Annotated in this window: 47 protein-coding genes and 2 pseudogenes; 26 read left to right on the forward strand and 23 right to left on the reverse strand. The window is 60.0% G+C overall.

Annotated features, from left to right (window positions below):
* The 6 genes and pseudogenes from BTE54_RS24670 to BTE54_RS12550 form a co-directional block, all read left to right on the forward strand.
* A pseudogene (locus BTE54_RS24670) lies at positions 1-361 on the forward strand (glutamine--fructose-6-phosphate aminotransferase); the annotation flags it as partial.
* A 10-nt stretch (positions 362-371) separates the two neighbouring features.
* Positions 372-1358 (forward strand): annotated as a pseudogene (gene glmS / locus BTE54_RS12530) (glutamine--fructose-6-phosphate transaminase (isomerizing)); the annotation flags it as partial.
* Positions 1355-1858, forward strand: coding sequence for an N-acetyltransferase (locus tag BTE54_RS12535; RefSeq protein WP_078052678.1), 504 nt, complete (start codon positions 1355-1357; stop codon positions 1856-1858). The pseudogene glmS and the gene BTE54_RS12535, both read left to right, overlap by 4 nt.
* A gap of 13 nt (positions 1859-1871) precedes the next feature.
* Positions 1872-2540: a DUF502 domain-containing protein gene (locus BTE54_RS12540; protein ID WP_059760288.1), complete on the forward strand. Its 669-nt coding sequence runs from the start codon at positions 1872-1874 to the stop codon at positions 2538-2540.
* Between the two features lie 117 nt (positions 2541-2657).
* A complete protein-coding gene (locus BTE54_RS12545; protein ID WP_078052679.1) occupies positions 2658-2903 on the forward strand; it encodes a CopG family ribbon-helix-helix protein in 246 nt (81 codons plus the stop codon).
* Positions 2900-3190 (forward strand): type II toxin-antitoxin system mRNA interferase toxin, RelE/StbE family, encoded by a 291-nt coding sequence (locus BTE54_RS12550; protein WP_078052680.1) that lies wholly within the window; start codon positions 2900-2902, stop codon positions 3188-3190. Before BTE54_RS12545 ends, BTE54_RS12550 begins: the two co-directional genes overlap by 4 nt.
* A 24-nt stretch (positions 3191-3214) precedes the next feature.
* Here BTE54_RS12550 and BTE54_RS12555 read toward each other — a convergent pair whose 3' ends face one another.
* Both BTE54_RS12555 and recG read right to left on the reverse strand, forming a co-directional pair.
* Entirely contained in the window at positions 3215-3487 is a 273-nt protein-coding gene (locus BTE54_RS12555; protein WP_078052681.1) for a hypothetical protein, read from the reverse strand.
* Positions 3488-3499: 12 nt separating this feature from the next.
* Positions 3500-5605: an ATP-dependent DNA helicase RecG gene (gene recG, locus BTE54_RS12560; RefSeq protein ID WP_078052682.1), complete on the reverse strand. Its 2106-nt coding sequence runs from the start codon at positions 5603-5605 to the stop codon at positions 3500-3502.
* Positions 5606-6001: 396 nt separating this feature from the next.
* On the opposite strand from recG, the gene BTE54_RS12565 reads away from it, so the two are divergent.
* The 3 genes from BTE54_RS12565 to BTE54_RS12575 all read left to right on the forward strand — a co-directional run bounded on the left by BTE54_RS12565 (position 6002) and on the right by BTE54_RS12575 (position 10529).
* Positions 6002-6313, forward strand: coding sequence for a succinate dehydrogenase assembly factor 2 (locus BTE54_RS12565; protein WP_077982075.1), 312 nt, complete (start codon positions 6002-6004; stop codon positions 6311-6313).
* Between the two features lie 4 nt (positions 6314-6317).
* Positions 6318-9815 carry a transcription-repair coupling factor gene (gene mfd, locus BTE54_RS12570; RefSeq protein ID WP_078052683.1) on the forward strand — a complete coding sequence of 1166 codons (3498 nt, stop codon included), beginning with the start codon at positions 6318-6320 and terminating at the stop codon, positions 9813-9815.
* 369 nt (positions 9816-10184) lie between these two features.
* On the forward strand, positions 10185-10529 hold the full coding sequence (locus BTE54_RS12575; RefSeq protein ID WP_078052684.1) for a hypothetical protein: 345 nt from the start codon (positions 10185-10187) through the stop codon (positions 10527-10529).
* A 58-nt stretch (positions 10530-10587) separates the two neighbouring features.
* On the opposite strand, the gene BTE54_RS12580 is transcribed toward BTE54_RS12575, so the two are convergent.
* From BTE54_RS12580 to BTE54_RS12590, 3 genes are read right to left on the reverse strand one after another with little or no spacing between them, the layout of a single operon-like run.
* Complete coding sequence (locus tag BTE54_RS12580) at positions 10588-11520, reverse strand: DMT family transporter (RefSeq protein WP_078052685.1); 933 nt, start codon at positions 11518-11520, stop codon at positions 10588-10590.
* A gap of 51 nt (positions 11521-11571) precedes the next feature.
* Positions 11572-12240: a DsbA family protein gene (locus BTE54_RS12585; RefSeq protein ID WP_078052686.1), complete on the reverse strand. Its 669-nt coding sequence runs from the start codon at positions 12238-12240 to the stop codon at positions 11572-11574.
* Between the two features lie 45 nt (positions 12241-12285).
* Positions 12286-14133 (reverse strand): extracellular solute-binding protein, encoded by a 1848-nt coding sequence (locus BTE54_RS12590; protein ID WP_078052687.1) that lies wholly within the window; start codon positions 14131-14133, stop codon positions 12286-12288.
* A 307-nt stretch (positions 14134-14440) separates the two neighbouring features.
* On the opposite strand from BTE54_RS12590, the gene BTE54_RS12595 reads away from it, so the two are divergent.
* Positions 14441-15097: an invasion associated locus B family protein gene (locus tag BTE54_RS12595; protein ID WP_003523420.1), complete on the forward strand. Its 657-nt coding sequence runs from the start codon at positions 14441-14443 to the stop codon at positions 15095-15097.
* Between the two features lie 92 nt (positions 15098-15189).
* Here BTE54_RS12595 and hspQ read toward each other — a convergent pair whose 3' ends face one another.
* The 4 genes from hspQ to BTE54_RS12615 all read right to left on the reverse strand — a co-directional run bounded on the left by hspQ (position 15190) and on the right by BTE54_RS12615 (position 18448).
* Positions 15190-15519 (reverse strand): heat shock protein HspQ, encoded by a 330-nt coding sequence (hspQ, locus tag BTE54_RS12600; RefSeq protein ID WP_003523419.1) that lies wholly within the window; start codon positions 15517-15519, stop codon positions 15190-15192.
* Positions 15520-15607: 88 nt separating this feature from the next.
* Positions 15608-16528 (reverse strand): DMT family transporter, encoded by a 921-nt coding sequence (locus BTE54_RS12605; RefSeq protein WP_078052688.1) that lies wholly within the window; start codon positions 16526-16528, stop codon positions 15608-15610.
* A gap of 100 nt (positions 16529-16628) precedes the next feature.
* Positions 16629-18038 carry a type I glutamate--ammonia ligase gene (gene glnA, locus BTE54_RS12610; protein WP_003523416.1) on the reverse strand — a complete coding sequence of 470 codons (1410 nt, stop codon included), beginning with the start codon at positions 18036-18038 and terminating at the stop codon, positions 16629-16631.
* A gap of 71 nt (positions 18039-18109) precedes the next feature.
* Positions 18110-18448 (reverse strand): P-II family nitrogen regulator, encoded by a 339-nt coding sequence (locus BTE54_RS12615; protein WP_003515720.1) that lies wholly within the window; start codon positions 18446-18448, stop codon positions 18110-18112.
* A gap of 358 nt (positions 18449-18806) precedes the next feature.
* On the opposite strand from BTE54_RS12615, the gene BTE54_RS12620 reads away from it, so the two are divergent.
* A complete protein-coding gene (locus tag BTE54_RS12620) occupies positions 18807-20282 on the forward strand; it encodes an NAD(P)H-hydrate dehydratase (protein ID WP_078052689.1) in 1476 nt (491 codons plus the stop codon).
* Between the two features lie 258 nt (positions 20283-20540).
* Here the strand turns inward: BTE54_RS12620 and BTE54_RS25490 are convergent, their stop codons facing one another.
* Positions 20541-21581 carry a GlxA family transcriptional regulator gene (locus BTE54_RS25490; protein ID WP_065655157.1) on the reverse strand — a complete coding sequence of 347 codons (1041 nt, stop codon included), beginning with the start codon at positions 21579-21581 and terminating at the stop codon, positions 20541-20543.
* Between the two features lie 271 nt (positions 21582-21852).
* The gene (locus tag BTE54_RS12630; protein ID WP_059760262.1) at positions 21853-22071 is read right to left on the reverse strand and encodes a hypothetical protein; all 219 of its coding nucleotides are present in this window, start codon (positions 22069-22071) and stop codon (positions 21853-21855) included.
* 126 nt (positions 22072-22197) lie between these two features.
* Between BTE54_RS12630 and BTE54_RS12635 the strand changes: the two genes are divergently transcribed.
* Positions 22198-23136 carry a LysR family transcriptional regulator gene (locus BTE54_RS12635; protein ID WP_020810641.1) on the forward strand — a complete coding sequence of 313 codons (939 nt, stop codon included), beginning with the start codon at positions 22198-22200 and terminating at the stop codon, positions 23134-23136.
* 53 nt (positions 23137-23189) lie between these two features.
* On the opposite strand, the gene BTE54_RS12640 is transcribed toward BTE54_RS12635, so the two are convergent.
* Both BTE54_RS12640 and BTE54_RS12645 read right to left on the reverse strand, forming a co-directional pair.
* A complete protein-coding gene (locus BTE54_RS12640; RefSeq protein WP_078052690.1) occupies positions 23190-24110 on the reverse strand; it encodes a methylenetetrahydrofolate reductase in 921 nt (306 codons plus the stop codon).
* Positions 24111-24200: 90 nt separating this feature from the next.
* Positions 24201-24977, reverse strand: coding sequence for a formyl transferase (locus tag BTE54_RS12645; protein ID WP_078052691.1), 777 nt, complete (start codon positions 24975-24977; stop codon positions 24201-24203).
* 192 nt (positions 24978-25169) lie between these two features.
* Between BTE54_RS12645 and BTE54_RS12650 the strand changes: the two genes are divergently transcribed.
* Entirely contained in the window at positions 25170-25331 is a 162-nt protein-coding gene (locus BTE54_RS12650; protein WP_003495552.1) for an entericidin A/B family lipoprotein, read from the forward strand.
* A gap of 106 nt (positions 25332-25437) precedes the next feature.
* Positions 25438-26202 carry a phosphodiester glycosidase family protein gene (locus BTE54_RS12655; protein WP_020810643.1) on the forward strand — a complete coding sequence of 255 codons (765 nt, stop codon included), beginning with the start codon at positions 25438-25440 and terminating at the stop codon, positions 26200-26202.
* 9 nt (positions 26203-26211) lie between these two features.
* On the opposite strand, the gene BTE54_RS12660 is transcribed toward BTE54_RS12655, so the two are convergent.
* Together BTE54_RS12660 and BTE54_RS25090 are read right to left on the reverse strand one after the other, a co-directional pair.
* Positions 26212-26562 (reverse strand): hypothetical protein, encoded by a 351-nt coding sequence (locus BTE54_RS12660; protein WP_065655212.1) that lies wholly within the window; start codon positions 26560-26562, stop codon positions 26212-26214.
* Positions 26563-26954: 392 nt separating this feature from the next.
* Positions 26955-27221: a hypothetical protein gene (locus tag BTE54_RS25090; RefSeq protein WP_185740874.1), complete on the reverse strand. Its 267-nt coding sequence runs from the start codon at positions 27219-27221 to the stop codon at positions 26955-26957.
* Here BTE54_RS25090 and BTE54_RS12670 point away from each other — a divergent pair.
* Entirely contained in the window at positions 27220-28623 is a 1404-nt protein-coding gene (locus BTE54_RS12670; protein WP_078052692.1) for an L-serine ammonia-lyase, read from the forward strand. The two genes, BTE54_RS25090 and BTE54_RS12670, sit on opposite strands and share 2 nt — an antisense overlap.
* Positions 28624-28688: 65 nt before the next feature.
* Positions 28689-29123: a DUF1489 family protein gene (locus tag BTE54_RS12675; protein WP_078052693.1), complete on the forward strand. Its 435-nt coding sequence runs from the start codon at positions 28689-28691 to the stop codon at positions 29121-29123.
* Positions 29124-29208: 85 nt separating this feature from the next.
* Here BTE54_RS12675 and BTE54_RS12680 read toward each other — a convergent pair whose 3' ends face one another.
* The 3 genes from BTE54_RS12680 to BTE54_RS12695 all read right to left on the reverse strand — a co-directional run bounded on the left by BTE54_RS12680 (position 29209) and on the right by BTE54_RS12695 (position 31874).
* Positions 29209-29817 carry a transglutaminase-like cysteine peptidase gene (locus tag BTE54_RS12680; protein ID WP_003523403.1) on the reverse strand — a complete coding sequence of 203 codons (609 nt, stop codon included), beginning with the start codon at positions 29815-29817 and terminating at the stop codon, positions 29209-29211.
* 699 nt (positions 29818-30516) lie between these two features.
* A complete protein-coding gene (locus BTE54_RS12690; protein WP_065655151.1) occupies positions 30517-31134 on the reverse strand; it encodes a PilZ domain-containing protein in 618 nt (205 codons plus the stop codon).
* 182 nt (positions 31135-31316) lie between these two features.
* Positions 31317-31874 carry a PAS domain-containing protein gene (locus tag BTE54_RS12695; protein WP_162934086.1) on the reverse strand — a complete coding sequence of 186 codons (558 nt, stop codon included), beginning with the start codon at positions 31872-31874 and terminating at the stop codon, positions 31317-31319.
* Between the two features lie 354 nt (positions 31875-32228).
* Between BTE54_RS12695 and BTE54_RS12700 the strand changes: the two genes are divergently transcribed.
* Positions 32229-32966 carry a rhomboid family intramembrane serine protease gene (locus BTE54_RS12700; protein WP_065655149.1) on the forward strand — a complete coding sequence of 246 codons (738 nt, stop codon included), beginning with the start codon at positions 32229-32231 and terminating at the stop codon, positions 32964-32966.
* Positions 32967-33120: 154 nt separating this feature from the next.
* Complete coding sequence (locus BTE54_RS12705; protein WP_065655148.1) at positions 33121-33555, forward strand: CBS domain-containing protein; 435 nt, start codon at positions 33121-33123, stop codon at positions 33553-33555.
* Positions 33556-33626: 71 nt separating this feature from the next.
* On the opposite strand, the gene BTE54_RS12710 is transcribed toward BTE54_RS12705, so the two are convergent.
* From BTE54_RS12710 to folE, 3 genes are all read right to left on the reverse strand, one after another.
* Positions 33627-34568, reverse strand: coding sequence for a patatin-like phospholipase family protein (locus BTE54_RS12710; RefSeq protein ID WP_065655147.1), 942 nt, complete (start codon positions 34566-34568; stop codon positions 33627-33629).
* Between the two features lie 94 nt (positions 34569-34662).
* On the reverse strand, positions 34663-35115 hold the full coding sequence (hisI, locus tag BTE54_RS12715; RefSeq protein WP_065655146.1) for a phosphoribosyl-AMP cyclohydrolase: 453 nt from the start codon (positions 35113-35115) through the stop codon (positions 34663-34665).
* Positions 35116-35240: 125 nt separating this feature from the next.
* Positions 35241-35867 carry a GTP cyclohydrolase I FolE gene (folE, locus tag BTE54_RS12720; RefSeq protein WP_003495569.1) on the reverse strand — a complete coding sequence of 209 codons (627 nt, stop codon included), beginning with the start codon at positions 35865-35867 and terminating at the stop codon, positions 35241-35243.
* Positions 35868-36149: 282 nt separating this feature from the next.
* Between folE and BTE54_RS12725 the strand changes: the two genes are divergently transcribed.
* The 4 genes from BTE54_RS12725 (at position 36150) to thrS (ending at position 39609) form a co-directional block, all read left to right on the forward strand.
* Positions 36150-36596, forward strand: a complete 447-nt coding sequence (locus BTE54_RS12725; RefSeq protein ID WP_065655145.1) for an iron-sulfur cluster assembly scaffold protein — start codon at positions 36150-36152, stop codon at positions 36594-36596.
* A gap of 3 nt (positions 36597-36599) precedes the next feature.
* Positions 36600-36959 (forward strand): membrane protein insertion efficiency factor YidD, encoded by a 360-nt coding sequence (gene yidD / locus BTE54_RS12730; RefSeq protein WP_078052696.1) that lies wholly within the window; start codon positions 36600-36602, stop codon positions 36957-36959.
* The gene (locus BTE54_RS12735) at positions 36956-37480 is read left to right on the forward strand and encodes a DUF1697 domain-containing protein (RefSeq protein WP_078052697.1); all 525 of its coding nucleotides are present in this window, start codon (positions 36956-36958) and stop codon (positions 37478-37480) included. Before yidD ends, BTE54_RS12735 begins: the two co-directional genes overlap by 4 nt.
* Positions 37481-37605: 125 nt before the next feature.
* A complete protein-coding gene (thrS, locus tag BTE54_RS12740) occupies positions 37606-39609 on the forward strand; it encodes a threonine--tRNA ligase (protein WP_078052698.1) in 2004 nt (667 codons plus the stop codon).
* A gap of 215 nt (positions 39610-39824) precedes the next feature.
* On the opposite strand, the gene BTE54_RS12745 is transcribed toward thrS, so the two are convergent.
* Positions 39825-40805, reverse strand: a complete 981-nt coding sequence (locus BTE54_RS12745) for a hypothetical protein (RefSeq protein WP_003523389.1) — start codon at positions 40803-40805, stop codon at positions 39825-39827.
* A 110-nt stretch (positions 40806-40915) separates the two neighbouring features.
* Between BTE54_RS12745 and BTE54_RS12750 the strand changes: the two genes are divergently transcribed.
* The 3 genes from BTE54_RS12750 to BTE54_RS12760 all read left to right on the forward strand — a co-directional run bounded on the left by BTE54_RS12750 (position 40916) and on the right by BTE54_RS12760 (position 43374).
* Entirely contained in the window at positions 40916-41497 is a 582-nt protein-coding gene (locus BTE54_RS12750) for a nitroreductase (protein WP_059760236.1), read from the forward strand.
* Positions 41497-42114, forward strand: a complete 618-nt coding sequence (locus BTE54_RS12755; protein WP_078052699.1) for a flavin reductase family protein — start codon at positions 41497-41499, stop codon at positions 42112-42114. The genes BTE54_RS12750 and BTE54_RS12755 overlap by 1 nt, the downstream gene beginning before the upstream one ends.
* Positions 42115-42183: 69 nt before the next feature.
* Positions 42184-43374, forward strand: a complete 1191-nt coding sequence (locus BTE54_RS12760) for a DUF2336 domain-containing protein (protein WP_078052700.1) — start codon at positions 42184-42186, stop codon at positions 43372-43374.
* Between the two features lie 142 nt (positions 43375-43516).
* On the opposite strand, the gene BTE54_RS12765 is transcribed toward BTE54_RS12760, so the two are convergent.
* Positions 43517-43936, reverse strand: coding sequence for a hypothetical protein (locus BTE54_RS12765; RefSeq protein ID WP_078052701.1), 420 nt, complete (start codon positions 43934-43936; stop codon positions 43517-43519).
* A 105-nt stretch (positions 43937-44041) separates the two neighbouring features.
* On the opposite strand from BTE54_RS12765, the gene BTE54_RS12770 reads away from it, so the two are divergent.
* Positions 44042-44497 carry a GNAT family N-acetyltransferase gene (locus tag BTE54_RS12770; protein ID WP_078052702.1) on the forward strand — a complete coding sequence of 152 codons (456 nt, stop codon included), beginning with the start codon at positions 44042-44044 and terminating at the stop codon, positions 44495-44497.
* Positions 44498-44682 lie beyond the last annotated feature (185 nt).

Raw genomic sequence — 44682 nt, forward strand, 5'->3', positions numbered from 1 at the left:
CGCCATCGCGCTGTCGCCCTTCACCAATGAGATCACCTATCTGGTGGATGGCGACTGCGCCATCGTGACCCGGCAGGGTGCGGAAATCATCGATTTCGCCGGCAAGCCGGTGAAGCGCGAGCGTCAAATCTCGCAGGCGACGGCCTATGTGGTCGATAAGGGCAACCATCGCCACTTCATGGAAAAGGAAATCTACGAGCAGCCGGAAGTCATTTCCCATGCGCTCAGCCACTATGTGGATTTCGCTTCCAAGACCGTGAAGCAGGCGGACACGGCCATCGATTTCGCCAAGCTTTCCGGCCTTGCCATCTCCGCCTGCGGCACGGCCTATCTGTCCGGCCTGATCGGCAAATACTGGTTCGANGAAGCAGGCGGACACGGCCATCGATTTCGCCAAGCTTTCCGGCCTTGCCATTTCCGCCTGCGGCACGGCCTATCTGTCCGGCCTGATCGGCAAATACTGGTTCGAGCGTTATGCCCGTCTGCCGGTGGAAATCGATGTCGCCTCGGAATTCCGTTACCGCGAAATCCCGCTCGTTCCCACGCAGGCTGCGCTGTTCATTTCGCAATCGGGCGAAACCGCCGATACGCTGGCGGCCCTGCGTTATTGCCAGCAGGAAGGGCTGAAGATCGGCGCGGTGGTCAACACGCGTGAATCCACCATGGCACGCGAATCCGATGCGATCTTCCCGATCCTTGCCGGTCCGGAAATCGGCGTCGCCTCCACCAAGGCCTTCACCTGCCAGCTTGCCGTGCTCGCTTCGCTCGCCGTTGCCGCCGGAAAAGCGCGCGGTACGGTCACGGCCCAGCAGGAAACCGAACTGGTTCGCCATCTCACCGAGATGCCGCGCATCATGAGCAAGGTTCTCAACAGCATCCAGCCGCAGATCGAAGCGCTGTCACGCGATCTGTCGCGTTTCAAGGACGTGCTTTATCTGGGCCGCGGCACCAGCTTCCCGCTGGCGCTGGAAGGCGCGCTGAAGCTCAAGGAAATCTCCTATATCCACGCCGAAGGTTATGCCGCCGGCGAGCTGAAGCATGGGCCTATCGCGCTGATTGACGAGAACATGCCCGTCATCGTCATCGCGCCGCATGACCGTTTCTTCGAAAAGACCGTTTCGAACATGCAGGAGGTCGCCGCGCGCGGCGGCCGCATCATCTTCATCACCGATGAGAAGGGGGCCGCCGCATCCAAGCTCGACACCATGGCGACGATCACGCTGCCCAATGTCGATGAGCTTATTGCGCCGATGGTCTTCTCGCTGCCGATCCAGCTGCTTGCCTACCACACCGCCGTCTTCATGGGCACGGATGTGGACCAGCCGCGCAATCTGGCTAAATCGGTAACGGTGGAATGATCATCCGGCCTGAGCGTCAGGGCGATGAAGAGGCGATTGCTCGCGTTACGGAAGATGCTTTCCGTAACGTCGATTACAGCGACAAGACGGATCATCTGATCGTCGAGCGGTTACGCAGGGCGGGCGCGCTCACCGTTTCACTGGTTGCCGAGGATAGCGAAGGCATCATCGGCCATGTCGGTTTTTCGCCGGTGACGCTCACCAGCGGCGAGACCGGCTGGTTCTGTCTCGCGCCGCTTTCCGTAACGCCGGAACGGCAGGGGAAGGGCGTCGGCTCAAGGCTGGTGCGGGACGGGCTAGCCGTTCTGGAGCGTCTGAATGCTTCCGGCGTGGTCGTCGTGGGCGATCCGGACTACTATGGCCGCTTCGGTTTTCGCCATGTCGAAGGGGTGAATGCGGAAGGGATTCCTGACGAATATTTCACAGTTCTTCGCTTGCATGGTGGAACTCCATCCGGCATTGTCGGTTTTCATCCGGGTTTCGATGGCGACAACGCTTAATTCCGAACGGTAAATGACCGATATTCCAGTCAAAATTTCATTCGCAGCCCGCCTGCGCAATAGTTTCCTCACGGGCGTTCTGATCCTTGCGCCCGTCACCATCACCATGTGGCTGGTGTGGAGCTTCCTGCAATGGGCCGATAGCTGGGTGAAGCCCTATATTCCCGCCCGTTACGATCCCGAGCAATATTTCGATGTGGCTATTCCCGGTTTCGGCCTGCTGATCGCCGTTATCGGCATCACCCTCATCGGCTTTCTCGGCAATAACCTCATCGGCAAATGGATTTTCGGTGTCGGCGAATCCATCCTCAACCGCATGCCGCTGGTGCGGCCGATCTACAAGAGCATCAAGCAGCTGTTCGAATCCGTCCTGAAGGAGCATTCGAACTCCTTCAAAAAGGTCGGCCTGATCGAGTTTCCGTCATCCGGCACCTGGGCGATGGTGTTCGTCGCCTCCGAGGCCAAGGGCGAGCTTGCCCATCGTTTCAATGAAATGGGCCAGCAGATGGTCGCCGTCTTCCTGCCGCCGACACCGGTGCCGACAGCCGGTTTTCTGCTGTTCGTGCCGAAAGACAAGATCGTGATGCTGGATATGACGCCGGAAGATGCGGCGAAACTGCTGATATCCGGCGGTCTGGTGGCCCCGGATTTCAAGCCGCCGAAGATGATCGCGCCGGTTTGAACGCGTTCGCAAGGCGCTAGATTCCTTCCTCCATTCTCACGGAGGGAGGTAAAGCCATACGGTTGACGAACCAATGTGGTTCACCAATAATCACAGTGAACCAACAAGGTTGCGATTATGACTGCATTTACTGTTCGTCTGCCTGATGAGGTTGCCGACAAACTCGACCAATTGGCGGAAAAACTTGACCGGTCGCGATCCTATATGGCGGCGCGGGCGATTGAGGACTTTATCGCCCGCGAGGAGTGGCAGCTTGCCGAGATTGAGGCGGGTGTGGCGGAAGCCGATCGCGGCGAGTTCGGGACATCTGAGGATCTCGCAAACATTGTCGGGAAATATGTAAAATCCGCTCGGCCGTCATGAATGACCGGCGAATTCGTTGGACCTTACGGGCGCTGCGACGGCTCGATGAAATTGGTGTACATATCGAAAAGGATAATCCAGCGGCTGCGGCCCGGGTGATTTCCCGCATTGTTTCAGCGGTTGATATGTTGGTGGAACAGCCAGCCATGGGGCGGGTCGGACGCATCAGAGGAACACGGGAAGCCGTGCTTCCCGACATTTCCTACATCATTGCCTATCGTGTGGACGAGGATATCGAAATTTTGACGATCATCCACACATCGCAGCGGTGGCCTTCGGCGCTTTAGCCCAACAGTCTCCGGACTTCATGGTCAGTCGTCGTCATCCAGATTATCCACTTCCGTACCGGTGGTCGTGGCGTGGAATACGGGAACGAAAAGCCGCATATAGACCAGCCGCACGCTCCAGCCTTCTTCCAGTGCCTGGCTCCAGGCCTTCTTGCGGCCGGGCTTTTTGAACGCCTTGCCGATCGCCTTTTTTTCGCTTTTCGCAAATGTCTCGGGCTGCAGGATATTCTGCGGCGAACAGAGCGCGTAGCCCTTGCGGAAGGCGGGTGGCGGGCGGCGTGGGTCGATCATGTTCATGGCGGTTCACTTTCAGCCGGCGTGCAGGAAGCGGATCGCTTCGTCGCGGCGGTGCAAATAGAGCAGGGTACGCAGCGCATTGCCGCGTGGACCTGTCAGTTCGGGGTCACGCTCAATGACGTAGGCTGCGTCCTTGCGGGCGATTTCCAGAAGGTCGGCATGGGCTTCGAGGCTTGCGATGCGGAAGCCCGGCGTGCCGGACTGGCGGGTGCCGAGCAGCTCGCCTTCACCACGCAGCTTTAAATCCTCCTCGGCAATCAGGAAGCCGTCTTCGCTGTCGCGCAGGATGGACAGCCGAGCGCGGCCGTTTTCGCTGAGCGGGCCTTTATAGAGCAGGATGCAGGTGGAAGCTTCGTCGCCGCGTCCCACACGGCCGCGCAGCTGGTGCAGCTGTGCGAGGCCGAAACGTTCGGCATGTTCGATGACCATGATCGTCGCATCCGGCACGTCGACGCCCACTTCGACCACTGTCGTGGCCACCAGCAGGCGGGTTTCGCCGTTCTTGAAGGCGAGCATGGCAGCGTCTTTTTCCGGGCCGCTCATGCGTCCATGGATCAGGCCGATATTGGCGCCGAGCATCTGTGAGAGAACCGCGTGGCGCTCCTCCGCCGACATCAGCTCGCACTCTTCCGTTTCCTCCACCAGCGGGCAGATCCAGTAGGCCTTCTTGCCTTCCTTCAGCGCCGCACGAAGTCGCTCGACAATATCGCCGATCCGTTCAGTCGGGATCGTCACGGTCTGGATGGGTTTGCGGCCCGCCGGTTTTTCGGTGAGCTTGGAGACATCCATATCGCCGAAAGCGGCCAAAACCAGCGTGCGCGGAATGGGCGTGGCGGTCATGACCAGCATGTGTGGCGTGATGCCCTTGGCGGTGAGGCGCAGGCGCTGGTGCACGCCGAAGCGATGCTGTTCGTCCACTACTGCCAGCACGAGGTTCCTGTAACTCACGCTGTCCTGAAACAGCGCATGCGTGCCGATGACGATCTGCGCTTCGCCGGAAGCGATGCGCTCCTCGATCTCGCGGCGCTCCGTGCCCTTGGTGCGGCCGGTCAGCACTTCGACGGTGATGCCGGCTACCTGAGCGAGTTTGGATATGGTGGCGTAGTGCTGCCGGGCAAGGATTTCGGTCGGCGCCATCAGCACCGCCTGTCCGCCGGCTTCCACGGCCGTTGCCATCGCCATCAGCGCCACCAGCGTCTTGCCGGCGCCGACATCGCCCTGCAGCAGGCGTAACATGCGGTCTTCGCCGGCCATGTCGGTCAGGATATCTTTCACCGCAGCGCTCTGGCTCGCCGTCAGCGAGAAGGGCAGTTGCGACAGGATTTTTGCGGCGACATCACCCCTGGTGCGGATCGGCTGGCCCGCCACCTTGCGCAGCCGCTGGCGCACCAGCGCCAGTGACAGCTGCCCGGCGAGGAATTCGTCATAGGCAAGCCGCCTGCGCGACGGGGCCTGCGGTTCGATATCGGCGCTGTCACGCGGGTCATGCAGCTCGCGGAAGCTTGAGGCGACATCGCCGAAGCCCTGCCGGGTCTTCAGCGTTTCATCGATCCATTCCGGAAAGACCGGCAGTTTCGACAGCCCGCCTTCAATGGCGCGGCGCAGCACCTTGGGCGATAGACCGGCGGTCATGGGATAGACCGCTTCCACCAAAGGCAGGTTTTCCGCCTCGGAAAGCTTCACCATGAAATCCGGATGCACCATGGAAGCGCGGCCGTTGAACCAGTCCACCTTGCCGCTGACGAGAACCTCTTCATCAACGGGCAGGGCCTTGGACAGCCAGTCGCCCTTGGCGCGGAAAAAGGTCAGCGCCAGTTCGCCGGTTTCGTCATGCAGAAAAACGCGATAGGGCGCGTTGCGGTTTCCCGGCGGTGGCGGCTGGTGACGGTCGACGCATCCCTGAATGGTGACAATGGCGCCGGGGCTTGCCAGCGCAATGCCGGGGCGGTTGCGGCGGTCGATGACGTTGGATGGCGCGTGGAAGAGGAGATCGATGACGCGGGTGTCGTCGGCACTTTCCCGACTGAGGAGCTTAGCCAGAAGATCGGCAAGTTTCGGCCCCACACCGGCAAGGGTGGAGACGGAGGCAAACAGCGGATCAAGAATGGCCGGGCGCATGGGTCAGCAAAATCGGGGAAGGGGGCGGCTTATGCAAGACTTCGCTGGCCACAAAGGCGGGTTATCACCGGCAGATTTTCACCGCCGTGGCATTATTTCGATAAAAACCGGTTCCCAAGCGTTCGCCTCCTGTTCTATAGGAGGTCGTAATGGACGGCACAAAGATTGAGCAGCAGGCTGCAAGTTCGAAGCCTGCTGTTTTCCGTGACGCTCACCTCTCCTCATCCCTGTGCTTGTCACAGGGATCCAGTCAGCCCAAGTCCTTGGGCTGAAAGGAGTCTCTCCGCCGCGCCGACGCGCGTCGGCTGGATTCCTGTGACGAGCACAGGAATGAGGGGGTGGATGGCGTGTCAGGTGAAATCATGTGCTGCAAACCGATACGGGAAGGAAAATGCGATGACTGGACTGGTGCGCACGAGTGCCGACCTCGATCCGAGACGCCGGCGGATTCTTTACCGCTGCTGGCATCGGGGCATTCGCGAGATGGATCTGGTGCTCGGGCAATTCGCGGAAGACAATATTGCCGGGCTTTCCGATGAGCAGCTCGACGAGTTGGAAGTCATCATGGCGGAAGAGGATAACGACCTCGTCAAGATGGTGACCGGCGCCCTTGCCATACCGGAAAAATTTCAGACCCCGCTGTTCGAGAAGATCGCCTCCTACCGTCCCGATTTCGATCTCGTTACCACTGACACCCTGAAAGCGTGAGAATATGATAGCCGGATTCGATGCAAAGCTGGTGTCGTCGGCCGATACGCCGCTGACCATCGGAAACGTGCCTTCCGGCATGGAAGCCCTTTTGCTTGCCGATATGGCGCGGGCCGGCACGTCGGTCGCCTATGTAATGTCGGATGGCCAGCGGGTCGCCGATCTCGAACAGATCCTCGGTTTCGTCGCACCTGATATTCCGGTGATGACGCTTCCCGCCTGGGACTGCCTTCCCTATGACCGCGTATCACCGAGCGCTGACACCTCAGCGCGCCGGCTGGCGGCGCTTGCCGGTCTCATCGCCCATGCGAAGAAACCGCATCCGGCCATCGTGCTCGTCACCGTCAACGCCATGCTGCAGAAGATGGCGCCGTGCGACATTATTGAGAGTCTCGGCTTTTCTGCCAAACCCGGCAATCAGATCCGCATGGAGGAGATTGCCGCGCGGCTGGAGCGCAACGGTTTCGACCGGGTGGCGACGGTGCGCGAAGTGGGTGAATTTGCCGTGCGCGGCGGCATTCTCGACGTCTTCGTGCCGGGCACCGAAGAGCCGGTGCGGCTCGATTTCTTCGGCGATACGCTGGAAAGCATCCGCACCTTTGATCCGGCCAGCCAGCGCACCATCGGTCAGGCGCGCTCGCTCGATCTGAACCCGATGAGCGAAGTGACGCTGACGCCGGATACGATCAGCCGGTTCCGCAAGAATTACCTGTCGCTGTTCGGTGCGGCGACGCGAGACGATGCGCTTTATCAGGCCGTCTCCGAAGGCCGCCGTTATGCCGGCATGGAGCACTGGCTGCCGCTGTTTTACGAGCAGCTGGAAACCGCCTTCGATTATCTGAAGGGCTTCCGCATCGTCACCGACCATACGGCGCGGGAGGCGGCGAAAGAACGCTCCAAGCTGGTGCTCGATTATTACGATGCGCGCCGCAGTTCCGGCGAAACCAAGGGCTCGACGCAGGGCGCGCCCTATAAGCCGGTTTCGCCCGGCCAACTCTATCTCGATGGCAAGAGTTTCGATGCCGCACTGGCTGCCGTCAATGCGGTACGCCTGACGCCCTTCAACGAGCAGGACAGCGAAGGCCGCCCAGTCGCGACGCTCGACGCCCATGTCGGGCCGCGCTGGGCGCGTCCGCCAACCGAAGGCGAGAGCGAAGAACGGGTCAATGTTTTCGATCTGGCCGTGAAGCACATTGCCGAACGCCGCGCCAAGGGCTGGAAGGTGCTGATCACCGGCTGGTCGGAAGGTTCGCTCGACCGGTTGTTGCAGGTGCTGAACGAGCACGGGCTTGAGAAGATCAAGCCGGTCACCTCGCTGAAAGAGGTGGAGAAGCTCGGAAAGGGCGAGGCGGCATCGGCGGTGCTGAGCCTTGAAGCGGGTTTCGAAACGGGAAACCTTGCCGTTATTGGCGAGCAGGACATTCTCGGCGACCGCATGGTGCGCCGCTCCAAGCGCCGCAAGCGCGGCGCGGATTTCATCTCGGAAGTGGCGGGGCTGGATGAGGGCTCGCTGGTCGTCCATGCCGAACATGGCATTGGCCGCTTCGTCGGCCTGCGGACCATCGAGGCGGCGGGTGCGCCGCGGGTGTGTCTGGAACTGCTTTATGCCGATGACGCCAAGCTGTTCCTGCCCGTTGAAAACATCGATCTTCTGTCGCGTTACGGCTCGGATGCGGCGGAGGCGCAGCTGGACAAGCTTGGCGGCGGCGCATGGCAGATGCGCAAGGCCAAGCTCAAGAAACGCCTGCTGGACATGGCAGACGAGCTTATCCGCATCGCGGCTGCGCGCCTGGTGCGCCATGCGCCGGTGCTGACTGCGCCGGATGGGCTTTACGACGAATTCGCCGCCCGTTTCCCCTATGACGAGACGGAAGACCAGCTGAACGCGATTGAGTCCATCCGCGAGGATCTCGGCGCCGGCCGGCCGATGGATCGCCTGATCTGCGGCGATGTCGGTTTCGGCAAGACGGAAGTGGCGCTTCGCGCCGCGTTCCTCGCCGCCATGAATGGTGTGCAGGTGGCGGTGGTGGTGCCGACCACGCTGCTTTCCCGCCAGCATTTCCGCACCTTCTCCGAACGTTTCCGTGGGTTGCCGATCCGGGTGCAGCAGGCTTCGCGTCTCGTGGGCTCCAAGGAACTGACGCTGACGAAAAAGGAAGTGGCTGATGGCAAGACGGATATTGTCGTCGGTACCCATGCGCTGCTCGGCGCGGGCATCAGCTTCGCCAATCTCGGCCTGCTGATCATCGATGAAGAGCAGCATTTCGGTGTGAAGCACAAGGAGCGGCTGAAGGAGCTGAAGAGCGACGTGCATGTGCTGACGCTCTCCGCGACGCCCATTCCGCGCACCTTGCAGCTGGCCATGACCGGTGTTCGCGAATTGTCGCTCATCACCACACCGCCGGTGGACCGCATGGCGGTTCGCACCTTCATTTCGCCGTTTGATCCGCTGGTGATCCGCGAGACGCTGATGCGCGAGCATTATCGCGGCGGCCAGAGTTTTTACGTCTGCCCCCGTCTTGCCGATCTTGCCGACATTCACGCCTTCCTGCAATCGGATGTGCCGGAACTGAAGGTGGCGGTGGCGCATGGGCAGATGCCGGCAGGCGAACTCGAAGACATCATGAACGCCTTCTACGACGGCAAGTATGATGTGCTGCTGTCGACCACCATCGTCGAATCCGGCCTCGACGTGCCGACCGCCAATACGCTGATCGTGCATCGCGCCGATATGTTCGGCCTTGCCCAGCTTTACCAGTTGCGCGGCCGTGTCGGACGCTCCAAGGTGCGCGCCTTCGCGCTCTTCACCCTGCCGGTCAACAAGGTGCTGACGACGATGGCCGAGCGGCGGCTGAAGGTGCTGCAATCGCTCGATACGCTCGGTGCCGGCTTCCAGCTGGCGAGCCACGACCTCGATATTCGCGGTGCGGGCAATCTGCTTGGCGAGGAACAGTCCGGCCATATCAAGGAAGTCGGTTTCGAGCTTTACCAGCAGATGCTGGAAGAGGCGGTTGCCGAAGTGAAGGGTGACGAGCAGGTGCAGGATAGCGGCTGGTCGCCGCAAATCTCGGTTGGCACCTCCGTCATGATCCCGGAAGACTACGTGCCGGATCTGCATCTGCGCATGGGTCTTTACCGCCGTCTCGGCGAGCTTGCGGATATCAGCGAGATCGATGGTTTCGGTGCGGAAATGATCGACCGTTTCGGCCCGCTGCCGAAAGAGGTGCAGCATCTCCTCAAGATCGTCTACATCAAGTCGCTCTGCCGCATTGCCAATGTCGAGAAGGTGGATGCCGGGCCGAAGGGCGTGGTCGTGCAGTTCCGCAACAAGGAATTCCCCAATCCGGCAGCGTTGGTCGCCTATATCGGCAAGCAGGGCTCGATGGCGAAGATCCGCCCCGATCACAGTCTGTTCCTGACACGCGATCTGCCGACGCCGGAAAAGCGGCTGACGGGCGCGGCGATGATCATGACACAGCTCGCGGAACTGGCGCGGTCCTGACGGGAGCGTTGGTGGGTGGGGTTTACCCCCCTCTGCCCTGCCGGGCATCTCCCCCTCAAGGGGGGAGATCGATATGCGGCGGGGTTTCGACTATCTTAACGGTCGAGAATGAAGCGGCGAGAGATCGTCCTGTCGATCTCCCCCCTTGAGGGGGAGATGCCCGGCAGGGCAGAGGGGGGTAAAGCCCCACCCACCCTCGGCCTGCTAACAAATGGCCAATCCCCGAAAAATCCAACCCGCAAGGCTCAGCAAAAATTACCACGATGTAACCAAACGGACATGCGCCGGTAGTCTTCGCGGGCGTAGTCTAAGCTTCATACCCGGTGCGGCGGATCGGTAGATGCCGCCGGGTGATGAAGGAGCAGGACGATGTGGACTAACATTAACAGGTTTGCCACCGCTGGTCTGGTTGCCTTGACAATTGCGGGCACCACAATTGCCACCACCAGCCAGGCGGAAGCGCGCAATAATTTCGGCCGCGGCCTTGCCGCCGGCATTGCCGGCACGATCATTGGCGGAGCGCTGATTGCGGGTGCAAGACACCCGGGTTATGCTTACGGCCCCGCCTATTACGCGCCTGACTACGGTCCGCCTGTTTACGCTTCCCCGGCTTATGGCCCGCCGGTTGTTTACCAGCCGGCCTACCCGCGCTGCCACGTGGCGTGGAGGCAGAACGCCTGGGGCGATATGTATCGGGTCAGGGTTTGTGATTGATCGAATGCCATGCCGGCGACGCGAATACGCGTTGCCGGTTCTTCGCATTCGTTGGGCTTCAGCGCCCGTCTTCCGGCGTGATGCCGACGGCAACGTTCTGGTCGGTGGCAGCGATCGAAGCGGGCAGCGGCACCTTTCTCTGCTTCTCGCGGATCAGCGTCAACAGGCCGGAGCCGACGATGAGGGCGATGCCGACGAGCATCCATCCGTCGATACGGTCGCCGAAAATCAGGTAACCGAACAGGATGGCCCAGAGCATCTGGCTATATTGCGTCGGGCCGATCATGGCGGCGGGCGCATATTGGGCGGCATACATGACCAGGACGTTGCCAAGCGCGCCGAGCAGGCCATATCCCGCCAGCAACAGCCATTGCGCGCCGGCTGGCATAACAAACGTCGGCACCATGGCGATGCCGCTTATGGTGAGACAGCCGAGCACACCGGCACCATAAAGCGAGACGTTCTTTTCCGATGGCCCCATGGCGCGGAAAATGACAATGCTGAGCGCACCGCTGAAGCCGCCGATGATGGCGCCGAGGTGGCCGACGCCGAGTTCGCGGAAGCCCGGCCGCAGGATGACCAGCACGCCGAGGAAACCGATGATGACGGCTGACCAGCGCTTGATGCCCACCTGTTCTTTCAGGAACACCACCGACATGATGGTGACGAAGGAAGGGAGCAGGAAGATCAGCGCGAAGGCTTCCGCCATGGAAAGATGGGTGAAGGCTGTCACGCTGCCGACTGCGCCGGTGCCGGCGGCAAAAAAGCGGATGATCCACAAGGGGCGGTTCGTCGTTCTGACGATATCCACCCAGCGGTCGTTGCGTTTGCGGATGAAGGGCAGGGCGGCAAAGCCGAAAAGGGCGCCGAAGAAGGCCGATTCGATCGGTGAAATCTGGCCTTCTATGAGTTTAACGCTTGCATCGCTCCAAGCGTAGGCAGCGAAGGCGGCAAAGGCAAGCAGAATGCCTTTCAGGGTCTGGTCGGACACGGAAACACCGGCGAAAAATCGAGTTGATGAAAACCGCCGGTGGTTTGACCGTCAGTTCATCGATCTATGCTCGTCCGCCTTGATTTTTGCAATATCCCGCAGTGCAGCAATCAATACCTCCGGCGTTTGTGCACCGCTTATGGCGTATTTCTGGTCGATGATGAAGAAGGGCACGCCGGCGACGCCCATTTGCTGCGCCGCATCGATTTCGGCGATGACGGTGTCCTTGTCGGCGTCGGAGGCGAGAAGCCGCGCCACGACCTTGGCGTCCATGCCGGATTTTTCGGCCACATCGGTCAGCACCGCGTGATCGCCGATGTTGCGCCCTTCCTCGAAATTGGCCTTGAACAGGGCGGTGACGACCTTTTCCTGAATATCGCGGCCTTCGGAATGCGCCCAGAGCGACAGCCGATGGGCGTCGAGCGTGTTCGGGCCGATCTTGATCGCATCGAAATCGTAATTGATGCCGACTTCCCTGCCGAGCTGTACCAGCGTGGCATGCGCCTGTTCGAGGCGCTCCTTGCCGAGCTTTTCCTCGAGAGCGGCTTTCTGGTCAACGCCTTCTGGCGGGTAATCCGGGTTGAGGCGGTAAGGACGCCAGTTCACGTCGACGCTGATTTCGTCCTGCACCTCGGCAATGGCGAGATCGAGCCTTGCCTTGCCGAGATAACACCACGGGCAGACCATATCCGATACGACGTCGACAACGATGCGTTCCATGGTTTTATCTTCCCTTTTCTCTGCCGGGGATGGGTGCGGTGCGGTTTATTGCGCCCGCGCATCCCACCAGGTCTGTTTCTGATTGCCGGATATCGGCGTCATATCCGGGCGGTCGATATATTTCCAGCGGGCCACCCATTGCGCGCCGATATAATAGAGCGGAATGACATAGTGGCCGGCAACGAGAAGGCGGTCGTAACCGCGCACCGCCGCCTGAAAATCCTCCGTCGACCTTGCCTGCAGCAGGGCCTCGATCATGCGGTCTATATCGGGATTTGCAGCACCCGCATAGTTGAAGCTGCCCTGCGCATCCCGCGAGAGCGAACTCCAGCGGTTGAGCTGTTCCATGCCCGGTGAGAGCGAGGAGGGCAGGGAGCGGATGATCATATCATAGTCGAAGCTGTTCGAGCGGGCCTGATATTGACCGTCATCGACCGAGCGGATGCCCATGGCGACGCCGATCAGGTTGAGCGAACGCTGATAGGCAAGCGCGATGCGCTCCTGCGCCGGGTTCTGCGTCATGATTTCGAAGGCAAGCTGACGGCCGCTGGCGTCGGACATTCTGCCGTTCTTGATGCTGTAGCCAGCCTCTTTCAGCTTGTCGACGGCCATTTTCAGAACTTTGCGGTCCGCGCCGGTGCTATCGGTGGTCGGCATGGCATAGGTTCCCGCCAGCAGTTCCGGCGGCATGGTTTTCGCCGCGTCGCCAAGCAGGGCAAGCTCGCGCTCGTCTGCGGCATTGCCATAGGCGCCGAGCGGTGAGTTCTGCCAGTAACTCTGTGTGCGCTTGAAGGAGCCGCCGAGGATGTTCTTGTTCATCCATTCGAAATCGAGCGCATAGGACAGGCCCTCGCGCACCTTTTCGTCGGCGAAGACGGCGCGGCGGGTGTTGAAAACGAGGCCGAACATGCCGGTGGGCAGGCGCGGCTGGAAGACGTCCTTGACGATATCGCCGCGATGGACGGCCGGGAAATTGTAAGCCTGTCCCCAGTGGGAGGTATCGGAAGTGCCGTTGATGGCGTCGCCTTCAGGATAAATGTCGATATCGCCCTTCTTGAAGGCCTCGAACATGGTGGTGACCTGAAGGAAATAGGTGACGCTGATCTCGTCGTAATTGTCGAAGCCGACCTTGCCGGGAATATCCTTGCCCCAATAGTCCGGGTTCCGCTCCCAGATGATTCGTTCGCCTGGCCGCAGGGTTTTGATTCGGTATGGACCTGAGCCGACGACCGGGCCGAGGCCCGCCTGCTCGAATTTTTCCGGATCGATCGCATGTTTCGGCAGGATCGGGGTGGAGGAGGCGAGAATGAGCGGCGTTTCGCGGTTCGCCTTGTCATTGAAGGTGAAACGCACGCTGCGATCGCCGATCTTTTCCAGCTTCGCCACACCGTCCAGACGGGTATTGAAGGGCGGGCGGCCTTTTTCCTTCAGGAGATTGAAGGTGAAGATCACGTCATCCGCGGTCACCGGCTCGCCGTCGGACCATTTTGCCTTCGGGTTGAGGTTGAACCGGACGAAGCTGCGCTCCTCATCCCACTCCGCGGTTTCGGCGAGCAGGCCGTAAAGGCTGAAAGGCTCGTCGCTGGAGCGCAGCATCAGCGGTTCGTAGAGAAGATTGCCGAATTCCGGGTCCCAGACGCCGCGTGCGGTGGTGCGCATTCCCTTGAGAACGAAGGGATTGAGGCTGTCGAAGGTGCCGACGACGCCGTAAGAGATTCGGCCGCCTTTCTTCACGTCCGGATTGACGTAAGGGAAGTGGCGGAAATCTGCCGGCATGGCAGGCGTACCATGCATGGAAATGCCATGAAGCGGCTGCGCCAGGGCGGTTCCGGCGGGAAGCAGGGATGATCCCAGAAGGAACAATGCGGGGATGAAGGCCGCAAGGTTGCGCATGTCACTATCCTGTCTCAACGGTCAGTCCGATATGTGGACCTGACCGGTTTATCGTCATGATTCTGGCAGATATGTAGCACACGGACATTGCATGACCCATGCAACGGCGGGAAATCTTGGGTCAGCTCAAGAAAAAGTTAAAGAAGTGCTGGATATCGCCGCGATCGGCATGTAACAGGGGGACCGGAAGAGACGGGTCACGCATTTGCCTCATTTAAACGACAGTTGAACGGGCAGAAGGATACCGCCATCGGCGAACAGGATCTTGCGGTTCTGTTCTGGCAGACATTCAGGAGACGGAACTCTTATGATGCACAAGGCAAACACATTCACCCGGACGGCTCTGTCCGCTCTGGTCCTTTCTCTCGGCGCAATGTCCGCTCCGGCCATCTCGCAGGCTCAGGATGCTGCTCCCGCCGCTCAGGGCGCTGGCGCTCCGCCGCTCGGCTGGTTCAAGACCTGCTCCAAGCAGGAAGACAACGATGTCTGCGTCGTGCAGAACGTGGTTCTTGCCCAGAACGGCCAGATGATCACCGCCGTCGGCCTCATCACCGTTGAAGGCAAGGTCAACCGCAAGCTGCTGCAGGTCTCCGTTCCGACCGCGCGTCTCGTTCCTCCGGGCGTGATGATGCAGATCGACGGCGGCAAGGGCCAGAAGCTCGATTACGCCGTTTGCCTTCCTGACAAGTGCACGGCTGAAGTTCCGCTGACGGACGCCATGATCGCTTCCCTGAAGAAGGGTAGCGAGGTGGTCTTCACCTCCATCAACTTCCGCCGCGCGCCGAACCCCATCAAGATCGCGCTCTCCGGCTTCACCGGCGCCTATGACGGCCCGGCGATCACCCAGTCGCAGCTTGCCGAAAGCCAGCGCAGCCTGCAGGAAGGCATGCAGAAGAAGGCTGAAGAGGCCCGCAAGAAGCTGGAAGCCGCACAGGACGCTGCCAAGGGCGCGCCGAAGCCCTGATTGCAGCGTAAGCTCCAAAAACAGGAAAACCGGTCTGGCGACAGACCGGTTTTTTTATGCCCCTGGGAGGGAGGGGAGACATTTGGCGGGCGTCAATGCGCCGTCGACATTTTCGGGCGCCATTCGCCGTTCGGCGCCTTGTCGAAGATGCGGCCGATATTGGGGTTTCGGAGCGGCGTCTCGTTTTCGTCGTGGACGAGGTTCTGTTCGGAAACATAGGCGACATATTCCGTCTCCTCGTTTTCAGCCAGAAGATGATAGAAGGGCTGGTCGCGATCCGGCCTGATTTCCGCAGGGATGGCATTCCACCATTCCTCGGTATTGGCATATTCCGGGTCCACGTCGATCACCACACCGCGGAACGGAAACACCTTGTGGCGGACGATTTCGCCAAGCGTGAATTTTGCGTTTCTTTGTTTCATGGCATGTACTTCCTTTCCCAATACTAGGTGGTATCGGAATGCGAAATATCAAGACCTAGCGGTTTTGGCGCCGGTCTGCCTTCCGCGTTCAGCGCCTTCCGCCGATGGGCGCGGTGGCGATGATGACGCCGCCGGTGACGAGCACGATGCCGACGGCGTGATAGGTCTCGAAAGTCTCCCCCAGAAACAGCGTGGCCATGAGGATCGAGACCGGCGGCATCATGTAAAGCGTGACGCCAGCGGTCGCGGGACCGAAGACGCGCACTGTATGAGTGAAGCAATAAAAGGCCAATAGTGAGGCGAACAGGATGATGCCGCCGATCTTGGCCCAGGCCATTGGCGTGGCGGGTAACATGCCGCCCTGCGCCAGTTCCAGAGCCGCCGGCGGCAGAAGCACGAGCGCGCCGGAAAAGGCGATCAGGCCGAAAAGGCTGAAAGAGGCCATCTGCCGTGCGGCAGGATCGCGCAGCAGCAGCGAATAGACCGCAAAGGCGATGGCCGCCGTCAGGATCGCGAAATCGCCAATGTTGAAATTCAGGTGCCAGAGAGCGGAGATATCGCCCTTTAGGACGATGGCGGCGACGCCGGCGAAGGCGATGACCATGCCCGCCACTTCCAGCTTCCGGATCGGGCGGCCCTGAAAGACGCGCTGGAACAGGATGATGAACAGCGAGGACGTGGTGTATATCAGCGTGCCGTTGGCGGCCGTCGTCATGGTTAGCCCCCAATAGACCACGCCGCCGCAGATGCCCATGCCGAGAATGCCGAGGACGAGCCAGAGCAGCGTTTTTCGCCGCACGAAGGCAAGGCAGTTGCGCCAGTCGGCGATCATGAAAGGGGCGATGATGAGGGTCGAGCCGATCCAGCGGATGAAGGCGGCGATGAAAGGCGAGACTTCGCCGACGACGCCACGGCCGAAAATGACATTGCTGGAGAAAAAGAACGGCACCGCCAGAAAGATGAGCCAGTCCGTGAGGCGCGTTTGCTGAGAGGCTGGCTTGTTCGACATTCTTCGCAATGATGGCTGGGCTTCAAAAGAAAACGGCGGCTTTCCAGGGAAAACCGCCGGAATGGATGGAGCGCCCCGATGGGAGCGCTCCAAAGGCCGATCAGGCCGAGTAGTACATGTCGAATTCGACCGGATGCGGGGTCATTTCGAAACGCATGACTTCCTGCATCTTCAGCTCGATGAACGAGTCGATCTGGTCGTCGTCGAACACGCCGCCGGCGGTCAGGAACTTGCGGTCCTTGTCGAGGCTTTCCAGCGCTTCGCGCAGCGAGCCGCAGACGGTCGGGATCTTCTTCAGTTCCTTGGCGGGAAGGTCGTAAAGGTCCTTGTCCATCGGCTTGCCGGGGTGGATCTTGTTCTTGATGCCGTCAAGGCCGGCCATCAGCATGGCCGCAAAACCGAGATAGGGGTTCTGGGTCGGATCCGGGAAGCGGACTTCGACGCGCTTTGCCTTCGGGTTGGAGCCGAAGGGAATACGGCACGATGCGGAACGGTTGCGCGCGGAGTAGGCGAGCAGAACCGGCGCTTCATAACCCGGCACCAGACGCTTGTAGGAGTTGGTGGTGGGGTTGGTGAAGGCGTTGATGGCCTTGGCGTGCTTGATGATGCCGCCGATGTAATAGAGGCAGGTCTCGGAAAGACCGGCATATTCGTCGCCAGCGAAGGTCGGCTTGCCGCCCTTCCAGATCGACTGGTGAACGTGCATGCCCGAGCCGTTGTCGCCGAAGATCGGCTTCGGCATGAAGGTTGCGGTCTTGCCATAGGCATTGGCGACCTGGTGCACGACGTACTTGTAGATCTGCATCTTGTCGGCGCTGGAGACGAGCGTGTCGAACTTCACGCCCAGCTCGTGCTGTGCGGCAGCCACTTCGTGGTGGTGCTTTTCGACGACCACGCCCATTTCGGCGAGAACCGTCAGCATTTCAGAGCGCATGTCCTGCAGGCTGTCGATCGGCGGAACCGGGAAGTAGCCGCCCTTGACGCGCGGACGGTGGCCGAGGTTGCCGGTCTCGTAATCCGTGTCGTCGTTGGACGGCAGTTCGGACGAGTCGAGCTTGAAGCCGGTGTTGTAGGGATCGGCCTTGTACTTCACGTCGTCGAAGACGAAGAATTCCGGCTCCGGGCCAACGAAAACGGTGTCGCCGATGCCGGATGCCTTGAGGTAGGCTTCGGCCTTCTTGGCGGTGCCGCGCGGGTCGCGGTTATAGGCTTCGCCCGAGACCGGGTCGAGGATGTCGCAAAGGACGACCAGGGTGGACTGGGCGAAGAACGGGTCGATATGGGCGGTGGCCGGATCGGGCATCAGCACCATGTCGGACTCGTTGATGGCCTTCCAGCCGGCGATCGAGGAGCCGTCGAACATGACGCCATCGGCGAACATGTCTTCGTCCACACAGACAACATCCATGGTGACGTGCTGCAGCTTGCCCTTGGGGTCGGTAAAGCGCAGGTCCACGAACTTGATGTCGTTATCCTTGATCTGCTTCAAGATATCGTTTGCGGTCGTCATTTAAACGTTTTCCTTGAGTGTGATGATGACGAGGTGAAAACCCAAGCCTCCCCGGCTCGGGACGTTCTTGATTATATGGCGTCCACGCCTGTTTCACCGGTACGGATGCGGATGACTTCCTCGACATTGGAAACGAAAATCTTTCCGTCGCCGATACGTCCTGTCTGCGCCGCATTGCGGATCGCCTCGATGACGGCTTCCGCATTCTCATCCGCCAATACGACTTCGACTTTCACTTTCGGCAAAAAGTCCACGACGTACTCTGCTCCGCGGTAGAGTTCCGTGTGGCCCTTCTGACGACCAAAGCCTTTTGCTTCCGTGACCGTGATTCCCTGAAGTCCGACTTCCTGAAGGGCTTCCTTCACTTCATCGAGCTTGAAAGGCTTAATGATCGCTTCGATCTTTTTCATGAGAAAATATCTCTCCGCTTCTCCCGTTAAAGCAGGTAACTCCCGCTCTGCCACAAGAATGCACGTATTGTGCCAGATCGGAAGCGGGCTTGAAGAAAAAACTTCGATCCCCCGGCTTTCCGACACAAAATGCATTCGCTTTTTGCGCTTTTCCAGCCAATTTCTCGCGGAAACCCGAAAAATCCATCAGCATTTCTGTGAATTTGTATTATTTTAGTTGATTTGAATATTTGGAAAGGTGCGAACAAGGGAATGGCCTTTTGTTTATATTTTATGCATTTGTCTATTATTTAGACATGACAATTTGCTTATTTTTGTATCGATTGCCTTTCCGGCGTTTTGAAGGGATGATCGGGACATGAAATCCCTTCCGCGCCTCTTCCTGATCGACCCTGTTGCCATGGCCCGCATCGATGCGGCGGCCGGGCAATCCGGCATTCCTCTTTATGACCTGATGGAGCGGGCGGGGCAGGCCGTTGTGGCCTCGGCGCTGCGTCACTATCCGCAGGCGCAGCGTTTTGTCGTGCTCTGTGGCGGCGGCAACAATGGCGGCGATGGTTATGTGGCGGCGCGGGCGCTTTTGCAGAGCGGGGCGGTCGTCGCGGTTTATCATCTCGGCGATGTCGGTGCGCTCAGTGGCGATGCACGGACGGCATTCGAGCGGAGCGGCGTGACGCCGCTGCCGCTTGATGGCTATGCGCCTCTTGCCGGCGACGTGGTGATCGATGCGGTGTTCGGGGCCGGATTGTCCCGCGATGTTCCGCAGGAGCTTATTCGAGTGATTGAGGCGGTCACGCGGGCGAAGGTGCCGGTTCTCGCCGTCGACCTGCCCTCGGGCCTCTGCGGCAGGCGGGGCGTGCCTCTCGGCGCATCGTTCAGGGCGGAGCGGACGGTGACCTTCATGGCGCGCAAGCCGGGTCATCTGCTGATGCCGGGGCGGGAGCTTTGTGGAACGCTCGAGGTGTTCGATATCGGCATTCCGTCCCGCATCCTTGACGCCCATGCGGGATCGGTGGCGGAAAATGATCCGCTGATCTGGCGGGATGCCTTGCCTCACGCCGATATGGAAACCCACAAATTCCGTCGCGGGCATCTGACCGTCTTTTCCGGCCCGGCACATGCGACGGGCGCAAGCCGCATGACCGCGCTTTCGGCACTGAAGGCGGGAGCGGGGATCGTCACCATCGCTGCGCCTAGGCAAGCGCTCGATGTGCTCTCCGTCACGCTGACGGCGGTGATGAACGCACCGGTGGACGATGCCGACGATCTGCGGTCGTGGCTGGACGATGGGCGTCATGGCACTTTCGTTCTCGGCCCGGGTTTCGGCGACCTCGAAAAGGCGCGCCACTTCGTGTCTCTGCTTGGAGATAAGGCGGTCGTGCTGGATGCCGATGCGATCACGGCTTTCAGGGATCACAGGGATGCCCTGTTTGCGCGTGTCACGTCGGGCACAGGCAAATTCGTGCTGACGCCGCATGAGGGCGAATTTGCGCGACTGTTTCCCGATCTTGCCGCCGACAAGATGCTGAGCAAAGTCGAGAAGGCGCAGGTCGCCTCGGCCCGCAGCGGCGCCGCGCTGGTCTATAAGGGCGCGGATACGGTGATTGCAGCGCCGGATGGCCGGGCGCTGGTCAACACCAATGCTCCCGCGAGCCTTGCGACAGCTGGATCAGGCGATGTGCTGGCCGGTATCATCGGCGCGCTGCTGGCGCAGGGCGCGCCTGCCTTCGAGGCGGCTGCGGCCGGGGTCTGGCTGCATGGCGAGGCGGGCCACCGGGCAGGCGACGGCTTGACGGCGGAAGACCTTGCCCATGCGGTTCGGCCGTTTGGGTGAAGTGGTCTGATTGTGTTTGCTAGCAGCTGACAGATTCGGTGGTTTAGCAAAGTTCCATCATCCCCACTCAGTCACCCCGGACTTGATCCGGAGTCCAGCGCGATCAAGTCCTTGATCGCGAAAGACTCTTCTCACGGCGCAGACGCGCCGTGACTGGATGCCGGATCATCCTCGGGCTTGTTCCGGGGACCGGCATGAGGGAGGAGCGGTTTTTTATCCTGAAACAAGCTCCGTCGCGTTTGCGGCATTAGCCCGCATTCAATGCGCAGCCTTGCCTGCCTGGCTCGCCATCGCCATTCGCGATGCGCTGATGAGGAGTTTGCGTTCGGCGCGCTCCTGCTGCGGCGTGCGATTGTAGATTTCGCGATAACACTTGGAAAAATGCGAGGCGGAGACAAAACCGCAGGCGACGGCGACTTCGACCACTGGCATGGCCGATTGCACCAGCAGGTGGCGGGCGCGGTCGAGGCGGATTTCGAGATAATAGCGGGCGGGTGAGCGACCCATTTCCTGGCGGAAGAGGCGCTCCACCTGCCGGCGCGACAGATCGGCGGCGTCGGCGATATCGAGCAGCGACAGCGGTTCGGCAAGATTACCTTCCATCAATTCAATGATCGACAGGACCTTGCTGTTCTGCACGCCGAGGCGGGCGCGCAGCGGCAGGCGCTGGCGGTCATTGGGGCTGCGCACCCGGTCGGTCAATTGCTGTTCGCAGACGCGGTTGACGAGGTTTTCGCCGAAATCCTGACCGATCAGGCTCAGCATCATGTCGAGCGAGGCCGTGCCACCGGCGCATGTATAGATGTTGCTATCGACTTCGAAGAGGTCGGCATAGACTTCCACCTGCGGGAAGGCCTCGGAAAAACCGGGCAGGTTTTCCCAGTGGATCGCGCAGCGCTTGCCGTTCAAGAGGCCGGCCTGCGCGAGAATATGGGCGGCGGTACAGAGGCTGCCGATGGCGATGCCGCGATTATAGGCTTCGCGCAGCCAGGCATTGACGGATTTGTTGATGTGTTGATCCACATCGATGCCCGAACAGATGATCGCCATTTCCGGGCGGTTTTCGCCGTTGACGTAGCGCCGCTCATCGGCAAGACAGGTGTCGGGCTCAAGACAGATGCCGCTTGACGACATGACCTTCTGGCCATCGAGCGAGGAGAGCCGCCACTCATAGGCCTGATAGCCCAACATTCGGTTGGCGATGCGAAGCGTTTCAACCGCTGCGGCGAATGGCAGCATGGTAAATTGCGGAATGAGAAAAAAGACGATTGAGCGCTTCTTCTGGGAGTTTCTGCTCATTTGCCCGTGCTCCGTTGCGAATACGCAATTCCTCCCTTGGAATTGGTCTTCTGGATGTCCTGTCTACGACATCTTTAACGAAAAATACGCCGTGGAATCGGGGCTGTCAAAAAATCGCTTTTGAAATATGCAAATTTTGCGACAAGCCTTTAAAAAAGGCGGCGTGTCGCATGTAAAACAGGCACGCTATTTTGCGCCCTTGTTCCTCCATCCGAAGGGCGGGCAGGGATGGCTCGCACGTCTGGAAACGTTGCGGGCCACCGGTTGAATGTCATCTGCGGATGACGTTTATGCGGCTGTTGTCCGTCGTCGGCCATCCGATATCCTTCAATGTTTCAGGTGGCAATGCTTCCAGTGCGCGAAGCATTTTTTCGCGACGCCATGCGGCGTAACGGGCGGCAACATGGTCGGACAGGCGATGAAGCCAGCCGCTGGATGACGGACGGTGCGAGGAACGGTTCGCCACGGGGAGATAATGTATCATGGTCATGTCTTGATCCTTTCCTGAACCACGATCCTGTTTGCGACTTCGGTATGCGCTTGCCGACGAGGCTAAATCCGCCCCGTCAATCGATGTCCCGGATGGTGCGCGCTTGTTGACATTCAATCAAACGAAATGATATCCATCTATAAATCAAAATATTTGAAGGTGCGTGCCATGACCGTGACTTTCCGCCAACCGCTGCCGTTGCTGGATAACGACATATTGAGAACCTTCGTCGCCATCGCGGAAACGGGAAATTTCTCCACCGCCGCAGAAGTGGTGTTCAGAACGCCGTCTGCCGTTTCCATGCAGATCAAGAAGCTTGAAGAGCAGTTGAAAACGACGCTTTTCCTGCGCGATGCCCGTTCGGTGACATTGACGGCGCATGGGGAGACGCTTTTGACCTATGCGCGGCGCATGATTGCGCTGTCCAACGAGGCTGTGTCACGTTTCGTCATGCCGGAGCTTTCCGGCGTCGTCCGTCTCGGTGCGCCGGAGGATATTGGCGAGCGTGGCCTGCTGCCGGGCATTCTCAAGCGTTTTGCCGAGGCTTTCCCCGGCATCATGATCGACGTCACCATCGATTCCAGCTCCAATCTCTATAAGCGCATGGATGAGCAAAGGCTCGATCTTGCCCTCGTCAACTGTGCCTCTCATCCCCTTCGGGATACGGGCGAGGTGCTGATGCGCGAGCGTCTGGTCTGGGCGGGTGCAAAGTGTGGCACGGCCTATCTGCGCGATCCGCTGCCAATCTCCATCTGGGAAGAGGGTTGCATCTGGCGCTCGGAAGCGATCCATTCGCTGGAAAAGCGCGGCCGTAATTTCCGCGTGGCCTATCTCAGCGGCCATACCATGGCGCAGCGCGCGGCGATTGCCGCCGATCTCGCCATCGCGCCGCTGCCGCGATCCTATGTGCAGAACGACATGGTCATTCTGGGCGACAAGGAAGGCCTGCCGGAACTCGGCTGTTTCGATATCCGCCTGATCATGGGTGACAAGGCGTCCCGCCCTGTTCTTGCCGTGGCTGAAAGCATTCGAAACGCTTTTGTCGAAGTCGCCAAGGCGGCCTGAGATATTCGAGGTGCGCGGCGGCCGTGGCCCGTCGCGCCGTTAGAATCGCGGTTTTAGCCGGTCATCGAATCCGGCGATGCCGAACGGTCCACCGCGCCGGTTTGCCAGCTTCCACGCTTGACCAGCCAGTCGGCCGAATTCTGCAATCCGCCGAATGGGAAGACGTGAATTTGCCGGATCGGCCCCAGCGGATTGGCCTGCCAGTGCCGCTCGATCGGCCCGACGATGCTTTCCGGTGAATGGCCCTTGGCAAGCGTTGTCAGCGAAAGCGCGTTCTTCTTGAGATAGGCGATTGAATTGCCGACGCCGCAAAGCGCGGCATATTTCAAAAGCGTCGTGATCTTGGCCGGGCCGGAAACGCCGATATGCACCGGAAGCTCGATGCCTGACGCCGCTAACCCTTCCGCCCAGGCGATGAAACGCGCGGGATCGAAACCGAACTGGGTGACGATGCGCATTGCGGCATCGCTTCTTTCGGCAAAATCGCGTTTCAGCCTGAGTGCGGCCATCGCCGTTTCGTCGTTGAAATCCGGGCTGCCTTCCGGGTGGCCGGCGATGGCGATCTGCCTTATGCCGCAACGGTCGAAAATGCCGGTGGACAGCATGTCCATGCTGGATGCGAAGGGACCGGCCGGGCGGTCGACGCCGCCGCCGACAACCAGAACATCGGTTACGCCCGCTTCTCCGGCAAGCCGTTTTACCTGTTCCTCAAACGCTGCGCGGGAGGGGATGCGCCGCGCTGCAAGATGTGGCACCGGCTCATAACCGAGATCGCGCAAATGTCCCGCGGCTTCGACGAGCCTTTCCTGCGAGGCGGCTCCAGTGTCGGTGAGATAGACGCGCACACCCTGCGGAAAGAGACCGGCAAGGTCGGTGGAGCCAAGCACCTGCGCGGGCGAGGCTTCTATGGAGGCGGGAATGATGGAAGCGGTGGAGATATCGGGCAATTTGTGCGTGATCCTTTTTATTATCATGCACCTATTTTGCGGCGAAGTCTGTGCCTGTTGCGGCAAGACAGGCTTGCATCTGCGACGAAGCTCGGCCCCAATCCCTGACGCGCGGCTTCACCAGATCCGTTTCGTCAGGCCATTCCAAAGCCATGTCCAGATGGTCGGCGGGAAACGCAGTAGCGATTTGCCGGGTGAGGGCGGCTGCGGCGCAAGGCTGCCGGAAAGGGCGTCCTCGATGGCGCTGATGGCGATATCCACCGAAGCGGCGGTCAAAAGCAGGGGATAGGTGGCAATCGTGTCGGAAGGGGATGGTTTCAGCCGCTTCTCGTAGAGCGTGGCGCCGGTATCCACGCCCTTGTCGACCAGATGCACGGTTGCGCCGAAATTGCCGCGGTCTTTTTCCACCAGCGCCCAGTATCCGCCCATCTGCCCGCGATAGGCAGGATTGATGCCGGCATGGAAATTGATGACCGGGCATTGCAGGGCCTGAAGCGTGGTCGGCGTCAGCAGGCGGCAGGAAATGGTGAAGATCGCCGCCGGTTTCAGCAGATTGGCGGCCTTGCGGCATTCCTCATCGTTGAGCGAGGCGAATTGGGTGACGGGGAGGCTGTGATGGAGATCGGGAGAAAGGCCGTATTCGGCGATGATCGCATCGCTTCTGCTAACAGTGAAGCGTTTGCCGAGCCGCGAGGCGATCATCGTCGCCATCTGGCCCGCAGCGACAATCCAGCCGAGCCGTCGCGCGCGCCGCCTGAGAATGACCGACTTGCTTTCCGGCTGCTCCATGAAAACATGGATGTCGGGAAATCGGGCCGCCAGCGCATTGATCATGACATTGGGGTTCACCCCGCCCGCCGTCATCACCAGAAGCCGATTGTTGATGTCAGTCATATCACCCACGGGATTTTCCTAAGCCATGATCCAGACGCCGAGTTTCACGCGTGAACTTCAAAACCATGTTAATTTTCATCGACAGGATTTTTTGAAATGTCGCTGGAACGGATTTTTCGGACTCACGTTATTGTGACGCATATCACATCGGTACTTGCCTTCGGACGGCAAGTCATAGGGGAGTAGTTTCACATGATCACACGCATTCTTTCGACCGTTTTCGTGGCTTTGTTGACCGTTGTCACCCTGAGCTCCTGTGGTAACACCATTCGCGGCATGGGTCGTGACACGGCGAACGCCGTCGACGCGACGCAGGATGCCGGCCGCAATGTGGACCGCGCCGCCCGTCGCTGACGACATCTCCCCTTAAAGGTCCGGCGTCATCCTGAAACACGGGTGACGCCTTTTCTTTGACCGAATTTTCCTGCGAATGTGCCCGTACGAGAATCACGGGGCGGGCATGAACGGATCGATGAAAAGACTGGCGAAGCTGCTGTTGCCTTTGCTGTTGCCATTTTCGGCTCAGGCCGGCGGGCAGGCGGATTTCTGCAGGATCATGGACCATGCCGGCGGTCGTTATACCGTCTGCAGTTTCGACCCGGCAAAAAGCACCATCCGGATATACGACCGCGATCATGTCTCCGGCCAGGGATATGGCTCCTTCGCCGCTCTCTCGTCGGCGCTGTGGCGGCAGCACATGTTCAGCGTCTTCGCCATGAACGGCGGCATGTACCATTCGGACTATTCCCCCGTCGGGCTCTTTATCGAAAATGGCATCGAACGCTCGCCGATCAGCACCGGCGGCGGCTGGGGCAATTTTCATCTTCTGCCCAATGGCGTGTTTTATCTGAAGGGGGCCGCGGCCGGCGTGCTGGAAACGCAGGCCTATCTGGCAGCGGATCCCAAGCCGGACTTCGCCACCCAATCCGGGCCGATGCTCGTCATCGATGGCAAGCTGCATCCGCGCTTTCTGCCCGATAGCGACAGCCTGAAGCGGCGCAACGGCGTTGGCGTTTCCCGCGATGGCATGGTGCATTTCGCCATATCGGAAAATACCGTGCGCTTTTACGATTTCGCCACGCTGTTCAGGGATGTGCTGGACGCGCCGAATGCGCTCTATCTCGACGGCACCATATCCAGCGTCGATATTCCCGCAATGAAAAGGCGGGACTCGCTGTTCCTGATGGGGCCGATCATCGCTGTTGTCGACAGGGTGCCGGATTAGCCTGAACGATCAGATCGGCGCCTTGGGATAGGCTTTTTCGAGACCGGCCGATGCCGTCAGTCCCTTGCGGAAGGCGAGAAAAGCGGGGTGCTGGCTCGCCCTTGCGGTTTCCATGATGCGGATCTGCAGGCGGGCAGGGGCATTGCCGCCAAGCCATTCGCCGGTCGTTTCCAGCTTCAGGCTGTTGAGGAAGCGGGCATTGGTCTGCTGGTCGAGATAAAGATTGAGGCCAGCCAGCAGGTTCTCGTCCTGCAGGGCGTTTTCCATCAACAGCAGCACCCAGGCTTTATCCTCGCTTGCAAGCGAAGTGAGTTTCGATGCGACCGTTTCGCGATCGGGGAAGGAGGATGCCTGCTGCATGGGGTGACTCGCATCGTTGCCGTTGCCATCGTCGATAAACCACAGGTCATGCCCTTTCAAGGCGCGACGCTTCAGCGCAAGAAATTCGACCGTAAAGTGTTTGGCCGGCGGGGTTTTCAACAGGTGTTTGTAGGAAAGCTTTAAATAACGGTTACACTTTAGCCTAAATTGCGGCGAAGCCCCAAATGGCGCTTATACGGGCCTCATGCTAACATCTTGTTTTTTCACATACCTATGCGCGGGGCGAATGGCAGCCTGTCGAAAACGCCTTCATTTAGCCGCTTTTTGCATTTGCCTTCGCCGCCAGATTTTAATAAATGCTTGCCTCAACGGGCCGGGTCTTGAAGACCGCCCGGAGAGTGAATAGCTGGAGTAATCATGGAAGAAACCGCTCAGAAATCCTGCTGGGGCGTCACCTTGCGCGCACTTGCAGGCTTTGCCGCTTTTCTCGCATTGACGTACATTTTTGGCAGCCCATAAGCATCTCTCCTGAATGACGGGTTTTGAAACGGCGCGGTTTTCCTTTGGAAACCGTGCTGTTTTCGTTTGAGGGCAATTATGTCGCAGCTGCGCAAACCGCTGACGCTCTTTTGTGGCGATCCGTTTTGGCTTTGGATATGATGGTGGTGGAATCCATTCTTATTCAAGGCGAACTTCATGTTTCTTTCGGTCTTTGACGTCTTCAAGATCGGTATCGGTCCTTCGAGCTCCCATACGATGGGGCCGATGACGGCAGCCAACCGCTTTCTGGCGCTGATCCTTAGCGATGAGTGGCCGCGGCCGGCAGGCGCGGCCGTTGCGCAGCTGAAGGTCAGCCTGCATGGCTCGCTCGCCTTTACCGGCATCGGGCACGGCACCGGGCGTGCCGTCATTCTCGGCCTCACCGGCGAACGGCCGGATATTGTCGACCCCGATGCGATGGACGCCATTATCGAGACGGTGGAAAAGGCCGGCACCGTGACGCCGCCCGGCCATCCTTCCTATGTGTTCCGCCCGGCCGAAGATCTGGTCTTCGACAAGAAGAACCCGCTGCCCGGCCATGCCAACGGCATGATCTTTTCCGCCTTCGACAATCAGGGCAGGCTGCTCGTCAAGCGCATCTATTATTCCGTCGGCGGCGGTTTCGTCGTCACCGATACGGAGCTCGAGGCGATCAAGCAGCGCGGCAAGACCATCGATAACGGTCCGCGCGTGCCTTATCCCTTCGCCACCGCGCGGGAAATGCTGGATATGGCGGCCCGTTCCGGCCGCACCATCGCCCAGATGAAGCGGGCCAACGAGGAGACGGTGGTTTCCCGCGAGGAGCTGAACGAGCGTCTCGACCAGATCTGGGAAGCGATGAACGGCTGCATCGAGCGCGGGCTGAAGGTGGACGGCATCATGCCTGGCGGTCTGAAGGTGCGCCGCCGCGCCCGCTCCATTTACGAGAAGCTGAATGCGGAATGGCGCAGCAACCGGCTGAACCCGGTCATGGCCAATGACTGGCTGAGCGTCTACGCCATGGCGGTGAACGAGGAGAACGCCGCCGGTGGCCGCGTGGTGACTGCGCCGACCAACGGTGCGGCAGGCGTCGTTCCGGCGACCGTCAGATATTTCCGGCATTTCCATGAGGATGCGAGCGTCGATGACGTGCGCGACTTTTTGCTGACGGCGGCCGCCATTGGCGGCATCATCAAGCACAATGCCTCGATTTCAGGCGCGGAAGTGGGCTGTCAGGGCGAGGTGGGCTCGGCTTCCGCCATGGCGGCGGCAGGCCTTGCCGCGGTCATGGGCGGATCGCCGGAACAGGTGGAAAATGCCGCCGAGATCGCGCTCGAGCATCATCTCGGCATGACCTGCGATCCGATTGCCGGGCTTGTACAGGTGCCGTGCATCGAACGTAATGCCATGGGCGCGGTGAAAGCGGTGACGGCGGCCTCGCTGGCGCTGAAGGGCGACGGCCAGCATTTCGTGCCGCTCGATGCCTGTATCGAGACCATGCGCCAGACCGGCAACGACATGAGCGAGAAATACAAGGAAACCTCCACCGGCGGCCTTGCCGTGAACGTTGTGGAGTGCTGAACGGGCAGGGCGTCAGGCATGGTTGCCATGCTTGACGCCCGCCGCAAAAAGGCATTGATAGAACCATGCCTTTACATCTCATCAAACTTTGCGTCGGTGCGGATTCAATCCAGGACTTGAGAGACTGGGTCGCGCATCGTGCGCTCACCGCAATAGCCGCAGGCCTCGAGCCGCACAGCGTCCACACAACCCGGATGATCCCGAAACGTGTCGAGGAATTGCTCGAGGGCGGTTCGCTCTACTGGGTCATCAAGGGGCAGGTGCAGGCGCGGCAGAAACTTCTCCATATCCGCTCCTTCAAGGGCGAAGACGGTATTTCCCGCTGCGATCTCATTCTCGGCCCGGAGGTCATCGAAACCTCACCTGCGCCGAAGCGCCCGTTTCAGGGCTGGCGTTACTTGAAGGACGACGAGGCGCCCCGCGATCTCGGCGGCGGCACGGGCGGCGAGGACATGCCTTCCGATCTCAGGCGGGAACTGGCGGAGCTTGGGCTGCTCTGACGCTTAACGGATTTGACAATGAAAAAGCCGGCATCCTTGCGGAGCCGGCTTTTTCTTTTGGGGGGAGACGGGTCGTTTTCTGGCTTCAGTTGATGCCGCCGACCGCAGTGGTGGCGCGGCCATCCTGAATTTTCACCCAGCGGCCGGGATTGGCGGTGTCCTGGCGCTTCAGGTAGGTATATTCGGTTTCAGACCAGTTCATGACCTTGTTGCGCATGTTGTCGAGAACGAAATCGCCACGATCGGTGCGGACGGTCAGAACGGCGTGGCCTTCGCCATTCGGCTGCAGAACCACGGTGATCAACAGGTTGGAGGCGGAGAAGCCCTTGTTCATCAGCATCTTGCGCTTCAGGAGCACGAAGTCTTCGCAATCGCCGACCGTGGTGGGATAGGCCCAGCGTTCTTCAACGCCATAGATTTCCATGTCGGTCATCGGCGTGATGGTGGTGTTGACGGTGTAGTTGACGTCGAGCATCGTCTTCCAGCGCTCTTCGGTCAGCTTCATCGGGCCGTTGTCCAGCGAGGTCGGCTGGCATTCGCTCTGATAGGTCTGGCAGAATTCATAGTGGCCGATCGGCGGGTTGGCCTTGCCGATGACGCGCATGACGGCGGCCGGCGAGGCGCTTGCCTGATGCGCGAAGGCGCTGACGATGAATGCGATCAGAGTGAAAACGAAACGGTTGTTCTTGTTCATTGCTTGTCTCCCCGTGGTGAGAAGACATTCGCAGGTATATTTTGACCCGGCGGAAATTTGCGAAGCGCAATTTGAGCTTAAATTTCAGCAAATTAGCCGTTGTTTTGAACTGTATTCGAACTAGTTTTTATGCGTCTTTGAAGCAAATTTTATTAAAATTTTACGCATCGTGGCTTTAGGTTTTTGGTAGCCATCTAGACCGCTGTATTGACAGCCATTTTCCGCGTGCTGCGGTTTCCGTGATCGTGTGCGGCCGGCTTGCGGCGCGTGGCGAAGAGCTGGATTTCCCGTTTTGGGATGGCTGTTTCAGGCTGATACAGGCCGGAAAAAGCGACAAAAAAACTTCAAAAAAACTGCATTTTTTCTGGAAAAAAGTTTTGCGGAGCGGTTTTCGCGCCGTGGATGAGCTGGCCAATGGCGCAACATGTTCCGCCGCGCTCATCCCTTTTACCGACTATGATGGATCCAGGCCGGTCTGCCGTAGGCGTCAGGGCGTGAAAATGGAAGTTCGGTAACGAGAAATGAGAATGAAGAACCTGACGACAGGAGCGGCCCGATATGGCCGAAGACAGAACATAGCCCGTCAAGGCACCGTCCGGGAATCTTCGCAATTATGCGATTGGGTCGAGCGCAAAACGCGCCAAAAATGCTGCACGCATTCTTACGGGCGCAAAACCTGCCGTGTCCGGGTGGAATGAGTTAGAGAAATTCGATCAGTGCGTCGGGTGACTGGACGCGGTCGAATTCCACGGCGACGCCTTCCATGAAGTGGCGCACGATCTTGCCGCTCATGTTCTTGCCTAGCTGGACCCGGCTTCCGAGTGGCGGCCGGTTTTCGATCTCGATTGCCGCACCCGACAGGGAAAGGTCGATCAGCCGGCAGGCGACGAGCACGCCGTCTTCCAGAACGAGCTGGGCTCTCGCATTGCGCGGCGTCAGGCGGTCGTGGCGGCGGTCTTCCGGCAGGCCGAGCAATTGACGCTTGGCGATCCAGGCGAGCTGCGCGGTGAGTTTTTCCCGCTTGCGCTCCGGCGCGTTGATGGCGATGAGGAAGCCCGATGCGGTGAGCGATGTCACCGTGCCTTCGATCCGACCGATATGCTGGAGATAGGCGATGACGCGGTCACCGTGGCGGGCAATGCCCGAGCAGGTGAACTGCGCCCTTTCGGCGGTCATCTCGGTCGCGGTGCAATCATATTCTTCATGGTCGGGCAACATCAGGCGGCCGGTGAAGGACACACGGACGGCGTCGTCGAGATGAGCTTCCTCAACCGGACGCAGGATTTGGGCGGTGTTGACCGAGCGGGACGAAAACATGGGCAGCGCAATTGTAATGAATGATGACGGTAAATTTCTACCTTGCGCGAGTTAACAGACTGTATTGTTTAACCTCTACAATTTTTCTGATCGGCAATATTGTTGCAGTTCTGACGTATTTTTTTGAGATTCCGGCGCTGTCGGACCTCTCCCGGAGGGGCGGGAGCGTTGGAACAGGTCCGTCAGCAGCTTTCGGCGCGCGGTGTATCCTCGGCCCCCTTGTTCACCGGAAACCCTGCCGGGGCGATGTCCAGGCGCAGCAGGCGGCTGCTTTTTATGGACAGGCACTGGATTGGCGCGGCGAATTCGTGTCTTGGCCGCTCTGCAAGCAGCGCCCCGAGCAACCTTGGGGCGGCGTCGGGATCGGTGCGAAGCGGCAGGAGCAGCATTTCGAATGCCAGCGGTGCGGCGCCATGGCCGTCCTCCGCCTCGACATCGAAGACCACGGGTAACTGGTGGTGCAGGATGCCGCGCGCGACGCGGCAGGGAAAGACGGCATTGGCCGGCTGCCACAATTCCGAAAACGGGCGATCCCGCAATTCCCGGCCGAACAGATCGCAAAGACGAGTACCGGCAAGGCGGAAGAACGGGGTATTCTCTCCCTTGTCCGTGAGGATAAAAAGATCGCCAAGGTGATGTTTCAGCTTTGCTGGATCGAGGTCCTCGCGTCGCGGGGCCGATCGCTTGCCGCGCAGTTCATCCCAATAGGCATATATGTCCAGTCCGGCCATGCTCTTCATAGCATCTCTCCATGTTCGTTTTTGGGACATCATGTCCATCCGAACGTCTGTATCTGGAGGTGTAGCGATTTTCGTGCCAAGTGGATTTATTAAGGTTAACAAAGGGTTGATATTGCCCGATGGCGATAGTCGTGGCATCGGAGCGGCCATGTCGGGGAAAGCTCCGTCAGCACAATTCAATGGCGTCGCCTGTTATTTTAAGGCGGGCCCGCAAGCCGGACCGCCCGCGGCCAGGCGTCCTTGCCGATAGCGGTTTGGGCGTCGAGCGCTTCCAGGGCGGGACGGCTTTTTTTTCGTTCGGGCTTCCTATATTGCTCGGGGAACGCAAAATTCGACCAAGACAGGGATGGGATCATGTCCTATGGGGACGGCGAACAGCCGCCGGTTTCGGAAACGCCGGAGCCGAAAGACGACACGAACAATCCCGTCTTCAACCTGCCATCGCTGCTGGTCGGCATTCTGGCCGCGCTGATCGTCGCTTATGTCATTCCCGCCTATATTCTGTCAGAGGAAGGCAATGGCTGGTTCATCTTCACCTTCGGCTTCATTCCGCTGCGTTATGCGGTGCCGTTTTCCCAGCAGGGGCTGGAATGGCTCTGGACGCCGGTGACCTATTCTTTCCTGCATGGCGGCATCGAGCACATTCTCTTTAACGGATTGTGGCTGATGGCCTTCGGCGCGCCGGTTCTGCGCCGGATCGGAACAGTGCGCTTCGTGCTGTTATGGTGCATTTCCGCCGCCGTTTCCGCCTTCGGCCATGCGGCGCTGAACTGGGGCGATGTGACCGTGCTGATCGGGGCGTCGGGTGTCGTTTCGGCGTTGATGGGGGCAGCCTGCCGCTTCGCTTTCCCTGCGCGTGGCGGATATAGCGCTTCCTTCGGCCATCTGATGCCGCGGCAGAGCATTCTTGCGGCGCTTTCCAACCGCACCGTGCTGATCTTCACGCTGATGTGGCTGTTCGGCAATGTGCTGATCGCTGTCGGTGTGCCGCTGTTCGGCGATGTCGGCGGTGAAATCGCCTGGGATGCGCATGTTTTCGGCTTTCTGCTCGGCTTCCTGTTCTTCGGGCTTTTCGATCGACGACTGGCCTGAGCCGATCACGCTCCTTGTCGGCCGTGGCGCAAATTTGCTTTCGCGCGTCCCATCCGGGATTGCATTCATGCGGACCTCAGCGCACGATATCCCATGATTTGCAACCGCCGGGGGAGACTGCGGCGCTGCGTATCGCTGAAAAGAGGAGGAAGGCATGCCAACATTCGTAAAGGATCTTCTCGACCGCAAGGGCCGGGACGTCGTGACTGTCAATCCTGAGGTCAGCATCGGTGAGGCGGCGGGAACGCTGCACGCGCATAAGATCGGTTCCGTCGTCGTGACCGACGCAGATGGCGTCGTTCTCGGCATCTTCACCGAGCGCGATCTCGTAAAGGCCGTGGCGGGCCAGGGTGCCGCTTCCCTCCAACAATCCGTGTCGGTGGCCATGACCAAGAACGTCATTCGCTGTCATCACAATTCCACCACCGATGAGCTGATGGAAATCATGACGGGCGGACGCTTCAGGCATGTGCCGGTTGAAGAGAATGGCCGCCTTGCCGGCATCATTTCCATCGGTGACGTGGTGAAGGCGCGGATCGGCGAGATCGAAGCCGAAGCGGAGCACATCAAGGCCTATATTGCCGGGTGAGTTAGTTCGCGAAGCGTATTACTTCCCTCATTCCTGTTACAAGCACAGGAATGAGGCGAGGGTCTCGCGCATCAGCGGCGGAATGCCTGCTGCATGCGTTCAAGCTCCGGAATGCGGGAGCGCGTTTCCTCATATCCCCGGTCGATCGCTTCGCTGGCGCGATGGAATTCCGAGAGGCCGATATCGTTGATGCGGGGATGCATCATCAGGTCGGGAGGATCGCCCGCCAGGCGCGAGCGCGAAATCCGGTCCTGAATAATGTTAAACGCCTGCACCATGACGCCCGGCAGGCCGGGACGCGGCGGGCTTTCCACCGCCGGTGCTGCGCCGCCATGCGATGGCGAGGCGGCGTGCTTGACCACGGCGGAACGGCCGAAAAGGTCGTAATTCAGATTGACGGCAACGACCAGCGCCTGCTCATAGGCCCGGCAGACCGAAACCGGCACGGGGTTGACGAGCGCGCCGTCTATCAGCGTGCGGCCGTTGCACTGCACGGGTTCGAAGATGCCGGGCAGGGCATAGGACGAGCGCAGCGCGGTGACGAGATCGCCCTGGTGAATCCAGACCTCGTGGCCGGTGCGCAGTTCCGTCGCGACGGCGATGAAGGGATGGTCGAGGTTTTCGACGCGCAGGCCTTCCAGATGTTCCTGCATGCGTTTGGTCAGCCGCATGCCGCCGAAGAGCCCGCCGCCGCCGATGGTGAGATCGAGCAGGCCGGCAATACGGCGCATCGTCAGCGAACGGGCGAACTCCTCCAGCTCATCGAGCTTGCCGGCGAGATAACAACCGCCCACCAGCGCGCCAATCGACGTGCCTGCAATCATGCCGATCTTCACGCCAGCCTCGTCCAGTGCCCGCAGGACGCCGATATGGGCCCAGCCGCGAGCTGCGCCGCCGCCAAGGGCGAGCGCTATCCGGTGTTTGTCGACGATCTGGGTGACGGGCGGCTCATTGCCGGTGGCTTCGGGATTTCCAGCCGCAAGTTGATTGTGACGATTTCCCCATCCCAACATGACCGCACTCCCTGCCAGTTCCTCAGGCTCCCCTCAAATCCCTGAAGCCCGCTATATTGGTAGCAAATTGGTGCGGCCGATGGAAGGTGGCCGTTTATGTGTCCGAATAGGTTGTGGCCGGATCGAAATGGCGGGTGTCGTCGGTGATCTTCGTGACCGCATCGCCGTTGGAGAGCTCGACGGTGCGATAAAAACAGGAGCGGCGGCCGGTATGGCAGGTCGCGTCATGGCCGGCGACGGAGACCTTCAGCCACACGGCGTCCTGATCGCAATCGGTGCGGAATTCCTTCACCGTCTGCAGATTGCCTGACGTTTCGCCCTTCTTCCAGATTTTGTCGCGCGAACGGCTGTAATAGTGGGCGATGCCGGTCTCCAGCGTCAGCGACAGAGCTTCCGCATTCATATGGGCGACCATCAGCAACTCGCCGTCACGGGCATCGGTGACCACGGCGGTGACGAGGCCGTGGGCATCGAATTTCGGCGAAAAAAGACCTGCGTTTTCGAGCACTTCCTTGTCCGCAGGTGCGGACGGAAACGAAATGGACATGGCTACCCCGGGAGAAAAGCGGAAGGTTTCAGAGCGGCGGAGGCAATGGAATCAGTCCGCCACTCCAAAATTTGTCTGGGCATCGGGTTTCTCGGAAACCCGCGCTACACTTTTCGGTCCAGCGCTTAGCGGTTCCGCACCATGGTCATGAAGCGCACCTGTTCGGCCGGATCGTTCTTGAACGTGCCGGTGAAGCTGGTGGTCAGCGTCGTCGACCCCTGCTTGTTTACGCCGCGCATGGACATGCACATATGTTCGGCGTCGATCATGACGGCCACGCCGCGCGGTTTCAGGGTTTCCTCGATCGATCTGGCGATCTGCGCGGTCATGTTTTCCTGCGTCTGCAGGCGGCGGCCGAAGATTTCGACGACGCGGGCGATCTTCGACAGGCCGAGCACGCGGCCGGCCGGAAGATAGGCGACATGGGCCTTGCCGACGATCGGCACCATATGGTGTTCGCAATGGGAGAAGAAGGGGATGTCGCGCACCAGCACAACATCGTCATAACCGCCGACTTCCTCGAAGGTCGTGCCGAGCACGTCCTGAACGTTCAGCTCATAACCGGCAAAAAGCTCGCGATAGGCCTTGGCGACGCGCTTCGGCGTATCCAGAAGTCCTTCGCGGGCGGGATTTTCTCCTGCCCAGCGCAGAAGAACGCGCACTGCTTCTTCCGCTTCGGCCTGGCTTGGGCGAGCTTCTGCCACGTCGGGTTTTGCGCCAGCGCCGGGGAAATTCTTCACGATCGCATCCATTCCGTCTCTCCCGATGCGGGTAAAGGCCGCACCTGAATTCGTTTTTCATCGCGAACTCATGTTCGCAGTTGCTGCTATCTGGTTGTTTTACAGCATTTTGGCAAGACCGATGCTGTTATTTCGGTATCGGAGCCGTTAATTTCATCACGGCTTGATGTCCAGAAAGCTCGTTAGCATATAATGAGAATGGAGGGCAGGAAAGCTTCACTGCGACAAACGCTGTGTTTGAAAAATTTGACCTGTCCTGTTTTTGGGCAATCTCGAGCGCGCCGGGCACCGACGATGGACGATATCTATAATAATCGCATTCTGGACTTTGCCGGGAATATTCCGCTCATCGGCGTTCTTGAGGATGCCGACGCCAGCGCCGAGAAACACTCCCGGCTGTGCGGCTCTAAGCTCAAGGTCTATCTGAAGGTCGAAGGCGGCATCGTGACGGCGTTTTCGCATGAGGTTCGCGCCTGCGCGCTCGGCCAGGCCTCCGCCTCCATCATGGCGCACCACATCATCGGGGCTTCCAGCGGCGAAATCCGGCAGGCGCGGGAAGACATGCTCGCCATGCTGAAACAGGACGGTGAGGGGCCGGCGGGCCGTTTCGAAGACATGCGGGTGCTTCAGCCCGTCCGAGATTTCAAGGCGCGCCATGCCTCCACCATGCTGACCTTCGAAGCGGTGGTCGATGCGCTCGACCAGATCGAAGGGCGGCCGGCTCTCAACGCCGCAGGTTAGGCGATGTGCGGCGAACCGGGCTGCCGGCACCAGCAGACGGCGGAAAAAGCGGGCCGATCCCGCAACTGGGCGGGCAGCTTTGCCAAAACGCCGGGGCGGCTTCTGGGCGTCGGTTTCATCCGGCTTTATCAGCTGACCCTATCCGGCTTCATCGGGAATTCCTGTCGCCATATCCCCACCTGTTCCGAATATGGCTATGAAGCCATTGCCCGACACGGGCTGTGGGCCGGCGGCTGGATGACGCTGTTTCGCGTTGCGCGCTGTGGGCCGGGCGGCACCAGCGGCCTGGACCCGGTGCCGGAAGTGATCGATGGCGGCAGGCGCTGGTGGATGCCCTGGCGTTACTGGAGCCTGCATCGATGAATGACTATGTGGCCCTGCTGCACAGCATCGTGCTCGGCGCGGGCAGGCGGCTCGTCATGGCCGATCTCAGGGCCTTGGCGGAAGAGCTGGGATTTGCCGAATGCAGAACGCTGGTCGCGACTGGAAATCTGGTTTTTCGCGCCGGGGCGGCACCTGTTCGTGAGATTGAGGACAGGCTGGAGCGCGCCTTCGAAGACCGCTTCGGCAAACATGTCGATATTCTCGTTCGTTCGGGCGGCGACTGGCTGAAACTGGCGGCGGATAATCCCTTCGCCCAAGGCAATCCGCCGGATGTCTGCGTTCGCGTGATGCGCGCGCCGCTGGACAACGGCGTCCTCGAATTGCTGGAGAAGTACCGTGGGAGGGAGAAGATCGCTCTCGCCGGCGGCGATCTATGGATCGATTTTTGCGGCAAGCCGAGCGAGAGCAGGCTGCTATCCGTGCTGACCACCAAAAGGCTCGGTATCGGCACGACCCGCAACGCCAATACGGTCAATGGTCTCGCGCAAATGCTTCGCTGAGCGATCCTTCGCCTTTGACTGCAATGGCAAAAGCCTTTATCAGCCTGCCTGTCCGCTTGTCGCGGGCAAATCATTATTCCAACACCACCCGCATTCGTTGGCGGGACTGGACAGGAGATTAGACAATGTCTGAAGCTGTTTCCCTTACATTTCCCGATGGATCCGTGCGCAGCTACCCCGCCGGTACGACCGGCCGCGAGGTCGCCGAATCCATTTCCAAATCGCTTGCCAAGAAGGCTGTCGCCATTGCGCTTGACGGCACCGTGCGCGATTTGTCCGAGACCATCACCGATGGCAAAATCGAGATCGTCACGCGTGAAGACGGCCGTGCGCTGGAACTCATCCGCCACGATGCCGCCCACGTCATGGCCGAAGCCGTGCAGGAACTGTGGCCCGGCACGCAGGTGACGATCGGCCCTGTCATCGAGAACGGCTTTTATTACGACTTCGCCAAGAACGAACCCTTCACGCCGGAAGATCTGCCGAAGATCGAAAAGCGCATGAAGGAAATCATTCTGCGCAACAAGCCGTTTACCCGCGAGGTCTGGTCGCGCGAGAAGGCCAAGGAAGTGTTCGCCGCCAAGGGCGAGAACTACAAGGTCGAGCTGGTCGACGCCATTCCGGAAGGTCAGGACCTGAAGATCTATTATCAGGGTGACTGGTTCGATCTCTGCCGTGGTCCGCATATGGCGTCCACGGGGCAGATCGGCACGGCCTTCAAGCTGATGAAGGTGGCCGGGGCCTATTGGCGCGGTGACAGCAACAATGCGATGCTGTCGCGCATCTACGGCACCGCCTGGGCGACGCAGGAAGAGCTGGACAATTATCTCCACGTGCTGGCCGAAGCAGAAAAGCGCGACCACCGCCGCCTCGGCCGCGAAATGGACCTGTTCCATTTCCAGGAAGAAGGCCCGGGCGTCGTCTTCTGGCACGGGAAGGGCTGGCGGATGTTCCAGACGCTGACGGCCTATATGCGCCGCCGGCTCGCCAACGCCTATCAGGAAGTCAACGCGCCGCAGGTGCTGGACAAGTCGCTCTGGGAAACCTCCGGTCACTGGGGCTGGTATCAGGAAAACATGTTCGCGGTGAAATCCGCCCATGCCTTCACCCATCCCGATGACGAGGAAGCCGATCAGCGCGTCTTCGCCTTGAAGCCGATGAACTGCCCGGGTCACGTACAGATCTTCAAGCATGGCTTGAAGTCTTACCGTGAAATGCCCGTCCGCCTTGCGGAATTCGGCACCGTGCATCGTTATGAGGCTTCGGGCGCTCTGCACGGCCTGATGCGCGTTCGCGGCTTCACGCAGGACGATGCGCATGTCTTCTGCACGGAAGAGCAGATGGCGGCGGAATGCCTGCGCATCAACGACCTCATCCTGTCCGTCTACGAGGATTTCGGTTTCAGCGAAGTCGTCGTCAAGCTCTCCACGCGCCCGGAAAAGCGCGTCGGTTCCGACGATCTGTGGGATCGCGCCGAAAGCGTGATGATGGATGTTCTGAAGACCATCGAGGAACAGTCCGAAGGCCGCATCAAGACCGGCATCCTGCCGGGCGAGGGCGCGTTCTACGGGCCGAAGTTCGAATATACGCTGAAGGACGCCATCGGCCGTGAATGGCAGTGCGGCACGACGCAGGTGGACTTCAACCTGCCGGAACGTTTTGGTGCCTTCTATATCGACCAGAACTCGGAGAAGACCCAGCCTGTCATGATCCACCGCGCTATCTGCGGCTCGATGGAGCGTTTCCTCGGCATTCTCATCGAGAACTTCGCCGGCCATATGCCGCTGTGGTTTGCGCCGCTTCAGGTCGTGGTTGCGACGATTACCTCGGATGCAGATGATTACGGCCGCGAAGTCGCCGAAGCGCTGCGCGAAGCGGGCATGGCGGTCGAGACCGACTTCCGCAACGAGAAAATCAACTACAAGATCCGCGAGCATTCGGTGACCAAGGTTCCGGTCATCATCGTCTGCGGACGGAAAGAGGCGGAAGAGCGCACCGTCAACATCCGCCGTCTCGGTTCGCAGAACCAGACGCCGATGTCGCTGGAAGATGCGATTACGAGCCTCGTGGACGAGGCGACGCCGCCGGATGTGAAGCGCAAGCTTGCGGCGAAAAAGCAGGTTGCTTAATAACAGTTACGGCCCCTTCGGGGGCCGTTTTGTTTTTGGGGGTGTGCGGGTAATTTCACTGCCAAAGGCGACGCATTCACCTCCGTCACCCCGGACTAGATCCGGGGTCCAGCGCGATCAAGTCCTTGATCGCGAAAGACTCTCTTCACGACGCAGACGCGTCGTGGCTGGATGCCGGATCAAGTCCGGCATGACGTATGAGATGTAGGCGACGCCTACTCGAAATCCCCGGTCATATCTTCCGGCGCCTGATCCTTCATCAGCACTTCCACGTCCGAATCCCGGCCGGAGGTCACTTTGAAGTTGCGCTGGTAGACCTTGTCCTTGTTGCGGGCGATGGCGGTATATTCGCCTTCCGCCAGCACCATGGTCGAAAAGGCGCTGACGCTTTCGTTCACCACGTCGCCGCCGCCGTTGAGCACCGACCAGGCCGTATCGGCAATGGCTTCGCCGCCTTCTTCGGAGACGAGCTTGAGGGTGATCTGAGCGGCCTGATGCTGGAGCGTCGCTTCCGTCAGCTTGCCGGCTTCCACCTGGATGTCGGCGCGCACCACCGCGTTGACGTTGCCATATTCGGAAACCACGTGATAGGTGCCGGCATTCAGGCGCACGATGGTGTTGGGCTTGATATCGGCCATAACGAGGCCGCGTTCGCCATCGGGGCGGGCGTCTGACGAATAGACGGAAAATTTGAGCTGGTTGCCGGAAATCTGCTTGTCGGAGCCCGCAACCGCATTCAGCACGAAGCCGCCAGCATCGAGAATCAGCACCTGTTTCTGCACATTGCCGGAGGTCGGGACATTGAGTTTCTTGGTGACGCCCGCACGGCCGAAGGCGACGTTGACGAAATATTCGCCCGGCACCAGATGGAATTCCGCCGAGCCGCCTTCCGAACTTGCCAGCATCGGCAACTTGCCGTCCGCGCCGGGAATGGGGCTGAAGACGCGCCAGGACAGGCCTTCCTTCACCGCTTCGCCTTCGCTGGTCAGCTTGGCTTCCATGTTGATATCGCGGGCGGTGCTTTCCGGGGCGTTGGGTGCGGAAGGGGCGGTGAAAGCGTTCAGCTTCGGCATTTTCGGCGTACCGCCGAGCTGCTTGAAGTCTTTGAAGGCGTCCTGTGAAAAAGCGGCTTGCGATAAAAGACCAAGCACGGCACATGCAATGGTCAGACGTGCCGCGATTTTGATTGCCGACATTTTCGATACCGATTGACTTCTTGATTTTCCCGGATCACTTCAAAACCAATGCCGTGGCTATTTCAAGGCCCATGTTTTTGCGATGACAGCAGAATGGAAGATTTTTGATCATGACAAATGATATCAAGCTCCTCGATTATCTCAAGGTTCGCCGTTCCACGCCCGCCCTGCAACTTGCCGAGCCGGGGCCTTCGAAGGGGCAAATCGAGGACATCCTGCGCCTTGCCGTGCGTGTGCCTGACCATGGCAAGCTCGCCCCCTGGCGCTTCGTCGTCTATCGCGGCGAGGAGCGTGTGCGTCTCGGTGAGACGGCGCTGAGGATCGCGCTTGAAAAGAACCCGGAACTGGACCTGCAGCAGCAGGAAGCGGAACGCACCCGCTTCACCCGCGCGCCCGTCGTTATCGCCGTCATCAGCACCGCAAAGCCGCATTTCAAGATTCCGGAATGGGAACAGGTCATGTCCGCCGGTGCTGTGTGCCTCAACCTCATCTTCGCCGCCAATGCCAGCGGTTTTGCCGCGAACTGGCTGACGGAATGGTTTGCTTTCGATTCCGCATTTCTCGCGGAAATCGAGGTCGGCGCGGAAGAGAAGGTGGCCGGGTTCATTCATATCGGCTCGACGACATTCCCGCCGGTGGAGCGGCCGCGGCCGGAGCTTGCCGATGTCGTCACCTGGGTCGGGGACGTTTGATGTTCTACACCACGGACACCAACCAGCATGGCCTGCCGCATGATCCGTTCAAGGCCATCGTCGCACCGCGTCCGATCGGCTGGATCGGCTCGAAGGGCAGGGACGGTTCCCTCAATCTCTCGCCCTATTCCTTCTTCAATGCGATTTCGGACCGGCCAAAGCTTGTGATGTTTTCCTCCAGCGGCAGGAAGGACAGCCTGCGCAATGTCGAGGAAACCGGCGTCTTCACCGCCAATCTCGTCAGCCGCCATCTGGTGGAGCGGATGAATGCGTCTTCTGCACCCGTCGGTTATGATGTCGATGAGTTCGCCCTTGCCGGCCTCACCGCCGTCGACGGGCGGGTGGTGGATGCGCCTTTCGTGGGCGAGGCGCTGGCGGTTCTGGAGTGCCGCGTGACCCAGATACAGCAGCTTAAGGACGTTGACGGCCAGCCGGCGGATTCGTGGATGGTGATCGGACAGGTCATGGCGATCCATATCGATGAAACGATCATTCGCGACGGGCGCATCAATATGGGGCTGTCGCGACCCGTGGCGCGCATGGGCTATATGGATTACTGCGATGGCGGCAGCGATGTATTCCAGCTGCAGCGCCCCTCTACTGCGCCGTCAATATAGTCCTTCTTCGGCTACGGTTAATTTTTATGGTGAACCAAACGTAAACCATTTGCGCCTAGAGTTTTATACATGGTGGCGGCGATGATGCCGCCATGCATTGTTGCGAATGTTTTCGAGGCTCAGGTGATCGTACAGGCATTTCTTCGCTGGTCTGAAAAGGCTGGATCGACCGAGCGGGCGAAAGCTGCCAATGCTCTCGGCCGTGCCTATCTTCAGTCCGACATGGCGCGCGAGAACCGCGATGCCGCCTATATGGCGATGACCTATCTGCTCGACGATCCTTCGCCGCGTGTGCGGCTGGCGCTTGCCGAAGCGCTGGCGGATGCCCATGACGCACCGCGCGCCATTCTCGTCTCACTCGCCGAAGACCAGCCGGAAATTGCCTGCACCGTCATTGCACGTTCACCGGTTCTCGGCGAGGCCGATCTGGTCGATCTCGCCGGGCGCGGCGAAAGCCTGACGCGCGCGCTTATCGCCGCAAGGCCGGGCCTGCCGCGCGGTGTCTGTGCAGCGCTTGCCGAAGTCGGCGACCTGCCGGAAACCATCATCCTGCTCGAAAACGACGATGCTTTCATCACGCCGTTTTCGCTCAGGCGCATCGCCGAGCGCCATGGCTCGGACGCCGATATTCGCGACCTCCTGCTTCGCCGCGAGGCGCTGCCCGCCGATGCACGTCACCTGTTGATGGGGCGCATCAGCGAAGCTCTCGCGGGCTCCGCGCTGGTTCACGCAATGATCGCACGCAACCGTGCCGACAGTCTTTTCCGCGAGGCGGAAGATTCCGCCACCATCCTTATCGCCGCCAGTGTCTCCTCGCCGCAGCTGCCGGCGCTGGTGGAGCATCTGCGCCAGCGGCTGGAACTGACGCCGGCGCTGCTCATCCATGCTGTCTGTTCGGGCCGGCTGGAATTCTTCACGGCGGCCATGGTCAATCTGTCCGGTCTCGATGACCGCAAGGTGCGCGCCATTCTGGCGACGGGCCGGCCGCATGCCTTGAAGGCGCTGTTCCAGTCGGTCGGTCTTTTCGGCGATGTTGTCGACGTCTTCATGGAGGCGACGCTGATGTGGCGCCGTGCCGCCCGCTCGCAGCTCTCTGATGTGGCGGCCTCCGTCTCGGCGGAACTGCTGGCGCATTTCCGTGACGTCAACGGTTCCGAAACGCTGTTCGAACTGCTGCATGCCGTGCGCAAGCTCGCCATCGCCGAAGAGCGGCAGAAGGCGCGGTATTATGCGGAAGCGCTGACGGTGGAGGCGGCGTGAGGTCCGGGTATTTCGCGGGTGCATCCTCTCACCCTCATTCCTGTGACAAGCACAGGAATGAGGGAAGTGGGGGCTTTGCTGTTAGAGGAAATCTCTACCTCGCATCGGCAAAGTAAACCGCCGCCGCTTTTTCCCAATCGCCTCACTTATCGAACCGCTTGGCGATCCACGAATAGCTGTTTTCAACCATCCTCACCGGTGTGCCCAAAAGATGCTTTATGCCTTCGGTGGAAGGCAGGATACGGCTGACGCGGCTGATTGCCTGTTTGGTGAGGCTTTCCTCTTCCTTCGGCGTAACAGCCACCGTTGCCTGCGGTGCAGTGGCCGGCGCCGAGGCGGGAGGTTGCGTGCCGGCCGTCTGCGGAGCCTGTTCGCCCGGTGTCTGGCACACGGCCACCACCACGGGGTAAGGCGCGTTGGCGTAACGCTCCAGCTCCTTTTCCGACACGGCGTCGCACAGTTCGATGCTCGTCCAGCGCTGCTGGGAGGTGGCGAGGTAATGGCAATCGGTGGCGCTGTCGTCGCAGCCAAGGAAGGTCATGAGAACGAGGGCTGTTTTCATGGTGTGTGTTGCCTCTGTCGGGAATTATGCTCTAGAAACTCATCTATCCCGATTGCAGTGACATTACGACGAAATACGCATTTTATAGAGAAGGCAGGCATCGCATTGGCCACCGAAATCAAGCTTGAAACACCCCGGCAGGATGCGGTTCTGCGCCTCATCGACCTTTCCAACGCCTATATGGCCTCGCTTTACCCGGCCGAGAGCAATCATCTGGTCGATATCGGCGCGCTCGAGCAGGACAATGTCTCGTTTTTCGTGGCCCGGCACGATGGCCGCGTGGTCGGCTGCGGCGCGCTGGTGGAGGCGGGAGACGGCACGGCGGAGGTGAAGCGCATGTTCGTCGATCCCGATGCACGGGGATTGCGGATCGGCAAGCTGATCATGGACACGCTTGTCGCGCGCGGCGCCGAGCTTGGCCTTTCCGCCATCCGTCTCGAAACCGGTATCAGCCAGCCGGAGGCGATCGGTCTCTATCGCAAGGCGGGGTTTGTGGAGATCGAGGCCTTTGCGCCCTACAGGCCGGATCCGCTCAGCCTATTCATGGAGAAGGTGCTTTAGGCCTACGGCGCGAGATTGCCGTATCCTGCACGTCATCCCTCGGCCCTGTGCCGAGGATCCAATCACGTATCGTAGAATCAATCGGTGGCAGATGCCCGGGACAGGCCCACTGCTGTCCGGTTTAAATTTGGTGGACATGGCGCACGGTGTTGATTCTACTCGTATTCGAGCGTTTGGCGACGATC

Source organism: Agrobacterium sp. YIC 4121, assembly GCF_002008205.1.
GTDB classification, from domain to species: domain Bacteria; phylum Pseudomonadota; class Alphaproteobacteria; order Rhizobiales; family Rhizobiaceae; genus Agrobacterium; species Agrobacterium leguminum.

What these genes read in the sequence shown, in the direction of transcription:
- BTE54_RS12585 (WP_078052686.1), bottom strand. Translation starts at nt 12,240, where the DNA reads ATGGAACGCATCGTTGTCGACGTCGTATCGGATATGGTCTGCCCGTGG.
- mfd (WP_078052683.1), top strand. Translation starts at nt 6,318, where the DNA reads ATGATAGCCGGATTCGATGCAAAGCTGGTGTCGTCGGCCGATACGCCG.
- BTE54_RS12615 (WP_003515720.1), bottom strand. Translation starts at nt 18,448, where the DNA reads ATGAAAAAGATCGAAGCGATCATTAAGCCTTTCAAGCTCGATGAAGTG.
- BTE54_RS12675 (WP_078052693.1), top strand. Translation starts at nt 28,689, where the DNA reads ATGCCTTTACATCTCATCAAACTTTGCGTCGGTGCGGATTCAATCCAG.
- BTE54_RS12605 (WP_078052688.1), bottom strand. Translation starts at nt 16,528, where the DNA reads ATGTCGAACAAGCCAGCCTCTCAGCAAACGCGCCTCACGGACTGGCTC.
- BTE54_RS12680 (WP_003523403.1), bottom strand. Translation starts at nt 29,817, where the DNA reads ATGAACAAGAACAACCGTTTCGTTTTCACTCTGATCGCATTCATCGTC.
- BTE54_RS12640 (WP_078052690.1), bottom strand. Translation starts at nt 24,110, where the DNA reads ATGATAATAAAAAGGATCACGCACAAATTGCCCGATATCTCCACCGCT.
- hisI (WP_065655146.1), bottom strand. Translation starts at nt 35,115, where the DNA reads ATGTCCATTTCGTTTCCGTCCGCACCTGCGGACAAGGAAGTGCTCGAA.
- recG (WP_078052682.1), bottom strand. Translation starts at nt 5,605, where the DNA reads ATGCGCCCGGCCATTCTTGATCCGCTGTTTGCCTCCGTCTCCACCCTT.
- BTE54_RS12555 (WP_078052681.1), bottom strand. Translation starts at nt 3,487, where the DNA reads ATGAACATGATCGACCCACGCCGCCCGCCACCCGCCTTCCGCAAGGGC.
- BTE54_RS12620 (WP_078052689.1), top strand. Translation starts at nt 18,807, where the DNA reads ATGAAATCCCTTCCGCGCCTCTTCCTGATCGACCCTGTTGCCATGGCC.
- BTE54_RS12650 (WP_003495552.1), top strand. Translation starts at nt 25,170, where the DNA reads ATGATCACACGCATTCTTTCGACCGTTTTCGTGGCTTTGTTGACCGTT.
- BTE54_RS12700 (WP_065655149.1), top strand. Translation starts at nt 32,229, where the DNA reads ATGTCCTATGGGGACGGCGAACAGCCGCCGGTTTCGGAAACGCCGGAG.
- BTE54_RS12535 (WP_078052678.1), top strand. Translation starts at nt 1,355, where the DNA reads ATGATCATCCGGCCTGAGCGTCAGGGCGATGAAGAGGCGATTGCTCGC.
- thrS (WP_078052698.1), top strand. Translation starts at nt 37,606, where the DNA reads ATGTCTGAAGCTGTTTCCCTTACATTTCCCGATGGATCCGTGCGCAGC.
- BTE54_RS12765 (WP_078052701.1), bottom strand. Translation starts at nt 43,936, where the DNA reads ATGAAAACAGCCCTCGTTCTCATGACCTTCCTTGGCTGCGACGACAGC.
- BTE54_RS12725 (WP_065655145.1), top strand. Translation starts at nt 36,150, where the DNA reads ATGGACGATATCTATAATAATCGCATTCTGGACTTTGCCGGGAATATT.
- BTE54_RS12690 (WP_065655151.1), bottom strand. Translation starts at nt 31,134, where the DNA reads ATGTTTTCGTCCCGCTCGGTCAACACCGCCCAAATCCTGCGTCCGGTT.
- BTE54_RS25090 (WP_185740874.1), bottom strand. Translation starts at nt 27,221, where the DNA reads ATGAAGTTCGCCTTGAATAAGAATGGATTCCACCACCATCATATCCAA.
- BTE54_RS12595 (WP_003523420.1), top strand. Translation starts at nt 14,441, where the DNA reads ATGATGCACAAGGCAAACACATTCACCCGGACGGCTCTGTCCGCTCTG.
- BTE54_RS12630 (WP_059760262.1), bottom strand. Translation starts at nt 22,071, where the DNA reads ATGACCATGATACATTATCTCCCCGTGGCGAACCGTTCCTCGCACCGT.
- BTE54_RS12655 (WP_020810643.1), top strand. Translation starts at nt 25,438, where the DNA reads ATGAACGGATCGATGAAAAGACTGGCGAAGCTGCTGTTGCCTTTGCTG.
- BTE54_RS12670 (WP_078052692.1), top strand. Translation starts at nt 27,220, where the DNA reads ATGTTTCTTTCGGTCTTTGACGTCTTCAAGATCGGTATCGGTCCTTCG.
- yidD (WP_078052696.1), top strand. Translation starts at nt 36,600, where the DNA reads ATGTGCGGCGAACCGGGCTGCCGGCACCAGCAGACGGCGGAAAAAGCG.
- BTE54_RS12590 (WP_078052687.1), bottom strand. Translation starts at nt 14,133, where the DNA reads ATGCGCAACCTTGCGGCCTTCATCCCCGCATTGTTCCTTCTGGGATCA.
- BTE54_RS12760 (WP_078052700.1), top strand. Translation starts at nt 42,184, where the DNA reads ATGGTGGCGGCGATGATGCCGCCATGCATTGTTGCGAATGTTTTCGAG.
- BTE54_RS12575 (WP_078052684.1), top strand. Translation starts at nt 10,185, where the DNA reads ATGTGGACTAACATTAACAGGTTTGCCACCGCTGGTCTGGTTGCCTTG.
- BTE54_RS12540 (WP_059760288.1), top strand. Translation starts at nt 1,872, where the DNA reads ATGACCGATATTCCAGTCAAAATTTCATTCGCAGCCCGCCTGCGCAAT.
- BTE54_RS12750 (WP_059760236.1), top strand. Translation starts at nt 40,916, where the DNA reads ATGACAAATGATATCAAGCTCCTCGATTATCTCAAGGTTCGCCGTTCC.
- BTE54_RS12735 (WP_078052697.1), top strand. Translation starts at nt 36,956, where the DNA reads ATGAATGACTATGTGGCCCTGCTGCACAGCATCGTGCTCGGCGCGGGC.
- BTE54_RS12565 (WP_077982075.1), top strand. Translation starts at nt 6,002, where the DNA reads ATGACTGGACTGGTGCGCACGAGTGCCGACCTCGATCCGAGACGCCGG.
- folE (WP_003495569.1), bottom strand. Translation starts at nt 35,867, where the DNA reads ATGGATGCGATCGTGAAGAATTTCCCCGGCGCTGGCGCAAAACCCGAC.
- BTE54_RS12710 (WP_065655147.1), bottom strand. Translation starts at nt 34,568, where the DNA reads ATGTTGGGATGGGGAAATCGTCACAATCAACTTGCGGCTGGAAATCCC.
- hspQ (WP_003523419.1), bottom strand. Translation starts at nt 15,519, where the DNA reads ATGAAACAAAGAAACGCAAAATTCACGCTTGGCGAAATCGTCCGCCAC.
- glnA (WP_003523416.1), bottom strand. Translation starts at nt 18,038, where the DNA reads ATGACGACCGCAAACGATATCTTGAAGCAGATCAAGGATAACGACATC.
- BTE54_RS12695 (WP_162934086.1), bottom strand. Translation starts at nt 31,874, where the DNA reads ATGAAGAGCATGGCCGGACTGGACATATATGCCTATTGGGATGAACTG.
- BTE54_RS25490 (WP_065655157.1), bottom strand. Translation starts at nt 21,581, where the DNA reads ATGAGCAGAAACTCCCAGAAGAAGCGCTCAATCGTCTTTTTTCTCATT.
- BTE54_RS12550 (WP_078052680.1), top strand. Translation starts at nt 2,900, where the DNA reads ATGAATGACCGGCGAATTCGTTGGACCTTACGGGCGCTGCGACGGCTC.
- BTE54_RS12705 (WP_065655148.1), top strand. Translation starts at nt 33,121, where the DNA reads ATGCCAACATTCGTAAAGGATCTTCTCGACCGCAAGGGCCGGGACGTC.
- BTE54_RS12745 (WP_003523389.1), bottom strand. Translation starts at nt 40,805, where the DNA reads ATGTCGGCAATCAAAATCGCGGCACGTCTGACCATTGCATGTGCCGTG.
- BTE54_RS12660 (WP_065655212.1), bottom strand. Translation starts at nt 26,562, where the DNA reads ATGCAGCAGGCATCCTCCTTCCCCGATCGCGAAACGGTCGCATCGAAA.
- BTE54_RS12635 (WP_020810641.1), top strand. Translation starts at nt 22,198, where the DNA reads ATGATATCCATCTATAAATCAAAATATTTGAAGGTGCGTGCCATGACC.
- BTE54_RS12755 (WP_078052699.1), top strand. Translation starts at nt 41,497, where the DNA reads ATGTTCTACACCACGGACACCAACCAGCATGGCCTGCCGCATGATCCG.
- BTE54_RS12645 (WP_078052691.1), bottom strand. Translation starts at nt 24,977, where the DNA reads ATGACTGACATCAACAATCGGCTTCTGGTGATGACGGCGGGCGGGGTG.
- BTE54_RS12545 (WP_078052679.1), top strand. Translation starts at nt 2,658, where the DNA reads ATGACTGCATTTACTGTTCGTCTGCCTGATGAGGTTGCCGACAAACTC.